The following is a 42,419-nucleotide window of genomic DNA, read 5'->3' as shown; positions in this document are numbered from 1 at the left end:
CGGCGCCGTCTTGCGCTCGATCAGCGATAACAGTTCCTGTCTTTCTTTCTTCGCCAACTTCACTGGCGTTGCATGGCGGCCTCGACTCATCCCGCCATGATATCCGAGGCGATTATTTATTCAAGCTATTTACGGGATGTTGTACTAGGTCCCATCGGCGGCATGAATTGTTCTGCAGCCCTAGCTTTTACGTCGCCCTCGAATCGCGGCCTCTGAAACAATGGATTGGCACGATCGTTCGTCCACCGGATATTTCGCTTCGGTAAGATGCAGGCCCCACACTCCGGTATCGAGGCGTTCTTTCCCGAAAGGGGCGATTCCGATGATGGCCGGCATCTCGCCGTCATTTCGCCCGGCAACTTGTGAAAATGTCCCCAAAGGCGATTGAGCCTCTAACGAGCGGCCATTTCTGGGCCACGCCCCGCGCACCCTTTCCACTAGACGGTCCGAATGGACATGATGGGGTCTTCCCTGGGGCCCGCTGTGTGAGCGACGGCAAATGGGTCACGTTCTAGGCTGAGGGAGGGGGGGGATGTCAAACCGCGTGCTCGCATCAACCACCTTTCGATACTTTGGCGCTGCTTCACTCTGCGGCAGTGCCGCATATATCTGACTTGATGCCGGCGACGAAGACGTTTATTGTGTCCGTTCGGCGCGCGCTCCCAGCGCACCGAACGCTCCTCGCACCGATACGCACCCACTGCCGTCGCCACCATCCACTGTGGAATCGAGCTCGGGGCAGCAGTCGTAGTTCGTTTTTCCAGCCACGACAAAGGAGGCCGATATGCTAAGCCCGCATGAAATCGCCGCGCTGCTGCTGCTTGGCGACACGCAGGAGATCGACGACCTCGAGCCCGAGCAATTGGACACCTTATTGGCTCACAAGCTGGTCACGTTGGAGCGTGGTCATGATAGCGGCGATGCCTACCCCCGCCTGACAAGTCAGGGGCATTACATGCTTGAAGCCGTGCGCCGCATTCGGTAATGCGTCCGTCAGCTTGTGCCGAAGGCCAAGCGGAGCGCGCTTGGCACTTTCCGGCCTGGCAAACGCCGCCCTCCCGATTGCGACGCCCGACGCGCTTCCTATCGATGAAGTAGCGTGAGAGCGTGCCGGCAGACGTTCTCGGCGGTAAAGCCGTATTCGCGCAGCATCACCTCACCGGGCGTCGACGCACCGAAACGATCTACCGCCAGCACGTCGCCACCCTCGCCGATAGTCGAGGCACACCCGCTCTGCCGTGGAAGACAGGCCACGAAGCCTCGCTGCAAGTGACTCTCCGGCCGGCTACCGCCTGATTTCGCTCCAATAGTACGGCTACCCCACATAGACAACGGACAACGCCACAGGGAATTCCTCGAATTTTGCACCGTCAGGCTCATGCCACGCCTTGCGCAAGGGGCCGGCGGCTTCCTACCATGAACTTCAGGTGCCAAGGTTGCCAAAAGTGGAGTGCGTCATGAGTGAGGACACAGTCGTTACCGTTACCGTGCAGGATAATGGGCCCTTGCGTATCAAGGGCCCTGTCAAGATCGTGACTCCGACAGGCGAGCCATTCGTCTTCGAGGGCGAGCAGGTTTGGCTGTGCCGCTGCGGGCATTCCGAGAACAAACCGTTTTGCGACGGTTCGCACAAGCGCGTCGGGTTCTCCAGCATGCCGAGACCGAAGCCAGAGTAAGGTTTGGCAGTTGTCAGTGCTCTACTGTCGGCCGGCTCGATTGCGATGCGACGTCGGCGGATCTGGCGAATGCGAATGTCTCGTCCGCCGGCGATAGCATCAGAACCTCCAGAAGAGGAACTGTCGATGCCGTGGCTTATGAACCGTGCGAGGAGGCCGGGTCTCGGGGCCGAGCTGCGCATCCGGATCGATCACTCGCGCGCGCAGCGCCATGTCGTAGAACGCGCCCACCATCGGCAGGGCGCTGTGCGCGCCCTCGCCCCAATAGTTTCCGAGCGTCACACGTCCATCGTCGAAACCCACCCACGCGCCCGCGACCAGTTGCGGATGCATCAGGATGAACCAGCTATCCGCGTTGTCCTGCGTCGTGCCCGTCTTGCCGGCCACGTCGGCGCGAATCCTGAAGCGCGTCCGGATGTCCGCGCCGGTGCCCCGGCTAACGACATCGCGCATCACGTCGACTAGCGTTTGCGCTGCACCGGCTGGCAGCGCCTGTTCCGGCGATGTGCTCGCGAATGTGGCGAGCACTTTGTGGTCGTGATCCTCGATGCGCGTGACCATGCGCGGTTCGATATAGGCACCGCGGTTCGCGATCGTGCTGTACGCCGACACCATTTCCTTGAGCGTGACCGGGCTCGTGCCGAGCGCGAGCGACGGCACCGCTTCGAGCGGACTTGTGCGCACACCCATCGCGTGCGCTAGCCGTGCGACCTTCTCGGGCCGTTCCTTTTGCATGAGCTGAGCGGTGACGCGGTTGCGCGAATACACAAGCGCGTCGCGCAGCGTCATCGGCCGGCCGGTGGGCGGTTCCGCGTCGGTAGGCCGCCAGATCGCATCGCCGGTCAGCGCAATGGCGACGTCCCGGTCTACGATCGTATCGCTCGGCCGCGCGCCGTCCGCGAAGGCCGCGCCGTAGACGAACGGCTTGAACGTGGAACCCGGCTGACGCCGGGCCTGCTGCACGTGATCGAACGGTTCGTCACTGAAGTCGCGGCTGCCGACCCATGCCTTGATATCGCCGTTGCGCGGATCGATCGCGACAAAACCCGCCTGGATCTGCGTCTTGCTCCGGCAGAGCGCACGGACGAACGTGGGGTTCGTTCCAAGCTTCGCGAGCGCGGTCTGATCCGATTGACCAGCATCGCGCGCGGCGCGGTAGTCGGGCGTCTGCCGGATGAATGCCCGGAACAGGTCGCTGCCCGGCCGGCAGCCCGTGCGTTCGTTCCATGCGCCGTTCGCGATCCATTGCAACTGGTTCGTCTGCCAGTCCATCGCCTGCGCTGCCATGGTCTGCAGACGCGAATCGATCGTCGTGCGCACGACCAGCCCGTCGGCATAGATGTTGTAGCCGTTGCGATCGGCCCAGGCGCTCAGCCACTTGCGCAATTGCGCCGAAAAATGCGGCGCGGCGCCCGGCGGCGCAGTCTGCAACTCGAAATTGACGTTGAGCGGTTGTCGCTTCAACCAAGTGTAGGCATCGGGCTTGAGCTTCCCGTACTTGTTCATCTGCCCGAGCACCGTGTTCCGCCGCTGCAATGCACGCTCGGGATTGAGCACAGGGTTGTAAGTGCTGTTGGCCTTGAGCATGCCGACGAGCGTTGCGCTTTCAAGAACGTTGAGCTGGCTGGCCGATTTGCCGAAGTAGGTGCGTGCGGCCATTTCCACGCCGTAGGCGTTGTACAGGAACGGCACCGTGTTCAGGTACGTCTCGAGGATCTGATCCTTGCTGTACACGGCTTCGATCTTGAAGGCCGTGATGGCTTCCCTGAGCTTGCGCGTGAGGGTTGGTGCGCGGCCGATCTCGTCGGGATACAGGTTGCGCGCCAGCTGCTGCGTAATCGTCGAGCCACCTTGCCGGTCGCCGGAGAACGTATGCAGCGCGGCCGACGCGGTGCGCTTCCAGTCGATGCCAGGATGCTCGTAGAAGCGGCGGTCTTCGGTCGCGATCAACGCGTCTACCATGTACGGCGAGATCTGCTTGAGCGGCACCCACTTGCGGTTGACCGGCTTGAACTCGTCGAGCAGTTTGCCGTCGGCCGACACGATCAACGCTGGCCGATCGACCCGGGCTTTGCGGATGTCGTTGATGCTGGGCGTAAACGGCACGAGCGCAAGCCCATACAGCACGAAGAGCGCCGGCAATGCGGCGAGCATCAGCGCGATGCCGCGTCGCGTGGGGTGGCGAAGGCGGCGCAGCGCGCTGTTGAAAACGCGTCTGGTTCTCGTGCTGCCGGCGGCTGCCAGCGGTTGGACGCGGGCGAGCCACCGTGCGCAATGCTCACGAAACAACGATGCATATCGGCGATTCACGGTGGGGGGGCGCTGGCGGAAAGAGCGGGATCGTACCAAAGCGCAAGGACGCTTCTGTCGTCAAAGCGGGGTGCGGCACGCGGAACTGACAAACAATTACAATTGTTTCGTGTGGGCAACGTTCGCCATGGCAGAGGAAGCAGCGATCACCAACCTTGAACTGAATGAACGCTCGCCCCCATGCTGGACAGATGCCGCACCTCGATATCCGGATTCGCCGTCAGCAGTTCCTGCACGACATCTTCGTTTGCGCCTTAGAAGATACGTTAGCTTGCGCGGAAGTGCCTTGCATGGCGCTTTTAAAGGAGCGCTGCTCTTTAAGGAAAATTGTTACCGTCGCCCTGCATCGCATAGCCGGCGGGCGACCAGCGGGAGCAAATTTGTACAGACCGAAGGGAACACTTTAAGTGGCGCGTGCGATCTGTGTTCTGTAAGGCAGCTTGGAGTAAACAGGCCGATCGGTGACGCTCCCGTTAGCCGACGGGATGCAAATCGACGCGTAGCGGCATTCAGAGGCCGAACCAGTTCGCCAGCCGCAAACCAGCCAACTCCGCAAAATCCTTCGTATTACGCGTCACCAGGGTTAGCCCGTGCGCTATCGCAACCGATGCAATCTGCCCATCCACGAATGGCAATGTGAATCCAGCCCGCTCGCGCGACTGGCGCAGCTCTGCGTGGATCCGCGCTGCGGCAGCGTCATAAGGCAAGACTGGCAAAGTGCCCACGACATCTTGCACAAAACGGCCAATAGCGTCCTTCCGTTGGTCATCCGGCATGCGCAACCAACCAAAACGGAGCTCGTGCCAGACCGGGGCTGAAATGGCTAGCTCCCCCTCGTAGCGGGCCAAATTTTCCATTACCGCGACGTCTGGTCTCGGCCGCATGGCCTCTGAAACAATGTTGATGTCCAGCAACCAGCTCACGGCGCTCACCATGAGAATTCTCTTCCCCCATCGGGTTGACGTAATTGCGCGAAGGGATCGGTCTCATCCTCCCCTGTCACATGTCTTTGGCGCCACTCGGTCAAACGCGCAGAAAAGCCAGAGGAAGACCCAACCAGCTGCCGATATTGTGACCACGACATCAAGACGCCGGCAGCCTGCCCGCGCCGGGAGATCACCAGGGGCTCTTGTGCCACTTCCACTCCGCGGAGCGCATCGGCGAGATGCGCTCTTGCCTCAGAGAACGGGATAGTCTGCATGGAAAGGTGCTCCTTGCTTGATGTGTACATTTCAATTGTACATTAGGAGAGGGAATCAAGCAGAAGTTCCAAGTCAAGGCGCGCCCCTTGTTTCCGCGACACCGAGGGCGGGGATTCGGAACGGCACCTGGATCAGTTCTCGAGATCATTCCGGGCATAGCTGACGGGGTTGGAGCTGGGCTACGAGTTGCAGGCATGGCGGGATTGACTGTGTTCGAACCGCCGATCGAAATCCCCGGCTTTACCCAGAACCGCCGCCTGGCACGAACGCACGCATCGCGACGCTGCGCATCGTTGGCTGCGAGACCTGCTGTTCGAGACCAGCGCCGATACTCGGGGTCATGCACGAGCTGGCGCGTAGCGCCACTCAGGGCCCCGTGAACAACTACACCACGCCGGTCATATTCTGGTTACCCAGCCCCTTCTGGCCATACGCGAGCGCGGCGCGCATGGCCTGCACGGCCTCCGCATGCTGCCCCGCGCTATGCAGGGCGAGCGCCAGCATCACTGGAATCTGGACGGACAGGTACTGCATACCCGCCGCACGCAACTCCGCTTGGACACCCTGCAGGAAGGGCATGGCTCGCGTTCGCGGCGGCGCCAGCTTCTTGCGCCTACATTGCCGAAGACCTGGACTGGACTACCCCCCCCACTTAGGGAGGATCCTTGCCAACGCCGCAACGATACGCGGATCATTGCGTTGGCGATGCTTGTTTCTTCAAGCTGACGACGAATCTCGCCTTCCCACAAGCAACGACTCGCGAAGGGAATCGCAGGCCTGAGAGTGACACGTGTAGTTCCAAGCATTCGTGCCTGCCCTCGATTTCCGTCTCAGTGATGCCGAAATCGCTGACCTAGCCACCTTCATCCGGAGCGCCTGGGGAAACCGCGGCGCGCAGGTGGAGGGCAATCGCGTTACTCGACTCCGCCGCGAACTGCGGGCCGAGCCTGGCCCGGCAGGCGCGAGATGAATTCAACCAAGGAGCCTGCCATGTCGACAATCTCAAGACGTTCCTTCGTCCAGTCCATCGGTGCCGCAACACTCGCGCCGGGCGTATTGCTCGCCTCGTCCGAGGCTGAGGCTGCGGCCGAAAGCGCCGCACCGCCCCAGGGGGGCGGTGCGAACTACGCCGATTACAAGCATATCCAGGTCACCCAGGACCGCGGCGTCGCCACCGTTACGTTGAACTACCCGCCGTTCAACCTGCTCGACGAGGTCCTGTCGGAGGAGTTCGACGGGCTGACCCGACAACTGGAACAGGATGCGAGCGTACGCGTCGTCATCCTGCAGAGCGCCGTGCCGAAGTTCTTTATCGCGCACTCAGGCCTGCACCGTGTCGGCTCGGCGCCGAAGACGACTTCGAATACACGCACCTTCCGCCTGACCCAGATGCTTGGCGAGCGCCTGCGCAACATGCCCAAGGCTGTGATCGCCAAGGTCGAAGGCATCGCCCGTGGCGGCGGCTGCGAGATCGCGCTAGCCGCGGACATGTGTTTCGCCGCGACCGGCAAGGCTGTGTTCGGCCAACCGGAAGTCGTCTGCGGACTCGTCCCTGGCGGCGGCAATACACAGCGCCTGCCGCGGCGCATGGGGCGCGCACGCGCCCTCGAGGTGCTGCTGGTCGGCGGAGACTTCTCGGCGGAACTGGCCGACCACTACGGCTATATCAATCGTGCACTGCCGGCCGGGGAACTGGGGCCATTCGTGGACAAGCTCGCACGCCGCATTGCGACCTTCCCCCCGACCACGATCGCCCACCTGAAAAAGGCCGTGGACATGGGGTCGGACACCTCCTTCTCCGAAGGGTTGTTGGTAGAAGCGCACGAGGCCGATCTTTGCGTAGCCAACGAAGCGATACAGGCGCGCGTGAAGGCGATACTAAAAGCCGGCGCCGAGACCTACGAAGGCGAACTCCACTTCCCCGAACTCTCCGCGAAGCTGCCGCCCGCCGATTAAGCGATCGACCTGCCTCCGAACGGTGGCTGCCGGTGCAAAAGCCGGTAAAAACCAAGCTCCAAAACCCGTTATTCTTTCAGAAGGAAGCCCATCATGACGTCCCAGACCGACAGCAAGCAGCCGACGCCTGATCCAGCCGAGCGCAAGGCGTTCTTTCCCTCCCCTTACTCACTCGCACAATTCACATCGCCAAAGTCTGATCTCTCCGATGCCGACTATCCGGACGCTTATCAGGGCGGCCGCTGGAAAGTACTGCTAGTCGCCGCGGATGAGCGCTATCTGCTGACCGGAAACGGTACCTTCTTTTCGACTGGCAACCATCCCGTCGAGACCCTCCTGCCCATGTATCACCTGGACCGCGCAGGCTTCGAGTTCGACATTGCCACCTTATCAGGCAATCCGACCAAGTTCGAATGGTGGGCGTTCCCTTCTGAAGACGCCGAGATAAAGGCCCTCTACGCGAAGTACGAGCAAAAATTCCAGCAGCCGCTCAAGCTTGCTGACGTAGTAAATTCCTTGGACAAGGATGCAAACTACATTGCCGTTTTCGTCCCTGGGGGACATGGTGCCCTGATGGGGCTACCGTTCAGCGCGGACATGAAGGCCACCCTGCAGTGGGCTATGCAAAACGATAGGTACATCATCACGCTGTGTCACGGGCCCGCCGCCTTACTTTCGGCCAGCGTCGACGAACCCAACGGCGGAGATCTTTTCCGCGGCTACCGCATCTGCGCATTCCCAGATGCTATGGACAAGCAGACGCCGGATATTGGCTATATGCCCGGTCCATTGCGCTGGTTCTTCGGTGAAAAACTTGCTGCTATGGGAGTCGAGATCGTAAACACTAAAATTGATGGAAGCACGTTTCGAGACCGGAAGCTCCTCACGGGTGACAGTCCCTTCGCGGGCAACAATCTTGGCAAGCTGGCTGCGCGCGCGTTACTGGACGAAGTGCAGAATACAGGTGGGCGCTAGTTCTCACGCCATCAGAGACCTTGTCTGCTCAGGCGCTTGAATTGGCACTGCCTGCGTAGACTATCGAGTCGCCTTTAGTCGCGGCGCGGGATGTTTCACTCGTCCCGCGCCGCGAGGCTTTCCGGTGGAATCTGAATGTGATTATTTGGTCCTGGAAAACTATCATGGCAATCACGCCGAGGCCGAGCGTGACACCGCGCACGCCGAAGCGGTTGCTCTGTCGGCGCAGTTAATCGAAGGGTCCCGCCCAGGTGCGCCGTCAAGCGAGCAAGCGCAACGTCGGACGGCCGGCGACCAGGCGGCCGATACCTGAGCAATGTCCGCTGGCACCCCCTCCCCCCTAATTTGCCGACTTGGTGACGTTGCAGTCGACGCCAGCGGACGTGCCGCCGCCGGCATTCTTCAGTGTAAGGGTAAGCCTGCTTCCTTTCGCCGCCGTGATGGTCTGCCCATAACTAACCGTCGGCATGAACTGAATATCCGGTGCGACTGCCAGCGGAGGGTTCTTTGTGCCGTCGACGGTCAGGTCAAGCTCCACGGTAATGGAGTCAAAAGCAATGCCCCAATCCTGCTTCCTTCCCTCCAGATTCTTTTTGAAAGTGCACAGGCCCTGGGCCACTTGTTCGAGTGCCGTGGGAATATCGACTGGCTTGCCCGGGGGAATCGGCGCCGTATTGCAGCCGACCAACAGGAATGGCAAGAGAAATAATGGGAGAAAAAGGTAGGAGCGCATCAGGATCCCGCTGGACGCTATACGAAGCGTCAATCTGTGCCTGCGTCGCCCCCGCGTCCGTACGCTGTCGAACAGACACGTTGGGTGTCCGTGCCCTTGAGAACTGTGCGCCCACGGCAAACCACATCTGCATGACCTGCCAGGAGCCACGATGCCAGGTGTCAGCAGCATGACTGCCACGCAAAGGCACCCGGAAGCCTCGCTTCAGGCGGCAACTCCCGTGATCTCCCCATCGCTTGGTTAGTGCCGCATGAGGCGCTCCGGGTGGTGGGAGGGAATGGGTGGGAGGGAATGGGCGGGAGGCTCCGCGCCGAAATTCTGTGGGCCTCTTGCGGGATACCATTTCGATGAGAGAACATCACGCATGTGTTCTACTGCGCCATTGAAAAGGGCGGCCTATCTCTCGTGTTCGCGTGTGCTTATTGATTTCATAGACCCAAGGGCTGAAATGAATCGCGTCACTCAACCACGTCTCAAATGGCTGGCCATCCTGTGGCCGCTCTGCTTGACGCCTGTCCTGGCGGTCGCTCAAGGCATCTCGGAATTTCAGCTGCCTGGAGCCAATCTTCAGAAGAGTGCCAATGCGGTGATCTCGCTGATGTCCTTCGCGGTGGTTCCAGACCTTGCATCCAGCTCCCTGGCGATCAATAACGGGGCGACGGGCAATCCGAATGTCACCCTCTGGCAACTCGGCGGAGGGTTCACCTGGAGCAAGACGCTGCCGTTGTATCTCGAAGGTTCGATCGGCTACAACCGCTACGATCCGACCTACGTTGCTTCCAACGGGGTCGACTCTCGCCTGATACCAACCAAGTGGAACACCGTAGCCGGAACGATGGGCGTGGGGTGGGATTTCCCGCTCACCGCAAATAAGGAGTTGGTGTTCCGCCCCATCTTCAACGTCTCATTGGCCCGTGTCACCACGGACGCGTCGGTGGCGCAGTTCCTGCTAGGTCAGAAGACTGGCAAGGATATCAACTTCATCGAAAATGGCCACCTCAACGCCTATGGGTTAGGCGGCTCGGTGATGCTCGATTGGGAGCGCCATGCGCCGACTTACGACGCTGACGTCGAGTTGCGCTACACGAACATCCACCTGCAGAGCTTTGGCGGCACGAGTTCCGCAGTGACGGGGACGGGGTCAGCCCAAACCGCCAGCCTGTATGCGCGTTATCGCGCCCCCACTGGCATGTGGGCCCTGGATCGGCCGGTACGCTACGTACTTGAGTTATCGCACTCGCGCTACCTGGGGCGTGATGCCAGCACGCTGGGGTTTAACGACCTTACCACGCTCGGCACTGGCCTCGAACTCGACACGTCGGCGCATGAAGTCTTTGTCACGAGGATTCGGGCCGTGGTGCGCTATGTGTTCGGCAACAATGTGTCGGGTATTTCCTTGGGAATCGCCGCAAGCTTTTAGTGGAGCAGCACAGCGGCCTTTTTAAGTAAGGGGTGACAGCCCGATCTGGGGCCTTCGTACTCCGCCGAGAATCTCACTCGAGGCCGCGGACCTGATCGATGCGTGCCCCTGTCAGTTGCTCGCTGAGTTGCCAAAGTCGCCCGGCGGCGACCGGGTCCGTCGCTCGCGGCCGTACGCCGTGCATCTCCGTTGAGGTGTCAGAAGGCAGTGCGCGGGCGATCTCGCAGTCGGCGCAGTAAACGCCACCCATGCCGTCAAGCTTCGGGCTCGTCGCGCACCATACGGTCGTAGCAGCACCTTGTTGCGCCGTCTTCTTGTTGTTCTCCGGATCAATGATCGGCCTGCCCTCCTTGTCGAGGATCTCGCTTGCATCGATCTGCGCTTGCGACATATGCCGGACGAGTGCCGTCACGATGCCTCCCGGGTGCACGGAGAAAGCTCGCACGCCGTGACGTTGCCCGATCGAATCCAGCGCGACAGCGAACAGGGCATTTGCGGTCTTTGATTGGCCGTAGGCAATCCACGGGTCGTACTCGCGAGCCTCGAAATTGGGATCATGGAAGTCGATCCCCGCGCGCCGGTGCCCGTAGGAGCTGAGTGCAATGACGCGGGCCCCGTTGGCACGGCGCAAGGCAGGCCAAAGCCGGCAGGTGAGCTGAAAATGGCCAAGATGGTTGGCGGCGAATTGCGATTCGTAACCACGCGCATCGCGCGCGAGCGGCGGAGCCATTACGCCCGCATTGTTGACCAGGATGTCGATCGAATCTGTGGCTGCGAGCACACGTTCTGCAAGCCTGTCGATCGACGCCGGATCGAGGAGGTCCATATTCTCCAGGACCACGCCGGGAATGTCGCGAAGCGCTTCCTGGGCCTTGGCCATGTCGCGAACGGGCACGATAACCGTTGCACCTGCCGAGCGGAAAGCCCGGACGGTTTCAACGCCGATTCCGGAATACCCGCCGGTAACGACGACTTTCCTGCCGGTGAGGTCGATGCCTGTGATGACTTCCGCAGCAGTGGATGCTGGGCCGAATCCCGAACCGATGGGTGCTTGCAAAGTGGGCATGGAATCTCTCCATTTGAAGGATGGAGGCACTTTAGCCCGCCCAGCCCGTACTTAGAATGCTTGATAGGCCGTGTTTTATGCGCGATAGTTCGAGAAATGACCACAGACCTTCTCTCGGAACTGCTCAATCTCGTGCGCGCCCGATGCCGTCTCTCCGGGCGGCTCGTCGCCGGTGGAAGCTGGGGGCGATGCTTTGCCAATCTCGATGCGGTGAAATTCTGCGCGGCTGTCGAGGGCGCTTGCTGGTTTTTCATGGACGGGATGGCGGCCCCTGCACAGTTCGAGCGCGGAGACATTCTGGTCACGAATGGCTCCCGCGCGCTGGTTCTGGCCAGCGCACCGCACCTCATTCCAGACGCGGTCACGACATCGCTTGCTCAGGACGACAATGGCGATTACCGCCTGGGGCAAGGTGAAGATTTCGTGATGCTGGGCGGCATGGTGGAGATCGACGATCGGCATCAGCCTCTGCTACTTGGCGGCCTCCCGCCACTCATTCACGTCAGCGGCGCTCACCGCGAAGCGGCAAGCCTTGGCTGGCTGCTCGAACAGATCGTCCGTGAAATGAAGCCTCCGCCGCGTCCCGGATGGCCCATCGTGCTTGCAGAACTGGCTCAGCTTCTTTTTGTGCAGACGCTCAGGGCCTATGTCATGCAGTCACCGAAAAACGACGGCGGCTGGCTCAGGGCCTTGGGTGACAGACGGCTGGCGCCCACCCTCGCGGCGATGCACGCGGACCCCAGGCGCGCCTGGAGTCTGGAAGATCTTGCACAGGAAGCCGGCATGTCACGCACCTCCTTCGTCGTGCACTTTCGCGAAGTGATGGGCGTGCCCCCGCTCACATACCTGACGAACTGGCGCATGCATCTCGCGGAGCGAGAACTGCGCGCAGGCGCATCCGTCGCGGAAGTCGCCGAAGCAATCGGATACACGTCGGAAAGCGCGTTCAGTCACGCATTCAAGCGCGTGACTGGGACAGCACCAGGGCGATATCGCAAGGCGATCGACGAGGAGCGTTCAGCGCGCGAGGGCGGCGCATCTGAAAACGAGGCGGCAACCGCATTTTAGAGGTACAGCCATGTCAGTCGCGATAGCAGCAGCGTGGACGGTTCCTCGTAATCTGTTGATTAATAGAGGATTTCTCTTGGGCCATCGAGCAACCGCAAACGGCGTCATTGCGAGCTCGATTTCAGCCCGCAGCGCTTGTTCTGGGACGCGGCGCCCCCTTGATGCCCGGTTGGCTACCGCCAAGATTCGCGAGTCGTTTCGCGGCTTCACGCTGGATCAAGGCCTTTAGCGCTTCGCGCACGAGTGCCGTTTTCTCCTCCAGACCCGTATAGGCTTGAGCCTTGGCGATCAAGTCGTCATCAAGCGCAATAGTCGTACGCATGGGAATCTCCGCTAGGCATGAGCACAAACCATAGCATCGATTGATGACGAAAATGGTGCCTCTTGTCGTCCCGCGCGCCGGGCTGATTGCAGCGAGCCGTCAACACGATCCGCTCCTGCTGCAGATTCAACTGACGGCGGCACTGCATATTGACGAAGGCGATTACGAAGCGGCACTGAAATTTCTTCCCATGCTGGAACGAAAAGTCGAGCGTATCCTCGTCACCGGCTTCGGTACGGGAGTCAAGGCGGGCCACGCTATGGTACGCGGCGGGCCATATGCGGCTACGTCCGACGGTCGGACGTAAGCGCCCAGTGACCCCGACTTGAAGCAACGCAAGAGAGCAAGGAGCATCGTGTCCACCTAAATTCTTGGTGGACACGTGAACACTATCGAAGAGATGCCGCCTGCGCGGCGTCGGCATCGGCGTCGGCATCGGCATAGCGCCGAGCCGCCATCCCCATGGAACTGGTCCGACCATGTGGTTGATCGTGGCTATCGGCGAGCCAGACTGAGCGGCCCAAACGCCTGCGCGACCGGCATCATTTCTATCAAGTTAACGTTGACGTGTTCCGGCTGGCTCGCGATCCAGGTGACAGTACGCGCAATGTCCTCAGCCTTGAGTGGGTCGAGCCCTTGATAGACTGACTCCGCCCGATCATTGTCCCCTCTGAATCTGACACGGGAAAATTCAGTACCGCCACAAAGGCCGGGCTCGACGCAGGTGACACGGACGCCCGTACCGAGAAGGTCGGCGCGTAGATTCAAACTGAACTGGTGCACAAAAGCCTTCGTCGCGCCATACACATTGCCTCCGGGATACGGATAGGTTCCTGCCGTCGAGCCGATGTTGACGATATGCCCGCGCTTTCGTTCGACCATTCCTGGCAGGAACCGATGAGTGACATTCATCAGGCCGCTGATGTTGGTATCCACCATCCTTCCCCAGTCCGGGAGACTTGCTGATGGGGCTAGCTCCAGCCCTAAGGCGAGACCCGCGTTATTGACCAAAAGATCGATTTCCGAGAACACTTCCGGAAGTGATGCAGCGGCGGATTCCACCTCGTCTATTTTGCAAACATCCATTGCGACGGGCAACAGTCGCGACCCCAGTTCCGCACCGAGGGCGGCAAGACGGTCAGCACGCCTGGCCGCCGCTATTACGTGGTACCCGGCGCGGACAAGGTCCCGGCAAATTGCGGCGCCGAATCCAGCCGAGGCACCTGTTACGAGTGCAACTCGTCGCGGTTCTATTTCTGCCACCTACTTCTCCATTAACATATAAATAGTACTTCTCAAAACGATGTATTCCGGACCTGCTCGGTCCCGAGTGGCCCGAACGATCGTCATCGCTTGCTCGAACAACTGACTGTCGCGAGGACTCAGCCTAGTTGCAGGTGTCGGTTGGCTTCCTCCCGCACTACGTGCAACACATGGCGTTTTATAGCGTTGTATTCCTCATCCGCAAGCAGATCCTCTATATCTCTTTGCCTCTCGAAAGACAGGCGCACTTCCTCACGAATTGTTCCTGGGCAAGCGGACATCAGGAGCACCCGACTTCCCAGGATCAGTGCTTCATCAACATCGTGCGTGACAAACAAGACTGTTGTCCCGGTGCGCGACCAGATCTCGACCAGCAGCTCCTGCATCACCGTTCGCGTCTGAGCATCGAGCGCACCGAATGGCTCGTCCATGAGCAAGACCCGCGGCTTCATGATCCACGCGCGCGCCAGGGCTGCCCGCTGGCGCATGCCGCCTGATAGCTCCCAGGGCTTGGCGTTCTCATACGCGCCAAGCCCAACAAGCCGCAGGAACTCCTTCGCCTCAGGCAGGTACTGCTCCCTTCGGACGCCTGCCATGCGAGGGCCAAAGGTCACGTTGTCAATCACCGATAGCCAAGGGTACAGACACGGTTGCTGAAATACCATGCCACGCGCCGGTCCAGGTCCGACCACACGAGCACCATCGCAGAGCACTTCGCCCGTGATCGGAGATTCGAAACCCGCAACCAGGTTCAGGATGCTTGACTTCCCGCAACCGGAAGGACCAAGCAGTACGCCAAACTCACCTTGATTCAGCGTTAGGGATACGTTATCCAGTATGTTGGGCGCGTCACCTGACTTCCCCGCAGCGTAGTGAAAATTCACATTCAGCAGTTGAATCGCGTTCATCGCAGACTACTCCTTCCCAGCCCAAGGAACATAGCGTTGCTGTGCTCGCACAAGCATCCAATCCAAGGCGTACCCCAGACCGCCAAGGATCAGAATCCCAAGTATCACGACATCGGTTCGCAAGTATGAACTTGCGTTGACAATCATCCAGCCCACACCGGTCGTGGAAGCCACCATCTCTGCTGCGATAAGCGACGTCCAACCGATTCCCACGGCGATTCGGATACTGGTGAAAATATCTGGCAGACTGTTTGGCAGGATGACGTGAAGGAATACCTTTCGCTTGCTCAACCCTAGCGACCGAGCCACCCGAACGCGGGACCCAGGTATGTTCGCCACCGAGGCTGCCGAGCCCACCACGACGTTCAAGACGGTGGCAACGAAGATCAAGGCGAACTTCGACGATTCGCCGATGCCTAGCCAGACAATGGCAAGAGGTACCAGGGCAATCTTGGGCAGTGGCCTGAGGAATTGAACGAAGGGATCGAGCATTGCAGCCAGCACCCGGCTTTGTCCCATCGCGAGGCCAATTGGTACGCCCAGCGCCACCGCAGTTACGAAGGCAACTAGTGCGCGCCCGAGGCTGATTGCTATGTGCTGCCATAGCGGCACCTGTCCGTAGCCGTGCTCCCAGAGACCCCTTGCCGTGCCGATGATTTCGCTTGGCGCCGGCAAGAAGAGCGAGTCAGCCCATCCGAAAGTACCTGCGCACTGCCAGGCGGTGGCGACGCCAAGCACCGCCGCGATACTAATCAGTGCGCTTACATTTGATTTCATGATTCGTCCAGACTCAGCGAACTTGCTGCTGGGCGAGCCTGAGATAGGTTGGCTTGATGCTGCTAGCGAACGATGACGGGATATCCTGCCGCTTTACTTGCTCGATATCGGCCAGAAATTCTGCCGTCCTTCGCACCGCAAGGGAAAGCCCGGCACTGTCTGTATTTGACCCGTCGCCAAACCACGCCGGGGTCAACTGCTCCGTGATGGAGGGATACTGGTTGCCTGCGAGAGAGTTGCGAACAGCTGGCACCGAAGCACCCAACTCCTTCGAAATTGCCTCCGCAACCACTTCTGGTGTCTTCCGATAGATAGCAATCTGCTGCTCGTGGACAGTCAAGAGCTTTGCCACCAATTCCGGATACTTCGACGCAAAATCCTTGCTCACCGCATAGTTGTTATAGATCAGGTAGCCGTCTTTCTTGAGGTCCTTCGTGGCAAAGACCGCATGGCCACCTGCATCTTCCAGCGCAGAATTGAAGGGTGCCCATACATACCCTGCATCGATATCGCCACGGCGCCACGCCGCCACGAGTTCATCCGGACGCAGCGGAACAAACTTGATTTTGGTCCGATCGATCCCATGGACTTTGACGGCGGTATCCAGCGCATATTGAGCCGTGGAATTCGGCGGATATCCGACCGTCTTGCCTTCCAGATCCTTAAGCGTCTTGATGGAGTCTCGACCCACCAATCGTTCGTAGGTCGCAATTTCTGCAGAAACACCCACGATCTCGATGGGCAACTTGCGTATCACGGCGGAAACTGTAGGGCTGGATCCGAAATTTGCGATATCGATGCTCTTTGTGGCGAACAGATTTAATACGTCAGCACCCGTCGCGAATTGGATCCACTTCACCTTTGTCCCAAACGCCTTTTCCAGTGAATGGTCAACCTTGGCATTCACGATCAACTGTGCCCCACCGCTGTAGGCGACGCGCACCTCCTGCGGAATTGCCGATTGCGCGTGAGCGCCAAACATGCCAGCGGCAAGGCTAGCGGCTATTACAGCTTTGAGGGAGTCCAACATGGGCGTAACCTAGAATTGTGACGGCCCCAATCCTATGTTCCACCGGAGCCAACAGGAACTAAGTATTGAGGATATACATATCCGGATTTTCCACTCTTGCCGAGAGAAAACAGGATTTTCGGGAAGAGGTGCGCGCCTGGGCCGCGAGAGATCACCGCGAACGGTTGCCGCGCGACCGATCCGCTGCCTGCGTACACCTTGGCAACTGCGGCCAGCAGTTGCGCCGCGGGCAGCTAGCGCCGGCGGCCCGCGTTGACGGCCCGTCAAGCCCCGTTCACGCAGGAACGCATGCGTGGTGGGCGACACCGGCAGCGCCCCGAGCCTGGCCGCGCCACCATGTGTACAACCCCGCGGGATATGCCACCGTCGGCACGCCGCTGGGCGATGCGCCAAGCATGCGGCGCGATATCCCGGCCCGGCGGCTAAGCGTTACGGCTTGCCGCCATACTGTTTCTGCAGCTGCGCCAGCAGCGGCGAGCGCGGAACCAGGTCGAGCCGGGCTTCAAGCCCGACCAGCCAGCCCGAGCCGTGCAGGCGCTGCAGCACACGATCGACCGCCGCTGCCGTGTCCTTGTCGCCCTTGCGCACCCATGCCACCTGCGGCGCCGGATCGACCTCGTCGGGCAGCACGGCGTAGTCGCGCCACTCCGGATCCTTGGCCACCAACTGGCCCAGGGTCAGGCTCTCATGGACCGCGGCCACGCAGGACGCACCGCCGCGCAGCGCCAGCAGCGATTCCGGCATGCCTTTGAAGCCCTTGAGCTCGGCGCCGTAGGTGGCCGCCAGCGGCTTGGCATAGCTGCTGCCCTGCGACAGGCACACGGATTTGCCGCGCAGGTCTTCCCAGCGGCGAATACCGCTGCGCTTCAGGAAGATGGCGGTGCCGCCGTTGCGGTAGTAAGGGGTCGGCGCATAGTCCAGCAGCGTGGCGCGTTCCGGCGTCAGCAGCATGCTGGCAACGAGCAGGTCCACTTTGCCCTGCTGGAGGAACTGCACGCGGTTGGTGGGCAGCACCGGCACCAGCTCGGCCTGTACCGCCAGTTCACTGGCGATCTTGCGTGCCAGTTCCGGGTTGAAGCCGAAGGGCTTGCCGGTGCCCGGATCGATGGAGCCAAAGGCGCTGTTGCCGTTGATGATCACGCCGATGGTGATCTTGCCGCGCTCGCGGATCCGATCGAGTGTGGCGTCTGCCTTGGCGGCCGGCATCGCACCGCAGAGTGCGAGCGGCAGCACGGCAAGCGCCATGCGGCGCCCAAATCGGGGAGTGTGTTTCATCAGGAAGCCGGTTCAGGAACGATGAGGCGTGGGATCGTCGGCGAGCTGGTACAGGCAGTCGCCGCGTTGGGTCAGCGCCGGTACGCGCTTGCAGATGGCCAGCCCCGCCGCCGGAAAATACACGGTCACCGGCTCGCGCTCGGGCCGCTCGGGCGTGTGCAGCCGTGCCGCAGGTTGCCCCGCTTCGACACGCTCGCCGAGTTGCACGAGCGGCTCGAAGATGCCGTCGTCGTACGCGTAAACGTAGTGCCGCGTGCGATCCACCCGCAGCAGCCGCGTGTCATGCGGCGGCCCGGACGGCACCAGCGGTCCTTCCAGCGCTCCGATGTGCCCGAGCAGATGCAGCAGACCTTGCCAGGCGCTGCCGAGCACGGCGGCGTCCACAGTGCCCGCACCGCCCAGCTCGGTCAACAATCCCAGCACGCCGTTGCGACGTGCCGCGGCAAGCAGGCCGACCGGATTGGCGCTCTCGTTGACCAGGCTGTACGGCAGGCCGAATGCGGACACCGCGGCCAGCAGGCGCTGCTGGCGTGCCGGATCAGGCTCGGCCTGAGCAAACAGCGTCGCGCCATGGTACTGGAGCGAGCTGCCACCGGAATGCAGGTCGACCACCACGTCCACACGCGACAACAGGCTGCGCTCGATATAGTCCGCAATCACCTGCGTCGGCGTGCCGCGCGGATCGCCGGGAAAGCTGCGGTTCAGGTTGCCGCCATCCAGCGGTGAGGTCCGCAGGCCGGCTTGCGCGGCCGGGTAGTTCGCCATCGGCAGCAGGATCAGCCGGCCCCGCACCTGCTCGGGTGCAATTTCTCGGACCAGGCGGGAGACGAGGATCTGGCCCTCGTACTCGTCGCCGTGATTGCCGGCCATGACCAGCACGGCCGGTCCGTCGCCGTTGCCGATCGAGGCAATCGGAATGGGCAGCCAGCCGTAGGCCGAGCGATGCACCGAGTGCGGCAGGCGCAGGCAGCCGACCTGCTTGCCGGGGCGCTCGAAGTCGATTTCGCAATGGATCGGAGAGGCGATCGGGGGTTGGCGGTCAGCGCCCATCGCTCAGTCCGCCAACAACCGGACGCCGATGTCGGCTTCCCGCTCGTGCTGTGCAACACGCTCCGGCAACTGTCGTGCTTCGGCGATGAAAGCGGCCACGGCCGCGTGGCGCAGGCTGGCAACGTCGTTGCCTGACACTGCTGATAAGGAGAGATCTTGTCTGGTCATGCGCCGAATGTAACGCCGCCACCGCGCGGCGAGAAAGAAGGCTTTCGAGTATCGACATGAGGGCGGCTTCAATCGGGGCCGCCCGTGGCCCGGCGCGGGCCGCATATGCATACGCTCAAACATTCGTTGGTAGACGGCGGCCGGCTTCGTATGCTTGGTCGCCTGATCAGGCTCCGGTGCTTTCGCGCAAAGGACCCCCTGCAAGCTCCCCTCGCTGCTGGTTCCCACGCTGGACGAATCCGGCGCGCCGGACTTTGCCGTGGAGAGCTGGCAAGGACTGCTCGCGCCCGCAGCGGCCCGGCCCTCGTGGTCGACCGTATGAGCCGCGATGTGCCCGCGGTGCTGCACGCACCAGCGAGACACAGCCAGCTGGAAGATGCGGGCTATGTCGTGGTCGCCTCGTCGGCGCAGGAGCCCGTGCAACGCTGTCGCGCGACCTGCCCCGGTACGCCTCGGTGATCGCCGCATCCGGCATCGCCTTGCGCTGACCCGCACAACCAAACAATGACTGACATGACCCAAACCATCGACGCCCCCACCCTTCGCAACTGGCTGAACGATGGCCAGCCGTTCGCCCTGTTCGATGTACGCGAGCATGGCCAATACGGCGAAGGCCATCCCTTCTTCGCGGTGCCCCTGCCCTATAGCCGCCTTGAGCTGGAGGTCGGCCAGCTGGCACCGCGCCGTGCGGAACGCATCGTGCTGTTCGACGACGGTGACGAGGCGAATGCCGTGGCATCGCGCGCGGCGCGGCGCCTTGCCGGTCTTGGTTACCTGAACGTGACGGTACTCGACGGCGGCGCGCCCGCCTGGGCTGCCGCCGGTTACACCTTGTTCAAGGGAGTCAATGTCCCCTCGAAGACGTTTGGCGAGCTGGTCGAGCAGATCCAGCACACGCCCCGCCTGAGCGCCGACGACCTCGCCGCGCGCCGGGCTGCCGGCGAGAACTTCTTGCTGGTGGATGGCCGCACCGAGGAAGAACACCGCAAGATGACCATCCCCGGCGCTGTGAGCTGCCCCAACGGCGAGCTGGCGCTGCGGCTGCCCGCGCTTGTGCCGAATCCGAACATGCCGGTGGTGGTGCATTGCGCTGGGCGCACGCGCAGCATCGTGGGCGCGCAGACGCTGCTGAACCTGGGCTTGCCCAATGCGGTACTAGCGCTGGAGAATGGCACGCAAGGTTGGTACCTGGCGGGCCACGCGCTGGAACATGGCAGCGATCGCTTCGCTGTGGAGGTTCCGTCTGGCCCGGTACTCGCCGCGGCGCGCGAGCGCTCCGCCAAGCTGCTGCAGCGCCTTGGCCTGCCTTCGCTGTCGACTGCGCAAGCGCAGCAATGGCTGGACGATGCGCAACGCACCGCCTACCTGCTCGACATCCGTTCCGCGGACGAATTTGCCCTGCGCACGATCAAAGGTGCGGTGCATGCGCCCGGCGGGCAGTTGGTGCAGGCAACGGATCACTATATCGGTGTGCGCGGCAGCCGCGTCATCGTGTTCGACGATGACGGTGTGCGCGCGCCGGTGGTCGCCAGCTGGTTGCACCAGCTGGGCTTTGAGACGGCCGTGCTTGCCGATGGCGTGGACGCCGCGCTGCAGGTGCGCGCGTGGCCGAAGGCGGAGACAACATCCGCCCTGCCCGTGCTCGATGCCAACCTGCTGAAAGCACTGAGCATCGAAGCCCAGCGGCTGGCAGTCATCGACCTGCGCGAGAGCGCGGCATTCGAGCGAGGCCATGCCTCTGGCGCGGCCTGGTCGATCCGGCCGAGGCTACTGCAACAACTGCAGGAGCTTGGCGTGGCGCATGCCGAACCGGTGGTCCTGATCGCCAGCGAGCCAGGCGTAGCGGCACTTGCGGGAAAAGACCTGCTGGAGGCCGGCTATCGCCACGTGTACCGCACCGACGATGGCTATCGCACCTGGCAGTCGGCCGGACTCCCGGAAGCGCTTGCGCCGCAGCCGCTGCCGGCGCAGGCGCGCATCGATTACCTGTTCTTCGTGCACGACCGCCACGAAGGCAACCGGGACGCGGCCCGCGCCTACCTGGCGTGGGAAACCGGGTTGATCGCGCAGTGCGCGCCGGATGAGCTTGGTGTGTTCCGCATCGCCGCACCTGGGCGAGACGCACCCCAGCCAGCGGCGTCGGCAGTCTAGCGGCAGACCGGGCGGGCCGGCCGGCCCCTGCAGCCGTTTACGCCACCGCCACCTGGCCGCGCGCGCCCTTGTCGGTGATGGCGGGACGGATCGGCATTCAGGCGTGCGCTCGGCACCAGTGCGCGGGTCCTGCCGCCCAAACTCGAGCTTCTGGCCGCCAACGCATGGGAGGCCACCTGCCGCCCGCGCGCCACGCGCGACTGCGTGGTTTCCGGGTGGTCGTCATCGACCCATGGCCCGGCGCCGAACGCAATCACGGGCCGGCCAGCCCATGCGTTCCAGCGGGTGCGCCCCCCTTCCCCCGATTCGCGCGGCGTAACGCATAACGATAGTTGAAGCCGTTCGTTGCTCGGGCAGGCGCGACCTCGGAAGATTGCCGACTGCCTTGCTACGCCTTTCCGGCCTTCCCATTCGATGATCTCGCGCTCTCGCCACGCTTTGTCCGACTTCAGCGGACGCCTCCGGCGCGGCATCCCCCTGTATCCCAGAGCCGCATCGCGCTGACTGCCGCATTGACTCCGGCATTGACACCGGCATTGACTTCTTTCAACAAGAGAGACACCTCCCTCCTTCATGTCTTCGAACTCCAATTCCTCTTCCGTGGCGCACGACCCGCGCCTGCGTGTCGCTGTCGACGTCGGCGGCACCTTCACCGACGTGGTGCTGCTACGCGGTGCCGAGAAGCACACGCTCAAGGTGCTCACCACGCCGACGGCCCCTGAGCAAGCCGTGCTCGGCGGCGTCGAAGAAGTACTGCAACTGGCGAACGCTGGCTGGGCCGACGTCGACCTGCTGATCCTCGGCACCACGCTGGCCACCAACGCGCTGATCGAGCGCAAGGGTGCGCCCACCGCGCTGCTCACCACCCACGGTTTCCGCGACCTGGTGGAAATCGGTCTCGAAGACCGCTTCGCGCAGTACGACGTGTTTCTGGACAAGCCCGCGCCGCTGGTGCCGCGCCACTGGCGCCATGGCGTGGTCGAGCGCACGGATGCGGCCGGTCGCGTGATCACGCCGCTCGATGAAGCGCAGGTCGTCGAACTGGCCAGGCAGCTCCTGGCCGACGGCATCGAGAGCGTGGCCGTGTGCTTCCTGCACGGCTATGCCAATCCCGCGCACGAGCGCCGCGTGCGCGAACTGCTGCGCGAACATGCGCCGGGCCTGTGGGTGTCGCTGGCCTCCGACGTGTGCCCCGAAATCCGCGAGTACGAACGCCTGTCGACCATCAGCGCCAACGCCTACGTGCAGCCGCAGGTGGCTGGCTACCTGCGCCGCCTCCAGCAAGGGGCCACCGCGCGCGGCCTGCGTGCCGAGCCTTTCCTGATGACCTCGGGCGGTGCCATCACCACGCTGCAGGCGGGTATCGACGAGCCGGTGCGGCTGGTCGAATCCGGCCCCGCGGGCGGCGCGGTGCTCGCACGCCAGGTGGCCGAGCAGATCGGTGCCTCGCGCGCGCTCTCGTTCGATATGGGCGGCACCACGGCCAAGATCTGCTTTATCGACGACTACCAGCCGCAGATCAGCCGCAGCTTCGAGTTCGGCCGCGTGCACCGGCACCTGAAAGGCTCGGGCCTGCCCATTCGCATTCCGGTGATCGAGATGGTGGAGATCGGCGCGGGCGGCGGCTCCATTGCCCGCGTCAACCACCTCGGCGTGGTCCAGGTCGGCCCCGACAGCGCGGGCTCCTCGCCCGGCCCGGCCGCCTATGGCCTGGGCGGCCAGTTGCCCACCGTGACTGACGCGCACGCCGTACTCGGCACCATCGACCCGGCACGCTTCGCCGTGGGCAAGGTGGAACTCGACCCGCAGCGTGCGCGCGACGCGCTGCTGGAGGGCCTGACCGCGCAGACCGGCCTCAGCGTCGAGTCCGCCGCGCAGGCCGTGGTCGACATCGTCACCGAGAACATGGCCAACGCCGCGCGCGTGCATGCGAGCGAGCTCGGCAAGGTGGCGGAAGACAGCACGCTCATCGCCTTCGGCGGTGCCGCGCCGCTGCATGCCGCGTTGCTGGCGCGCAAGCTGGGCGTGGCGCGGCTGATTATTCCCAGGTCGGCCGGCGTGGGATCGGCACTCGGCTTCCTGTGGGCGCCGGTGGCCTACCAGACCGTGCGCAGCCTCGCACAGCGGCTCGATYGTATCGACCAAGGGGCCGTGGAAAAGCTGCTCGGCGAACTCACGGCCACCGCCGACGACGTGGTGCTGCGCGCCGCGCCCGGTGCCGCGCTGGTGCGCCATCGGCAGGCGTTCATGCGTTATGCGGGCCAAGGCCACGAGATTCCCGTCGAGCTGCCCGATGGCCCGTTCGATGCGGCCAGCAGCAAGGCGCTGCACCGGCGCTTCGAAGCACGCTATGCCGCGCTCTACGGCCGGAGCCTGCCACATATTGCGGCCGAGGTGGTGAGCTGGTCGGTCGCCGTGGAGGCCGGTGACCGCGCGGCGCCGGAGGCCGACGAGGTGGTCGCCGACACGCGCCGCGCCGAACCTTCAGGCTCGCGCCGCCTGTACGACGCCGACGCGGGCCAGTGGACCGACGTGCCCGTCTACGACCGCGCCGCGCTCGGCCCGGGCAAGTGGATCGAAGGCCCAGCGCTGGTGGTGGAAGACGAGACGACGACGCACGTCATTGCCGGTTTCGAGGCCCGCGTCAGCAAACTGGGCGCGCTGGTGCTAGACGACATCACCGTCGCGCAGCGGCACCACGCGCAGCCCGCCGAAGCGGAGGTCGTATGACCACCACTGCAGGCCGTCAGGCATTGCGCCACCAACTGGTCTGGAGCCGCCTGCTCGCCGTGGTCGAGGAACAGGCGCAAGCACTGATCCGCACCGCCTTCGGCACGCCGACGCGCGAGGCCGGCGATCTGTCGGCGGGCGTGTTCCTGCCCGACGGACGCATGATCGCGCAGGCCGTGACCGGCACGCCGGGCCACGTCAACTCCATGGCCGACTCGGTGCTGCACTTTTTGCGCGCCTTTCCGGTCGACACCATGCGCGAAGGCGATGTCTTCGTCACCAACGACCCGTGGAAAGGAACGGGCCACCTCTTCGACGTGGTCATGGTGACGCCGGTGTTCCATGGCGAAGGCGACACGAAGCGCCCCGTGGCGCTCTTCGCCTCCACCGTGCACGTGGTCGACATCGGCGGCGTCAACGCCGGGCCGGATGCGCTGGAGATCTTCCACGAGGGCCTGTTCCTGCCGCCGCTGCGCTTCGTGAGCCAGGGTGTGGTCGAGGAAGCGGTGCTGGACATCGTGCGCGCCAACGTGCGCGAGCCCGGCCAGGTAGAGGGCGACTTCCATGCGCTGGTGGCCTGCAATGCGGTGGGCGCGGTACGGCTGCGGCAAATGCTGCAAGAGTTCGGGCTGGCCGACCTCCAGGTGCAGGGCGACTACATCATCGAGCGCTCGCGGCTGGCCATGCGCGAGGCATTGCGCGAATGGCCCAGGGGCACGTGGCGCAACCACATGACGGTAGACGGCTACGACATGCCGCTGGAGCTGCATGCGGCCGTCACCATATCGGACGACGGCATCCTGGTCGACTTCGCAGGCACCTCGGCCAGCATTGCCCGCGGCATCAACGTGCCCAAGGCTTATACCGATGCGTATACCTCCTTTGGCATCCGCTGCCTGGTGGGCGCCGACGTGCCCAACAACTCGGGCTCGCTCGCGCCCATTCGCGTGGTGGCGCCAGAAGGCTCCATCGTGAATGCGCTGCCGCCCGCCGCTGTCGCCGCGCGGGCGGCCATCGGCCAGATGCTGCCCGACCTGGTATTCGGCGCGCTGCGACAGGCGCGACCCGACCGCGTGCCGGCCGAAGGCGCATCGTCGCTCTGGAACATCCGCCTGTTCGGCGGGCAGCCAATCGAGGGCGGGCCGAACGAGGCGTTGCGGCGCGCACAGCGTTTCAACATCGTGAGCTTTTCCACCGGCGGCACCGGGGCACGGCCGGGCAAGGACGGTCTTTCGGCCACGGCCTACCCGAGCGGCGTGCGCAACGTGTCGCTGGAAATCCTCGAGACGCAGGCGCCGCTGCTGTTCCGCCGCAAGGAGTACCGGCCCGACTCGGGCGGCGTCGGCGCGTCGCGCGGCGGCCTAGGCCAGGTCATCGAGATCGAGAACGCCGACGGCGACCCGATGGTGTTGTCCGCCACCTGGGACCGCGTGCGCTTTCCCGCGCGCGGCGCGCTCGGCGGCGGCGACGGTGCGCCCGGCGCCGCGCGGCTCAAGCTTTCGGGGACTGCGCTGCGCGGCAAGGGCCGGCAGGTCATTCCCGCCGGCGAAGTGCTGGTGGTCGAGACCCCCGGCGGCGCGGGGCTGGGCGACCCTGAAGCGCGCGACCCGGCACTGGTCGCACGAGACCTGACGGCCGGTCTTGTCACGAAGACCGTGGCCACTCCTACCAAAGATCCAGCAGGAACCGTTGCATGAGCAAGACTCCCACTCCCAAGGCGCTGGCCGGTAACCAGCTCATCCGCAACCAGCTTGCCTGGAACCGGCTGCTCTCCGTGGTCGAGGAACAGGCGCAGGTGCTGATCCACACCGCCTTCGGCACCTCCACGCGCGAGGCCGGCGACCTGTCGGCGGGTGTATTCCTGCCCGACGGCCGGATGATCGCGCAGGCCGTGACCGGCACGCCGGGCCACGTCAACTCGATGGCCGAATCGGTCAAGCACTTCCTGCAGCGCTTTCCCATCGACACGATGGCAGATGGCGACGTGTTCCTCACCAACGATCCCTGGAAAGGCACCGGTCACCTGTTCGACATGACGATGGTCACGCCCATCTTCCATGGCGAGGGCGACAGGAAGCGTCCCGTGGCGCTGTTCGCCTCCACGTTGCACGTGGTCGACATCGGCGGCATCGGATCCAGCCCCGACGGGTTGGAAATCTACCACGAGGGCCTGTTCCTGCCCATCCTGCGCTTCGTGCGCCAGGGCACGGTGGACCCGGCCGTACGCGCCATCATCCGCGCAAACGTGCGCGACCCGGAGCAGGTCGAAGGCGACCTGTTCGCGCTGGTCGCATGCAACGAGGTCGGCGGCCGGCGGCTGCGCACGCTGCTGCGCGAGTTCAAGCTGGCCGATCTCGAGACGCTGGGCGACTTCGTCATCGCGCGCTCGGCCCACGCCATGCGCGAAGCACTGCGCGACTGGCCGCGCGGCACCTGGCACCACACCCTGGTGGCCGACGGCTACGACGCGCCAATCACGCTGCAGGTGTCGGTGACCATTGCCGACGACGGCATCACGGTCGACTACGCCGGCACCTCGGGCAGCGTGGCGCGCGGCATCAACGTGCCCAAGGCCTACACCGACGCCTATACCTCCTTCGGGATCCGCTGCCTGGTGGGTGCGGACGTGCCGAACAATGCCGGCTCCCTCGCACCCATTCGCGTGGAAGCGCCCGCGGGCTGCATCCTGAACGCGCTGCATCCCGCCGCCGTGACGGCGCGCCATGTGGTCGGGCAGTTGCTGCCCGACGCCGTGTTCGGCGCGCTGCGCCAGGCCCGGCCCGACCGCGTGCCGGCCGAAGGCGCCTCGTCGCTATGGAACCTGCAACTGGTCGGCGGTGAAGTGCTGGCGGGCACCAGCCAGGCCGACGCCGAGGCCGTGCGCCGCGGCGCGCGCTTCAACGTCATCAGCTTTTCCACCGGCGGCACCGGCGCACGGCCCGGCAAGGACGGGCTATCCGTCACCGCCTACCCAAGCGGCGTGCGCAACGTCTCGCTTGAGATCCTGGAGACGCAGGCTCCGATCGTCTTCGAGCGCAAGGAATTCCGCGCCGACTCCGGCGGTACCGGCGCTGCGCGCGGCGGCCTGGGCCAGGTGATCGAGGTGCGGCATGCGCAGGAAGACGCCGCCATGCTGATCGCGGCAGCCTTCGACCGCGTGGCCAACCCCGCGCGTGGCGCGCTCGGCGGTGGCGACGGCGCACCGGGCCGGCTGCGCCTGGCCTCGGGCGCCACGCTGCGCGCCAAGGGCCGGCAGATTGTGCCGGCGGGCGACCGCCTGATCGTCGAGACGCCCGGCGGCGGCGGCCTTGGTGATCCTGCAAAGCGCGACCCCGCGCTGGTGGCACGCGACCTTCGTGAACGGTTGGTATCGCCCGATGTCTCGGCGGCGCATGCCGATGGCGCGCCGGCCGACCCCGTCAACCCGTGACCTTACCCTTTCCCTGACCCTGTTTTCCACACCATGTTCCTCTCGAACCCATCATTCCCTCTTCGCGGCACCCTCCTCGCCGCGCTGCTTGCCGTGGGCGTTGCCGCCCACGCCGCTCCGCCCAACCACAGCGGCACCCTCACGCTGCTATCGACCAGCGAGCCGACCGCGCTCGTCACCATCGGCAATGTCGCCACGCCCATCCTGAGCGTGAGCGCCAAGGTCACCGAAGGCCTGCTGAAGTACGACTACGACGTCAACCCGCAGCCGCAGCTGGCCACGAAGTGGGCGATCAGCCCCGACGGCCTGAACTACACGTTCACGCTGCGCCACGGCGTGAAATGGCATGACGGCAAGGACTTCACCTCGGCCGACGTCGCCTATTCCATCGAACTGCTGAAGAAGATCCACCCGCGCGGGCGCAACACCTTCGCCAACCTCACGGCCATCGACACGCCCGACAAGTACACCGCCATCCTGCGGCTGTCGAAGCCCGCGCCGTACCTGATCCGTGCGCTCGTCGCGACCGAGACGCCCATCGTGCCCAAGCACATCTACGAGGGATCCGACCCGGCCAGCAACCGGAACAACAACGCGCCCATCGGCACGGGCCCGTTCAAGTTCAAGGAATGGGTGCGCGGCAGCCATATCGTGTACGAGCGCAACCCGGACTACTGGGACAAGCCAAAGCCCTTCGTCGACCAGCTGATCGTGCGTTTCATCACCGACCCTGCCGCCGCTGCCGTGGCCTTCGAGACGGGCACGGTCGACCTGGGCTACCGCACGCCCGTGCCGCTGGCCGACCTGGATCGCCTGAAGAAGGTGCCCTCGCTGCGCTTCGAGACCAAGGGCAACAGCTACTCGTCGAACGTGACGCGGCTGGAGTTCAACCTCGACAACGAATACTTCAAGAACGAGAAGGTGCGCCAGGCCGTCGCCCACGCGGTGGACCGCAACGTGATCGTGAAGGTCGTCAACTACGGCTACGGCCAGGTGAGCTACTCGCCGATCGCGCCCGGCCTCAAGGCCTTCCACGACCCGGCGCGCTCGCCCTACCCCCTCGACGTGAACAAGGCCAATGCATTGCTTGACGAAGCGGGCTACCCGAAGAAGGCGGGCGTGCGGTTCAGCGTGCCGCTGGACTTCAACCCCATCAGCGCCGATGGCCAGCGCCTGGCGGACTACCTGCGCGCGGCGCTGGCGCGCGTGGGCATCGCGGTGACGGTGCGCGCGCAAGACCCGAGCGCTTTCATCAAGCGCATCTACACGGACCGCGACTTCGTCTTCACCACCAATGGCGCGAGCAACCTGTTCGATCCGACCGTGGGCGTGCAGCGGCTGTACTGGTCGAAGAACTTCATCAAGGGCGTGCCCTTCTCCAACGGCACGCACTACCAGAACCCGGTGGTGGACAAGCTGCTGGAGAATGCGGCCGTGGAAAACGACCCGGCCAAGCGCGTGAAGCTCTTCAAGGCGTTCCAGGACACCGTGGCGCGCGACGTGCCCGACCTGAACCTCTACCAGCCGCTGTTCATCACCATCGCCAACCAGCGCGTGCATGACCATTCGCTGACGGCGGATGGCGTGGAGTCGAACCTGGCGGATGTGTGGGTGGACGAGCCGAAGAAGTAGGCGGGAGCGCCGTGGGTGCGCTGGCCGGCTAAGCCAGGGCACCCGGCATCCGTCCGGGATCGGGGTGCATCGCCCGCCGCACCGAGAAGCTCAGGCGGCCTTGCGCTGCTCCGCCCCCGGCACGGCCGCGATCAGGCTGCGCGTGTACGGGTGCCGCGGCTGGTCCCAGATGTCGCGGTGGCTGCCGGTCTCCACGATCTGGCCCTTGTTCATCACCATCACGCGATCGGCGATGTAGCGTACCACCGAGAGGTCGTGCGAGATGAACAGGTACGAGAGCCCGAAGTCTTCCTTCAGCTCCACCAGCAGGTTCAGGATCTGCGCCTGCACCGACACGTCGAGTGCCGACACGGGCTCGTCGAGCACCACCAGCGATGGCCGCAGCACCAGGGCGCGCGCGATGCCGATGCGCTGGCGCTGCCCGCCCGAGAACTCGTTGGGGAAGCGGCGCCCCGCGTCGGCCGGCAGGCCCACGCGCTCCAGGATGGCCGCGATGCGGTTGCGGCGCTCGGCGCGGTCGGCCACGCCGTGCACCTTGAGCACCGCTTCGAGGATATCGAACACGCTGCGCCGCGGATTCAGCGAGGCATACGGATCCTGGAACACCATCTGCACCCGGCGACGCCAGGATTTGAGCGCCTTCTCCGACAGCGACGCGATGTCGGTGCCGTCGAACACGATGCGGCCCGACGTCGGGTTCACGAGGCGCAGCAGCGTGCGCGAGAGTGTCGACTTGCCGCAGCCCGACTCACCCACGAGCCCCACGGTCTCGCCCGCACGGATGTCGAAGGACACGCCGTCCACCGCATGTAGCACGCCGCCGCCGCGCTTCGGGTAATCGGTGCGCAACTCCCGCACGGACAGCAGGGGCTCGCCGGCCGCGGCTGCTGTACGTGCAGGCTCTGAGGCCCTGGGAGCAGGTACGTGCAGCGCGAAGTCGCGCACGCCAGTGACCGGGTCGAGGCGTGTGTGGATCTCCGGCAGGCGCGCATCGGCGTAATGCAACGCACTGCCCGCGTGCAGCGAGGCGCCAAGCAGGCCCCTGGTGTAGGCGTGCGACGGTGCGTCGAACAATGTGGAGGTCGGCGCGTCCTCGACCTTCTCGCCGCCGTACATCACAGCCACGCGATCGGCCCATTGCGCGACCAGGCCCAGGTCGTGCGTGATGAGTAGCAGCGCCATGTCGAGTTCGCGGCGCAGGCCGGCGAGCAGTTCGAGGATCTGTGCCTGGATGGTCACGTCCAGCGCGGTGGTCGGCTCGTCGGCCACCAGCAGGCGCGGCTTGCAGGCCACGGCCATGGCGATCATGACGCGCTGTCGCTGTCCGCCCGACAGGTTGTGCGGATGGTCGTCGATGCGCTGGTGCGGCTCGGGAATGCGCACGAGGTCGAGCAGTTCGATCGCGCGCTTGCGGGCGGCCAGGGCCGAGAGCTTTTCATGCCTGCGCAAGGTCTCCTCGATCTGCGCGCCGATGGTGTGCACCGGATTCAGCGATGTCATCGGCTCCTGGAAGATCATCGCGATCTCCCGGCCGCGCACTTCGCGCAACTGGGCCGCAGACAGCGCAAGGATGTCGCGCCCGTCGAAGTGGATGTTGCCGCGGAGCACCGTACCGGGCGCGAGCAGGCGAAGTAGCGCGAGCGCGGTGGTTGACTTTCCGCAACCGGACTCGCCCACCAGCGCAAGCCTCTCGCCACGCTGCAACGTCAGGTCGAGACCACGAACGGCCCGGATGGGACCGTCCGATCCGTGGAAGAAAACATCGAGGCCGCGCACGTCGAGCAGCGGCGGCTTGGCGGTGGCTTGATCTAGTACCATTTCAGTGGCGCCCCCTCAACCGAGGATTGAACGCATCGTTGAGCCCGTCGCCCACGAGGTTGAGCGCCAGCACCGTCAACACGATGGCCGCACCCGGCAACGCCGTGAGATACCACGCCGTGCGCAGCAGCTGCCGGCCCTGCCCGATCATGCTGCCCCACGACACCGCATTCGGGTCGCCCATGCCGAGGAAGGACAGCGCCGACTCGATGAGGATGGCGCTCGCCACCAGCACCGACGTCGTCACGATCACCGGTGGCAACGCATTGGGCAGCATCTCCTGGAAAATGATGCGGGCATGGCTGAAACCCTGGCTGCGGGCGGCGAGCACGAACTCTGTTTCGCGCAACGCACGGAACTCGGCACGCACCAGCCTCGCGATCACCGGCCACGAAGCCAGGCCGATGGCGAACACGATCATCGGGACCGAGGGCTGGCCGATAGCCACCACCACGATCACGAACAGGAACGACGGCATGGTCTGGAACAGCTCCGTGATGCGCACCAGCACGTCGTCGATGCGGCCACCGAAATAGCCGGCGGTGGCGCCCAGGAGCACGYCGATCACCACGCTCAGCACCGCGGCCACCACGCCCACCGCGAGCGACACGCGCGCACCGTGCGCAATGCCCGCGATGACGTCGCGGCCCAGCGAATCGCTGCCGAGCGGATATGCCGCGTCCCGGCCCGGCCACAGCAGCGGTGGCGCGACCATGTCGAGCGGGTCGCCCGGGTAGAGCAGCGGCGCGACCAGCGCCAGTACGAGCATGAACAGGAGCAGCACCACGCCCGCCACGGCGGCGGGGTTGCGCAGAAAAGCGCGCAGCGCGGCATGGCGGCTGGAGACAGGTCTGGCATCGGCCGCGGCCCTGGCGACTGGGGCGGCAGCGGGTTCAGGACCACGGGCCGCCACGGGCACCGGCGGAAGTGCCGGCGGAAGTGCCGGCGGATGGGCGATCGCGGAATCGGATGGGAAAGGTGTGGACATCGAGAGCTTTGAAAGCCTGGAATTTCGGAAAGAAAGAAGGGGCTGACGGGACCTCTCAGCGCACCTGAATGCGCGGGTCCAGCCATGCCTGCAACAGGTCGACCAGCATGTTGGACACGATGACCAGCAGCGACGACATCAGCAACACGCCAAGCAGCACCGTGTAGTCGCGCCCCGCCACCGAGTCGAAGGCCAGCCGCCCCAGTCCGGGCCAGCTGAACACGGTCTCGACCACCACCGCGCCGCCCAGCAGCGTGCCGAAGTGCATCCCGGCCACCGTGGTGACCGGAATCAGCGCGTTGCGCAGGATGTGGCGCAGGTTGACGGTCCACGGGTGCAGCCCCTTGGCCTGTGCGGTGCGCACGAAGTCCTGACGCGCTACCTCGAGCATCGCGGCGCGCGTGAGCCGGGAGAAGATTGCGATATAGAAGCCCGCCATGGCCAGCGCCGGCAGCACCAGGTGCCGCGCCACGTCGACCACATGGGTCCAGCCCGTGTAGCCCGCGCCGATGCTCTCGCTGCCGCCTGTCGGCAGCCAGCCCAGGTGCACCGAGAACAGCACGATGGCCATCAGGCCCAGCCAGAAGCCCGGCGTGGAATACAGCAGCAGCGCCAGCACGGAAAGCGTGCGGTCCTGCCAGCGGCCCACGCGCGTGGACATCACCGTGCCCGCGGTAATACCGATGGCCAGGGCAAACCCCAGCGCCGAGACCATCAGCAGCAGCGTGTTGCCAAGCCGCGCGCCGATCAGCGACAACACCGGCATGTTGTAGCGTGGCGAAACGCCGAGGCTGAGGTGCGCCAGGTTGTTCAGATAGGCGACCAGTTGCTGGGCCACGGGCAGGTCGAGCCCGAAGTGCGCGCGCAGCTGCGCCATGCTCTCCGCCGTGGCCGAGCCCGACTCTGCCGCCACAACATCGGCGGCGTCACCAGGAATCCATTGCATCAGGATGAAATTGACAAGGATCACACCGATGACGGTCGGCACGGCCTGCCATGCCGTGCGCACCAGCGTGCGACCCGCATTGCGCAGGTTCATGACGCCGCCGCCTCGGTCGGCCTGACAAGGCGGATGCCCAAGTCGCCTTCGCCTTTGCGTTCGACTTGTGCCACCAGGCCGATGCCCCAGTCCAGGTATTGCTGGTAGCCGGCATCGCGCCTGGTCAGGTCGGTGTTCGCGCGTAGGCTGCGGCAGTGGTCGTCATCGCAGGTCAGCGCATCTTGGGCGCCTGTGACCAAAGACGGGTGCGGGGCAACCGTGGTTAGGGCGACAACGCGGAGAAAAGCGTCGATGGCGCGCATTTGAGCGCCGGCAATATCGTTACCCGCGGTTTCCACGGGGAGGCAGGAGAGGCTCATGAGGGGCTGTCTGGGGAGGAATGCAAATCTGACAGACTAAGGCGGTCACCGCGCGCGCCCAACGAACTTTATCGTCTACGCATATCCGGTTTGCTTCGTTGAGCACGCGCGGGCGCGTACTACCTTTGCAGGCCGCGGAATCGAATGGAAGGGACTTCCCCGTCCCGAGGTCGCGGCGGAAGCCACCAGTTGGCACCGAAGTGCCATGATGGCTGCAACACAACCAGAGACGGGGAAGTCCATGACTATCGTTACCGTTGGCATGGGCAATGGCAGTGTGAGGGCAAGGTGCGCACCTGGTGGCACAGCGCGTGGTGGATCTGTCGCCAATGCCGGGCGGGCTGGAGACCAACGGTCGCAATTTCTGCTTGGCGCCCGGGTACAACCGTTATGATCACGGGTGGATTTTTCCGGAGCCTCTAGCCTCGATCCAACCTTTTCAACGAAATACATACGACGCGCCCTTTCGCCTGGTCCATGAGATGCCGGTGGTCAAGAAAACGGGTGATCCGGCCGATAGAACACTGTTGGACAGCTAACGGGTTAAGTAGAACAAGAGGGAGGGATGCAACAGTGGGTAGATGCCAGCGACCATGAGCGGCGCATCCCGGATCTGAGGCACGAAGAGCTAAGCCTTCATTCCGAGATCGCGAACATCGACAGAAAGCTGGTTGGCAGTCCGACCGCCGTCAGTCTCGCGTTGCGGGACGCCCGGAGGCGTGAGTTCGCCGTAGTCGAAGCAAAACTGAACGCCGTTGGCGGAGCGGCAAAATCGCAGACCGCAACGGACAGAAGATAAAAGAACGGAAGAGCAATGTCAGACGGATTCCATGTACACGGTGCCCACGACCACGTGCTTGAGCACGCGGCGGAAGTCGGTCACACCGACGGTTTTTCAGGTCGTATCGCTGTGATGACAGCGATCTTGTCGACGGCCGGGGCAGTTTTCGGCTATCAGGGCGGAGCGACCCAGAACGAAGCGCTTCTTCTGAAGAACGAAGCCGCCATTCACAAGACCGAAGCCGCCAATCAATGGGCCTACTACCAGGCGAAAGGACAGAAGCAGGCCATTGCTGAACTGACCGCACAGCTGCCCGGCGTGGATCAAGCCGCCGCCAAACGGGAAGCGCTGCGCTACGCGTCGGAGAAAGAGCAAGTCCGGCAGAAAGCAGAGGCGCAAGAGCGGGCCGCCAAGGACGCGGACGAGGCCAGTGAGACAGCCGTGCATCATCATCACCGCTGGGCCCAGGCCGTGGTTGCCATTCAGGTTTCTATTGCCTTGGCGGCGATCACGCTGCTCACGCGGCGCCGGTGGTTGCAGGTGGCATCGTACGGGATAGGCGCGGTTGGCGGTGTGCTCGCTGTCCTTTCAATGCTCCACGTCTAGGCAAACATGAAAACGACAAGCAAACAGCTCGGCTGGATTGTCCGCAGCGGAGACTATCTCTGCCCAAAGGGCCATCCCTCTTGGCTCGGGAAGAGCCTGGCATCCCACAGGCACAGGCGCTGAGACCTGAATTCGGGATGCTGGGGATTGATCCGAGCGTTCCAATCGAGCGGCGCGGCTATGTAACAGATATGTGATCCATGGTCATCTTCATGCCGGCTTGACTTCGGTCTGCATATTTTGCGGCTAAGCCGGCGCATTACGCCACGCCGTGCGTTAAGACGAACCGCTGACCAAGCGCGGCGGCACACTCACTGGCGTCCGCAAACTACCCTCCTTCACGCAGACTTGCTATACTTGTACAAGTTCCAGTACGAGTTATCCAAGGAGGGCGGTATGCGCACCATCCATTTCTCCGACGCCCGCAGCAACCTGAAGGCAGTCATGGACCAGGCCATCGACGACCACGACGCTGTCCTCATCACGCGCCGGGACGCGCCGAACGTGGTCATCATGTCGCAAGAGCAGTACGACAGCTGGATGGAAACGATGCACTTGCTCAGCTCGCCGGCTAACGCCGCGCGCCTGCTGCGTTCGATTCAGCAGCACCGCGCTGGCATGGCCGAGAAGCACGACCTGATCGACCCGGCCAGTGAATGACGCGCCAGCTGACCTTTATGCCCGACGCTTGGGAAGACTATGTCTATTGGCAGGGCCAAGACAAGAAAAGGCTCAAGCGCATCAACGCCCTAATCCAAGACGCCCAACGCGAACCGTTCGACGGGCTCGGCAAGCCCGAGCCGCTGAAAGGCAACCTGTCGGGCTACTGGTCGCGGCGCATCGACGACAGCAACCGCCTAGTGTATTTCGCCAACGACGATGAACTGACCATTATCGCTTGTCGGCTTCACTATGGCGACAAGTGAGCCTTAGAGGTTCTGATGCGAACTTCATCGCAGCAGCGACCGACCAATTCCGCCATCGAGAGATTTTGGTCTGCATAATAGTTATCAAATTACAAAGCAAGAAGTGTAATTTAAAGCACCTGCGACAAGGCTTCCCAAGTCGCGCGGGGCTGGATTCCTGGCAGCACCCACTCCGCCAATAAGGCAACGGCTATCGTGCCTTACCGCCTCCTCCTGCGTTGCTGCGTTACGATTATCCGAGCGCCGCTCGCTAAGGGACCCCGTGCTTATTCGAGTGGACGGGATACGCAACGGCGGTATCCGGCCATCCACGGACCGCTCGACCTCGGAAGTGCCCGTTCGCTCAACGCGCGTCGAAGGGCCGCAGTGGGTCGGCTTCGGAAAACTGCACGGTCCCTTGCACAGGGGTTGAATCCGGGCTAGGTTGGAACAGCCGTCATGCGCCGGCGGGGGCAGATATGGTGCGATTTGCACTTCTACCGAGGTTGCTGGCCTTTGCGGCCATGCTGTTCGGACCAGCGCTGCTTGCCCAGCAGAGGCCATCGATGCCGCTCATACTGACATCCCCCGCGTTTGCCCAAGGCGGGGAGATTCCCAATGTGCACACGTGCGAAGGCGCCGATGTGTCACCGCCCCTGGCGTGGTCAGGGTTGCCGCCCTCCACTGCCAGCCTGGCCTTGATTGTCGATGATCCGGATGCGCCAGACCCGGCGTCACCGCAAATGACATGGGTCCATTGGCTCGTGTACAACCTACCTCCGCGGCCCGGCTCGCTTGCACAAGGTATGAGCCGGCATAGCTTGCCGCCCGGCGCTCGCGAAGGTGTCAACGACTGGCACCGTGCCGATTACGGCGGGCCGTGTCCTCCAACTGGCCGGCACCGGTATTTCCACAAGCTATACGCCCTGGACGTCGTGCTGCCAGATCTCGGCAAGCCGGACAAGGCGGCGCTGGAACAGGCGATGCGGGGGCACATACTGGCCCATGCCGAACTCATCGGGACCTACCAGAAGCATGCGCGCTGACGTAGTCGTGCACTCGGTTCGAGCAGCACAGGCAGCGCGAAGCCATCGGTCTACGTCGGTTCATGCCACCGCATGACGACGGGGCATTTCGCCTCTCTTCGGACATCGCACGCTGTGCGAAGACGTCTAGAATTCGAGCGATCCTTGGAAGCGGTCCGGGCTGCACCCATCAAAGATCGACTCTGTCGGCACGAAGATAACGCGGACCGCAACCAAAGCGAAGTAGCAATCCGAACGACATTGATTGCGGAAATCGATTGTTCAGTCGGCCTTGATGTTCGCCTCCTTGATAACCTTGGACCATCGCGCTACTTCCGCGGTGATCTGCGAGCGGGCTTCATCCGGAGTGGTGTAGACGGGAATGACTCCCTGCTCGGTGAGCGCGTTCTTCACCTCTGCCTGCGCCAGGATGTCCTTTAGCGCCGCGCTCAGTTTGTTGGCAATCGGGGCAGGCAGGCCTGCTGGCGCCAGCAGGCCAAACATGGAGCTGACTTCAAACCCTGACAGGCCAGCTTCACTTGCCGTGGGCACGTCCGGCAAGACCCGTTGAGGCGTAGCCGAAGCCAAGGCACGCAGACGGCCGCCCTTGATAAACGACTGGGTGGCGGGCAATGTGTCGAAGACGACGTCCACCTGGCCGCCCATCAAATCGTTCAGTGCCGGGCTGCTTCCCTTGTACGGAACATGAGTGAGATCGACACCAGCCTGGCGCTTGAATAGCTCGGCTGCAAGATGCTGCGGCGACCCGTTACCCGAAGATCCATAGTTCATGCCGCCAGGCTTGGCTTTCGCCGCGGCGATGAACTCGGCAAGAGTCTTCCCCTTGAATGCCGGCCCCACAGTGACCACGAGTGGCACGCGTCCAAGCACTGCGATAGGCGCAAAGCTCTTATCCATCGTGAACCCTGCTGTAGATGGCAGCAAGACGCTGTTGATGGAGTGACTCGTCAGGGCGCCGAGCAGCAGCGTGTAGCCGTCCGGCCTTTCCTTGGCGACGTAAGCCGCACCAAGGTTGCCCGCCGCGCCAACCCGATTTTCGACGACGACTGGCCGGCCTAAGGACATCGAGAGCTTTTGACCTATGACCCGCGCAATCACGTCGGTCGCGCCGCCAGGCGTGTACGGCACGACGAGCTTGATAGGCTTGTCCGGGTAATCCGCTCTTGCAAGAGCAGGAAACAGCATATTTCCACCAATGACAACGGCTGCTATGAGTAGGCGTCGGCGCCGCGCGCCAAGGTAACCGAATGACAGATTCACGGAGTGTCTCCTTCCATGTGGGTCGTGTGATTAGTTGTGCCTGGCCGCCCGCCAGGAACTAGGTCCGAACTCTAGACAATCAGATTATTAATAATATAGGTGATATCACTAGCAACAATTTTCGAGGGGCTGGGCTATCCTTACGACCTACGTAGCAGCAAGGTGCGACGTTTCTGTCCCAGTACTCAGCAGGAAACTCATGTCCAACGAAGACCAAACCCCCAAAGGCGCTACTCCGCGCCATGACATCGCACCCGAAGCCGCGGCCACGGGCATCTCAAAGGGCCTTACCAACTACGGGGACCGCGGGTTTTCGCTGTTCCTGCGCAAGGCGTTTATCAAGGGGGCGGGTTACACGGATTCGGCGCTGGATCGCCCGGTCATTGGCATCGTCAACACCGGGAGCGCTTACAACCCGTGCCACGGCAATGCACCCCAGCTCATCGAGGCCGTGAAGCGCGGCATCATGCTGGCGGGCGGTCTGCCCATGGATTTCCCGACGATCTCGATCCACGAGAGCTTTTCGGCGCCGACAAGCATGTATCTGCGCAACCTCATGTCGATGGACACTGAGGAGATGATTCGCGCGCAGCCGATGGACGCCGTGGTGCTCATCGGAGGTTGCGACAAGACGGTTCCGGCCCAGCTTATGGGCGCCGCGTCCGCGGGAATTCCGGCTATCCAGCTGATTACTGGCTCCATGCTGACCGGCTCGCACCGTAGCGAGCGCGTCGGTGCCTGCACGGACTGCCGCCGCTATTGGGGCAAGTTCCGCGCAGAAGAAATCGATTCGGAAGAAATCGCGGACGTGAACAACCAACTGGTGGCCAGCGTGGGCACGTGCTCGGTGATGGGTACGGCCAGCACCATGGCTTGTATCGCCGAAGCGCTGGGTATGACGGTGCCTGGCGGTGCCTCACCCCCCGCAGTGACTGCTGACCGCATCCGCGTGGCGGAGCAGACCGGCGCCGAGGCTGTTCGCATTGCGAAGGAACGCCTCACCATCGACAAGATTCTCACTCCCGCCGCCTTCGAAAATGCCATGCGCGTCTTGCTGGCAATTGGCGGCTCGACCAACGGTATCGTTCACTTGGCCGCAATTGCGGGTCGTCTGGGCTATGACATCGACCTCGCTGGTCTGGATCGCATGGGCCGTGACACCCCGGTGCTGCTGGACCTGAAGCCGTCGGGTGACCACTACATGGAGGACTTCCATCACGCTGGCGGTATGGCAACCCTGCTGCGCGAACTGAAGCCTCTTCTGAACCTGGACGCCATGACGGTCACCGGCCGTACTCTGGGAGAGGAAATCGAGCGCTCCGGCCCCGGCTTCGCCCAGAACGTCGTCCGCTCTCGCGAAAATCCCATCTACCCGCAGGGCGGTATCGCCGTACTGAACGGCAACCTTGCCCCGGGTGGCTCCATTATTAAGCAGTCCGCGGCCCATCCGAAGCTTATGGAGCACGAAGGGCGCGCTGTGGTGTTTGAGAACGCCGAAGATCTGGTTAACCGTATCGACAGTGACGACCTCGATGTCACGGCCGACGACATCCTGGTGCTGAAGAACATCGGCCCGAAGGGCGCGCCCGGCATGCCTGAGGCCGGCTACATTCCAATCCCGCGCAAGCTTGCTCGCGCAGGTGTAAAGGACATCGTCCGCATCTCGGACGGCCGCATGAGTGGAACAGCCTTCGGCACCATTGTTCTGCACGTAACGCCGGAGGCTGCAGTCGGCGGGCCGCTAGCGCATGTTCGGAATGGCGACCGCATCAGCCTGTCAGTCTCGCGCCGTGAACTGAAGCTTCATGTCAGTGATGAGGAACTGAAGCGTCGGGCCGAGGAAAAGCCTGTGGTCGTACCGACGGCGGACCGCGGTTACCGCAAGCTCTTCCTCACGACGGTCAACCAGGCAGACCAGGGGGTCGACTTCGACTTCCTGCGCGCTGTGGAGAATCGCGGCAAGGTGCCTGGCAAGGGCGAATAGGGCTCAGGAGCCAAGGGCTCGGGAAAATAGTTCACAATGACAGCTTTCATTCCGAATCGTACAACCGCACCGGGCTCGCCCGCCGGTGCGGCTAGCCCGATGCCCAGCTCCGAGATGCTCTCCGCCGCTTTTGACGATAGCGCCAAATCCGATTTCGCCCAGCCAGATTCTTTGAGCGACATGGTCGCGACGCTTGAAGAAGACATCGTCTTCGGCCGGCTGCATCCTCGAGAGAGATTGGTCGAAGACGAGCTGATGGAGAGATTTGCCGTCAAGCGTCACGTTGTCCGGGACGCCCTCGCTGCCTTGGACCGCATGGGCTTGATTGAACGCCGCAAGAATATTGGCGCCCTGGTTCGGTCGTTCTCAGTTCAGGAAGTGAAGGAACTGTACGAAGTCCGAACCATGCTCGAGACTGAGGCAGCCAGGCGAATTGATCTGGAAATCGTTCCGTCACGCATCGACCACCTCATTGCCATTCAGCGGCAACACGACGCGGCTGTCGCAGCTGGCGACGCGCGCACCGTCTTCCGAGTGAACCTTGCCTTCCACCGCGAACTCTTTGCCCTGTGCAGCAACAACACACTGCAGAAGGCGATCTCTGAGTTCGCGCGGCAGACACACCCCATCCGCTTTGCCTCGCTTGTTTCGGCTGAGTACAGAGAACGGGCCCGCAAAGAACACTGGCTGATGATAGAAGCGCTTAAGGAGGGCGATATCGACACGCTCGTCACTCTTTGTGCTGGCCACCTTCTCCCATCCCGTGACGCATACCTGGAAGCGCAGCAGTACCGGCGGTAATCCAGCTTCTCGGCTCAATTCCTAACAAGTATTGATATGCCGCGCTGGGGCGCGGCTCGTGATCCTGCACGCATTTAGCGGCCGACCCTCCTATTGGCCGGACAGCGCTTGGCGTTGCGGACAGAACTAGATCTTGCCTTCGAGGGACTTCCGCTCGCGCCAGATCTCCTGGACAAAGGGGTCGGTGACGCCGTAGATACCATGTCCCTTACGCATGATCAGGTTGGTCGCCAGTAGTTCATTGATGACTGGCTGAACCTCTTCCACCTTGACCTCACGTCCGACGGCTTTAGAGTAGCTTGCCGCTGCCTCTCCAGAGAACAGGCCTCGGGCGTCGCCCTCTGTCGAGGCGATCCGATCAAAGACGGCTGTCGGGACGCTGCCAAGCTGCTCCAGTTTCATGATCTCGATGTCCGCGGCGGCCGACCGTAGCGTGTTGGCGATCACCGGCAAGTGCTCATCTGGGTTGGCCCCAGCCGGTAGGTGAAAGTGTAGTTGCCTCAGAGCCTTGATCATTTCTTCCGGGCGGTTGCCGAGCGCCTGAAATGCCTTCACAGCGACGTCGGATGACGGCAGTGACGAGAATCCCTCCGTAGCCAGGCGATCAAGCAGGTACGCGACGTATTCCTGGTCCAGGACCGGATACGCAACTGACGTGGCACCAGCGAAGGCCTGATTGCGTCGCGCCGTCAACTCGCTGACCAAGGCTCGATGCGACCCCGTCCCGACGAACAGGAAGTAGCCGGGCGTATCCGGACGGAGGTTGATGGCCTCGCGCGCCGCTTTCAGGGCAAACAACAACTGATTGCCCTCATCGGAGGTGATGGCGTGCTGCACCTCATCAACGATCAGCACTAAATCGGTCTTCGCCTGGTCGACTACTTCCGTCAGCGCCTGGGCGAGCGTTGCTCCGCCGGGCTGGCCCAGGCTGTCGAGCTTAAAGCCAAACTTGAAGCCGAACGCCCCGACATCCGCCCCAGTGAGGCGCCGCAGCTTTCTGGTTGCCGATGCAGGTGCGGTCTCAAGGTCCTTGAGCGCCTTCTTGACCGCCTCCAGAATCAGCGCCGCCGGGCTTCGCTGAGTGTCGCTCCAGAGGTCGACGTAGATCACGATCGCCCCGCCATTCTCTAGAGCAGGGATGAGGTCGTTCTGCAGGAACGTGGTTTTTCCTGTGCGCCGCAAGCCGGACAGGAAGAGCCCTGACCGCAGCCCCTCATCCAGGACACCAGGATTGAGGAGTTGCCTGGCCATCTGTTCCGCAAGCTGCGGGCGCCTGTAAATGTTCGTCATGGGGCATTTATGGCAAATTATTTGTACGGAATAATTATAGTCCACGAATAATTATCGGTAAAACGATGGCCAAAATGCGCTCATTAGCGCGCAAACCCCCACTTCCCTGCACACTCGCAGATCGACTTGCTGGCGGGCCAGCGCCGGCCACGTTTCCGTCTGTCAGACCACAAGCGGCCAGTGACCAATCTTCTTCCRCCAGCCGTCGCAATATTCAGATATTTTGAATAACTATGACAGTGATGGGCCACTTTCCGCGGTCTGACGCTGGTTATAGTTCTGCACATGGACAGCGCAACAAGGCAACGAAGCAAGCCAGGCGCTACCGGATAAAACTCAAAATCATTGAATCACCTTAATTGGAGAACATCGTGTCGAACGCCAAACTGCAAGTCCTGACCCCGCGCAACAGCCAGCTGATCGTCATCGACCACCAGCC

At 63.3% G+C, this 42,419-nt stretch carries 37 protein-coding genes and 1 pseudogene; 18 read left to right on the top strand and 20 right to left on the bottom strand.

Annotated features, from left to right (window positions below; all coding sequences use genetic code 11):
* Positions 1 to 784: 784 nt before the first annotated feature.
* Positions 785 to 985 (top strand): hypothetical protein, encoded by a 201-nt coding sequence (locus AB4Z48_RS35605; protein ID WP_441622788.1) that lies wholly within the window; start codon positions 785 to 787, stop codon positions 983 to 985.
* A 472-nt stretch (positions 986 to 1,457) separates the two neighbouring features.
* Complete coding sequence (locus AB4Z48_RS35600; protein ID WP_441622786.1) at positions 1,458 to 1,676, top strand: CDGSH iron-sulfur domain-containing protein; 219 nt, start codon at positions 1,458 to 1,460, stop codon at positions 1,674 to 1,676.
* A gap of 99 nt (positions 1,677 to 1,775) precedes the next feature.
* Here the strand turns inward: AB4Z48_RS35600 and AB4Z48_RS35595 are convergent, their stop codons facing one another.
* The 4 genes from AB4Z48_RS35595 to AB4Z48_RS35580 all read right to left on the bottom strand — a co-directional run bounded on the left by AB4Z48_RS35595 (position 1,776) and on the right by AB4Z48_RS35580 (position 5,767).
* Positions 1,776 to 3,965: a penicillin-binding protein 1A gene (locus tag AB4Z48_RS35595; RefSeq protein WP_441622784.1), complete on the bottom strand. Its 2,190-nt coding sequence runs from the start codon at positions 3,963 to 3,965 to the stop codon at positions 1,776 to 1,778.
* Positions 3,966 to 4,495: 530 nt separating this feature from the next.
* Positions 4,496 to 4,921 carry a type II toxin-antitoxin system VapC family toxin gene (locus tag AB4Z48_RS35590; RefSeq protein ID WP_441622782.1) on the bottom strand — a complete coding sequence of 142 codons (426 nt, stop codon included), beginning with the start codon at positions 4,919 to 4,921 and terminating at the stop codon, positions 4,496 to 4,498.
* Positions 4,915 to 5,187, bottom strand: a complete 273-nt coding sequence (locus tag AB4Z48_RS35585) for a type II toxin-antitoxin system Phd/YefM family antitoxin (RefSeq protein WP_441622780.1) — start codon at positions 5,185 to 5,187, stop codon at positions 4,915 to 4,917. Before AB4Z48_RS35585 ends, AB4Z48_RS35590 begins: the two co-directional genes overlap by 7 nt.
* A 385-nt stretch (positions 5,188 to 5,572) precedes the next feature.
* Positions 5,573 to 5,767 (bottom strand): hypothetical protein, encoded by a 195-nt coding sequence (locus tag AB4Z48_RS35580; RefSeq protein ID WP_441622778.1) that lies wholly within the window; start codon positions 5,765 to 5,767, stop codon positions 5,573 to 5,575.
* Between the two features lie 387 nt (positions 5,768 to 6,154).
* Here AB4Z48_RS35580 and AB4Z48_RS35575 point away from each other — a divergent pair, with 387 nt between their 5' ends.
* Both AB4Z48_RS35575 and hchA read left to right on the top strand, forming a co-directional pair.
* Positions 6,155 to 7,144: an enoyl-CoA hydratase/isomerase family protein gene (locus AB4Z48_RS35575; protein ID WP_441622776.1), complete on the top strand. Its 990-nt coding sequence runs from the start codon at positions 6,155 to 6,157 to the stop codon at positions 7,142 to 7,144.
* 93 nt (positions 7,145 to 7,237) lie between these two features.
* On the top strand, positions 7,238 to 8,119 hold the full coding sequence (gene hchA, locus AB4Z48_RS35570; protein ID WP_441622775.1) for a glyoxalase III HchA: 882 nt from the start codon (positions 7,238 to 7,240) through the stop codon (positions 8,117 to 8,119).
* Positions 8,120 to 8,459: 340 nt separating this feature from the next.
* On the opposite strand, the gene AB4Z48_RS35565 is transcribed toward hchA, so the two are convergent.
* A complete protein-coding gene (locus AB4Z48_RS35565) occupies positions 8,460 to 8,852 on the bottom strand; it encodes a hypothetical protein (protein WP_441622773.1) in 393 nt (130 codons plus the stop codon).
* Between the two features lie 448 nt (positions 8,853 to 9,300).
* Between AB4Z48_RS35565 and AB4Z48_RS35560 the strand changes: the two genes are divergently transcribed.
* Positions 9,301 to 10,272 (top strand): hypothetical protein, encoded by a 972-nt coding sequence (locus AB4Z48_RS35560; RefSeq protein ID WP_441622771.1) that lies wholly within the window; start codon positions 9,301 to 9,303, stop codon positions 10,270 to 10,272.
* Positions 10,273 to 10,345: 73 nt separating this feature from the next.
* On the opposite strand, the gene AB4Z48_RS35555 is transcribed toward AB4Z48_RS35560, so the two are convergent.
* Entirely contained in the window at positions 10,346 to 11,338 is a 993-nt protein-coding gene (locus AB4Z48_RS35555) for an oxidoreductase (RefSeq protein ID WP_441622769.1), read from the bottom strand.
* A 96-nt stretch (positions 11,339 to 11,434) separates the two neighbouring features.
* Here AB4Z48_RS35555 and AB4Z48_RS35550 point away from each other — a divergent pair, with 96 nt between their 5' ends.
* Positions 11,435 to 12,406 (top strand): AraC family transcriptional regulator, encoded by a 972-nt coding sequence (locus AB4Z48_RS35550; protein ID WP_441622768.1) that lies wholly within the window; start codon positions 11,435 to 11,437, stop codon positions 12,404 to 12,406.
* 121 nt (positions 12,407 to 12,527) lie between these two features.
* Here AB4Z48_RS35550 and AB4Z48_RS35545 read toward each other — a convergent pair whose 3' ends face one another.
* On the bottom strand, positions 12,528 to 12,728 hold the full coding sequence (locus tag AB4Z48_RS35545) for a type II toxin-antitoxin system VapB family antitoxin (RefSeq protein WP_441622766.1): 201 nt from the start codon (positions 12,726 to 12,728) through the stop codon (positions 12,528 to 12,530).
* A gap of 118 nt (positions 12,729 to 12,846) precedes the next feature.
* Here AB4Z48_RS35545 and AB4Z48_RS35540 point away from each other — a divergent pair.
* Positions 12,847 to 13,032: pseudogene (locus AB4Z48_RS35540) on the top strand (aldehyde dehydrogenase (NADP(+))); the annotation flags it as partial.
* Between the two features lie 191 nt (positions 13,033 to 13,223).
* On the opposite strand, the gene AB4Z48_RS35535 reads toward AB4Z48_RS35540, so the two are convergent.
* The 7 genes from AB4Z48_RS35535 to AB4Z48_RS35505 all read right to left on the bottom strand — a co-directional run bounded on the left by AB4Z48_RS35535 (position 13,224) and on the right by AB4Z48_RS35505 (position 19,199).
* Positions 13,224 to 13,982 carry an SDR family NAD(P)-dependent oxidoreductase gene (locus tag AB4Z48_RS35535; protein WP_441622794.1) on the bottom strand — a complete coding sequence of 253 codons (759 nt, stop codon included), beginning with the start codon at positions 13,980 to 13,982 and terminating at the stop codon, positions 13,224 to 13,226.
* A 128-nt stretch (positions 13,983 to 14,110) separates the two neighbouring features.
* Complete coding sequence (locus AB4Z48_RS35530) at positions 14,111 to 14,899, bottom strand: ABC transporter ATP-binding protein (RefSeq protein ID WP_441622764.1); 789 nt, start codon at positions 14,897 to 14,899, stop codon at positions 14,111 to 14,113.
* 6 nt (positions 14,900 to 14,905) lie between these two features.
* The gene (locus tag AB4Z48_RS35525; protein WP_441622763.1) at positions 14,906 to 15,676 is read right to left on the bottom strand and encodes an ABC transporter permease; all 771 of its coding nucleotides are present in this window, start codon (positions 15,674 to 15,676) and stop codon (positions 14,906 to 14,908) included.
* Positions 15,677 to 15,689: 13 nt separating this feature from the next.
* Positions 15,690 to 16,706: a taurine ABC transporter substrate-binding protein gene (locus tag AB4Z48_RS35520; RefSeq protein ID WP_441622761.1), complete on the bottom strand. Its 1,017-nt coding sequence runs from the start codon at positions 16,704 to 16,706 to the stop codon at positions 15,690 to 15,692.
* Between the two features lie 429 nt (positions 16,707 to 17,135).
* On the bottom strand, positions 17,136 to 17,981 hold the full coding sequence (locus AB4Z48_RS35515; protein WP_441622759.1) for a transporter substrate-binding domain-containing protein: 846 nt from the start codon (positions 17,979 to 17,981) through the stop codon (positions 17,136 to 17,138).
* A gap of 12 nt (positions 17,982 to 17,993) precedes the next feature.
* The gene (locus AB4Z48_RS35510; protein ID WP_441622757.1) at positions 17,994 to 19,031 is read right to left on the bottom strand and encodes a succinylglutamate desuccinylase/aspartoacylase family protein; all 1,038 of its coding nucleotides are present in this window, start codon (positions 19,029 to 19,031) and stop codon (positions 17,994 to 17,996) included.
* Between the two features lie 3 nt (positions 19,032 to 19,034).
* Positions 19,035 to 19,199: a hypothetical protein gene (locus AB4Z48_RS35505; RefSeq protein WP_441622755.1), complete on the bottom strand. Its 165-nt coding sequence runs from the start codon at positions 19,197 to 19,199 to the stop codon at positions 19,035 to 19,037.
* Positions 19,200 to 19,703: 504 nt separating this feature from the next.
* Between AB4Z48_RS35505 and AB4Z48_RS35500 the strand changes: the two genes are divergently transcribed.
* The 5 genes from AB4Z48_RS35500 (at position 19,704) to AB4Z48_RS35480 (ending at position 29,142) form a co-directional block, all read left to right on the top strand.
* Entirely contained in the window at positions 19,704 to 21,350 is a 1,647-nt protein-coding gene (locus AB4Z48_RS35500) for a rhodanese-like domain-containing protein (protein WP_441622753.1), read from the top strand.
* A gap of 573 nt (positions 21,351 to 21,923) precedes the next feature.
* Entirely contained in the window at positions 21,924 to 24,080 is a 2,157-nt protein-coding gene (locus AB4Z48_RS35495) for a hydantoinase/oxoprolinase family protein (RefSeq protein ID WP_441622752.1), read from the top strand.
* On the top strand, positions 24,077 to 25,777 hold the full coding sequence (locus AB4Z48_RS35490) for a hydantoinase B/oxoprolinase family protein (RefSeq protein ID WP_441622750.1): 1,701 nt from the start codon (positions 24,077 to 24,079) through the stop codon (positions 25,775 to 25,777). Before AB4Z48_RS35495 ends, AB4Z48_RS35490 begins: the two co-directional genes overlap by 4 nt.
* Positions 25,774 to 27,510, top strand: a complete 1,737-nt coding sequence (locus AB4Z48_RS35485) for a hydantoinase B/oxoprolinase family protein (RefSeq protein WP_441622748.1) — start codon at positions 25,774 to 25,776, stop codon at positions 27,508 to 27,510. The genes AB4Z48_RS35490 and AB4Z48_RS35485 overlap by 4 nt, the downstream gene beginning before the upstream one ends.
* A gap of 33 nt (positions 27,511 to 27,543) precedes the next feature.
* On the top strand, positions 27,544 to 29,142 hold the full coding sequence (locus AB4Z48_RS35480; RefSeq protein ID WP_441622746.1) for an ABC transporter substrate-binding protein: 1,599 nt from the start codon (positions 27,544 to 27,546) through the stop codon (positions 29,140 to 29,142).
* A gap of 90 nt (positions 29,143 to 29,232) precedes the next feature.
* Here AB4Z48_RS35480 and AB4Z48_RS35475 read toward each other — a convergent pair whose 3' ends face one another.
* From AB4Z48_RS35475 to AB4Z48_RS35460, 4 genes are read right to left on the bottom strand one after another with little or no spacing between them, the layout of a single operon-like run.
* Complete coding sequence (locus AB4Z48_RS35475; protein WP_441622745.1) at positions 29,233 to 30,960, bottom strand: ABC transporter ATP-binding protein; 1,728 nt, start codon at positions 30,958 to 30,960, stop codon at positions 29,233 to 29,235.
* Position 30,961: 1 nt separating this feature from the next.
* The gene (locus AB4Z48_RS35470) at positions 30,962 to 31,948 is read right to left on the bottom strand and encodes an ABC transporter permease (RefSeq protein WP_441622743.1); all 987 of its coding nucleotides are present in this window, start codon (positions 31,946 to 31,948) and stop codon (positions 30,962 to 30,964) included.
* Positions 31,949 to 32,003: 55 nt separating this feature from the next.
* Positions 32,004 to 32,987 (bottom strand): ABC transporter permease, encoded by a 984-nt coding sequence (locus tag AB4Z48_RS35465; protein ID WP_441622741.1) that lies wholly within the window; start codon positions 32,985 to 32,987, stop codon positions 32,004 to 32,006.
* Positions 32,984 to 33,307: a hypothetical protein gene (locus AB4Z48_RS35460; protein ID WP_441622740.1), complete on the bottom strand. Its 324-nt coding sequence runs from the start codon at positions 33,305 to 33,307 to the stop codon at positions 32,984 to 32,986. The genes AB4Z48_RS35465 and AB4Z48_RS35460 overlap by 4 nt, the downstream gene beginning before the upstream one ends.
* 814 nt (positions 33,308 to 34,121) lie before the next feature.
* Between AB4Z48_RS35460 and AB4Z48_RS35455 the strand changes: the two genes are divergently transcribed.
* The 4 genes from AB4Z48_RS35455 (at position 34,122) to AB4Z48_RS35440 (ending at position 36,645) form a co-directional block, all read left to right on the top strand.
* Complete coding sequence (locus AB4Z48_RS35455) at positions 34,122 to 34,694, top strand: DUF4337 domain-containing protein (RefSeq protein WP_441622738.1); 573 nt, start codon at positions 34,122 to 34,124, stop codon at positions 34,692 to 34,694.
* A gap of 396 nt (positions 34,695 to 35,090) precedes the next feature.
* On the top strand, positions 35,091 to 35,354 hold the full coding sequence (locus AB4Z48_RS35450) for a type II toxin-antitoxin system Phd/YefM family antitoxin (protein ID WP_441622736.1): 264 nt from the start codon (positions 35,091 to 35,093) through the stop codon (positions 35,352 to 35,354).
* A complete protein-coding gene (locus AB4Z48_RS35445) occupies positions 35,351 to 35,620 on the top strand; it encodes a Txe/YoeB family addiction module toxin (RefSeq protein ID WP_441622734.1) in 270 nt (89 codons plus the stop codon). The genes AB4Z48_RS35450 and AB4Z48_RS35445 overlap by 4 nt, the downstream gene beginning before the upstream one ends.
* A 545-nt stretch (positions 35,621 to 36,165) precedes the next feature.
* Positions 36,166 to 36,645, top strand: a complete 480-nt coding sequence (locus AB4Z48_RS35440) for a YbhB/YbcL family Raf kinase inhibitor-like protein (protein WP_441622732.1) — start codon at positions 36,166 to 36,168, stop codon at positions 36,643 to 36,645.
* Positions 36,646 to 36,906: 261 nt separating this feature from the next.
* Here AB4Z48_RS35440 and AB4Z48_RS35435 read toward each other — a convergent pair whose 3' ends face one another.
* Positions 36,907 to 37,899, bottom strand: a complete 993-nt coding sequence (locus AB4Z48_RS35435) for a Bug family tripartite tricarboxylate transporter substrate binding protein (protein WP_441622792.1) — start codon at positions 37,897 to 37,899, stop codon at positions 36,907 to 36,909.
* Positions 37,900 to 38,104: 205 nt separating this feature from the next.
* Here AB4Z48_RS35435 and AB4Z48_RS35430 point away from each other — a divergent pair, with 205 nt between their 5' ends.
* A complete protein-coding gene (locus tag AB4Z48_RS35430; protein ID WP_441622731.1) occupies positions 38,105 to 39,889 on the top strand; it encodes an IlvD/Edd family dehydratase in 1,785 nt (594 codons plus the stop codon).
* A 114-nt stretch (positions 39,890 to 40,003) separates the two neighbouring features.
* Positions 40,004 to 40,690 (top strand): GntR family transcriptional regulator, encoded by a 687-nt coding sequence (locus AB4Z48_RS35425; protein WP_441622790.1) that lies wholly within the window; start codon positions 40,004 to 40,006, stop codon positions 40,688 to 40,690.
* Between the two features lie 126 nt (positions 40,691 to 40,816).
* On the opposite strand, the gene AB4Z48_RS35420 is transcribed toward AB4Z48_RS35425, so the two are convergent.
* Positions 40,817 to 41,980 (bottom strand): AAA family ATPase, encoded by a 1,164-nt coding sequence (locus tag AB4Z48_RS35420; protein WP_441622729.1) that lies wholly within the window; start codon positions 41,978 to 41,980, stop codon positions 40,817 to 40,819.
* Positions 41,981 to 42,419: the final 439 nt, after the last annotated feature.

It is taken from the genome of Cupriavidus sp. 2TAF22, assembly GCF_052115045.1.
GTDB lineage: Bacteria > Pseudomonadota > Gammaproteobacteria > Burkholderiales > Burkholderiaceae > Cupriavidus.
The sequence above is the reverse complement of the archived record's forward strand: the minus strand, read 5'-3'. Positions and strand labels throughout refer to the sequence as shown.

Bases quoted from the DNA above. Each gene is read 5' to 3' on its own strand.
- hchA (WP_441622775.1), top strand. From the start codon at position 7,238: ATGACGTCCCAGACCGACAGCAAGCAGCCGACGCCTGATCCAGCCGAG.
- AB4Z48_RS35425 (WP_441622790.1), top strand. From the start codon at position 40,004: ATGCTCTCCGCCGCTTTTGACGATAGCGCCAAATCCGATTTCGCCCAG.
- AB4Z48_RS35530 (WP_441622764.1), bottom strand. From the start codon at position 14,899: ATGAACGCGATTCAACTGCTGAATGTGAATTTTCACTACGCTGCGGGG.
- AB4Z48_RS35445 (WP_441622734.1), top strand. From the start codon at position 35,351: ATGACGCGCCAGCTGACCTTTATGCCCGACGCTTGGGAAGACTATGTC.
- AB4Z48_RS35560 (WP_441622771.1), top strand. From the start codon at position 9,301: ATGAATCGCGTCACTCAACCACGTCTCAAATGGCTGGCCATCCTGTGG.
- AB4Z48_RS35605 (WP_441622788.1), top strand. From the start codon at position 785: ATGCTAAGCCCGCATGAAATCGCCGCGCTGCTGCTGCTTGGCGACACG.
- AB4Z48_RS35440 (WP_441622732.1), top strand. From the start codon at position 36,166: ATGCCGCTCATACTGACATCCCCCGCGTTTGCCCAAGGCGGGGAGATT.
- AB4Z48_RS35490 (WP_441622750.1), top strand. From the start codon at position 24,077: ATGACCACCACTGCAGGCCGTCAGGCATTGCGCCACCAACTGGTCTGG.
- AB4Z48_RS35545 (WP_441622766.1), bottom strand. From the start codon at position 12,728: ATGCGTACGACTATTGCGCTTGATGACGACTTGATCGCCAAGGCTCAA.
- AB4Z48_RS35550 (WP_441622768.1), top strand. From the start codon at position 11,435: ATGACCACAGACCTTCTCTCGGAACTGCTCAATCTCGTGCGCGCCCGA.
- AB4Z48_RS35585 (WP_441622780.1), bottom strand. From the start codon at position 5,187: ATGCAGACTATCCCGTTCTCTGAGGCAAGAGCGCATCTCGCCGATGCG.
- AB4Z48_RS35525 (WP_441622763.1), bottom strand. From the start codon at position 15,676: ATGAAATCAAATGTAAGCGCACTGATTAGTATCGCGGCGGTGCTTGGC.
- AB4Z48_RS35510 (WP_441622757.1), bottom strand. From the start codon at position 19,031: ATGGGCGCTGACCGCCAACCCCCGATCGCCTCTCCGATCCATTGCGAA.
- AB4Z48_RS35600 (WP_441622786.1), top strand. From the start codon at position 1,458: ATGAGTGAGGACACAGTCGTTACCGTTACCGTGCAGGATAATGGGCCC.
- AB4Z48_RS35430 (WP_441622731.1), top strand. From the start codon at position 38,105: ATGTCCAACGAAGACCAAACCCCCAAAGGCGCTACTCCGCGCCATGAC.
- AB4Z48_RS35515 (WP_441622759.1), bottom strand. From the start codon at position 17,981: ATGAAACACACTCCCCGATTTGGGCGCCGCATGGCGCTTGCCGTGCTG.
- AB4Z48_RS35555 (WP_441622769.1), bottom strand. From the start codon at position 11,338: ATGCCCACTTTGCAAGCACCCATCGGTTCGGGATTCGGCCCAGCATCC.
- AB4Z48_RS35590 (WP_441622782.1), bottom strand. From the start codon at position 4,921: ATGGTGAGCGCCGTGAGCTGGTTGCTGGACATCAACATTGTTTCAGAG.
- AB4Z48_RS35565 (WP_441622773.1), bottom strand. From the start codon at position 8,852: ATGCGCTCCTACCTTTTTCTCCCATTATTTCTCTTGCCATTCCTGTTG.
- AB4Z48_RS35580 (WP_441622778.1), bottom strand. From the start codon at position 5,767: ATGCCCTTCCTGCAGGGTGTCCAAGCGGAGTTGCGTGCGGCGGGTATG.
- AB4Z48_RS35500 (WP_441622753.1), top strand. From the start codon at position 19,704: ATGACTGACATGACCCAAACCATCGACGCCCCCACCCTTCGCAACTGG.
- AB4Z48_RS35420 (WP_441622729.1), bottom strand. From the start codon at position 41,980: ATGACGAACATTTACAGGCGCCCGCAGCTTGCGGAACAGATGGCCAGG.
- AB4Z48_RS35575 (WP_441622776.1), top strand. From the start codon at position 6,155: ATGAATTCAACCAAGGAGCCTGCCATGTCGACAATCTCAAGACGTTCC.
- AB4Z48_RS35450 (WP_441622736.1), top strand. From the start codon at position 35,091: ATGCGCACCATCCATTTCTCCGACGCCCGCAGCAACCTGAAGGCAGTC.
- AB4Z48_RS35505 (WP_441622755.1), bottom strand. From the start codon at position 19,199: ATGACCAGACAAGATCTCTCCTTATCAGCAGTGTCAGGCAACGACGTT.
- AB4Z48_RS35480 (WP_441622746.1), top strand. From the start codon at position 27,544: ATGTTCCTCTCGAACCCATCATTCCCTCTTCGCGGCACCCTCCTCGCC.
- AB4Z48_RS35460 (WP_441622740.1), bottom strand. From the start codon at position 33,307: ATGAGCCTCTCCTGCCTCCCCGTGGAAACCGCGGGTAACGATATTGCC.
- AB4Z48_RS35455 (WP_441622738.1), top strand. From the start codon at position 34,122: ATGTCAGACGGATTCCATGTACACGGTGCCCACGACCACGTGCTTGAG.
- AB4Z48_RS35485 (WP_441622748.1), top strand. From the start codon at position 25,774: ATGAGCAAGACTCCCACTCCCAAGGCGCTGGCCGGTAACCAGCTCATC.
- AB4Z48_RS35465 (WP_441622741.1), bottom strand. From the start codon at position 32,987: ATGAACCTGCGCAATGCGGGTCGCACGCTGGTGCGCACGGCATGGCAG.
- AB4Z48_RS35520 (WP_441622761.1), bottom strand. From the start codon at position 16,706: ATGTTGGACTCCCTCAAAGCTGTAATAGCCGCTAGCCTTGCCGCTGGC.
- AB4Z48_RS35475 (WP_441622745.1), bottom strand. From the start codon at position 30,960: ATGGTACTAGATCAAGCCACCGCCAAGCCGCCGCTGCTCGACGTGCGC.